At 62.0% G+C, this 55878-nt stretch carries 55 protein-coding genes and 1 pseudogene (2 of these 56 only partly in view); 28 read left to right on the top strand and 28 right to left on the bottom strand.

The window, feature by feature from the left end; genetic code table 11:
- The 4 genes from tldD to QZ648_RS22550 form a co-directional block, all read right to left on the bottom strand.
- Positions 1-446 carry the start of a metalloprotease TldD gene (tldD, locus tag QZ648_RS22565; protein WP_291998370.1) on the bottom strand. It extends 1006 nt beyond the left edge of the window, so the window shows 446 of its 1452 coding nt (coding positions 1-446); its start codon is at positions 444-446; its stop codon lies beyond the left edge, outside the window.
- Positions 447-621: 175 nt separating this feature from the next.
- Positions 622-1467: a carbon-nitrogen hydrolase family protein gene (locus QZ648_RS22560; protein ID WP_291998369.1), complete on the bottom strand. Its 846-nt coding sequence runs from the start codon at positions 1465-1467 to the stop codon at positions 622-624.
- A gap of 37 nt (positions 1468-1504) precedes the next feature.
- Positions 1505-5494 carry a YhdP family protein gene (locus QZ648_RS22555; protein ID WP_291998368.1) on the bottom strand — a complete coding sequence of 1330 codons (3990 nt, stop codon included), beginning with the start codon at positions 5492-5494 and terminating at the stop codon, positions 1505-1507.
- Positions 5494-5805, bottom strand: coding sequence for a hypothetical protein (locus QZ648_RS22550; RefSeq protein WP_169064965.1), 312 nt, complete (start codon positions 5803-5805; stop codon positions 5494-5496). Before QZ648_RS22550 ends, QZ648_RS22555 begins: the two co-directional genes overlap by 1 nt.
- Positions 5806-5819: 14 nt before the next feature.
- On the opposite strand from QZ648_RS22550, the gene glnE reads away from it, so the two are divergent.
- Positions 5820-8591 (top strand): bifunctional [glutamate--ammonia ligase]-adenylyl-L-tyrosine phosphorylase/[glutamate--ammonia-ligase] adenylyltransferase, encoded by a 2772-nt coding sequence (glnE, locus tag QZ648_RS22545; protein WP_291998367.1) that lies wholly within the window; start codon positions 5820-5822, stop codon positions 8589-8591.
- 26 nt (positions 8592-8617) lie between these two features.
- Positions 8618-8983: a translation initiation factor Sui1 gene (locus QZ648_RS22540; protein ID WP_291998412.1), complete on the top strand. Its 366-nt coding sequence runs from the start codon at positions 8618-8620 to the stop codon at positions 8981-8983.
- A gap of 49 nt (positions 8984-9032) precedes the next feature.
- Here the strand turns inward: QZ648_RS22540 and QZ648_RS22535 are convergent, their stop codons facing one another.
- The gene (locus tag QZ648_RS22535) at positions 9033-10415 is read right to left on the bottom strand and encodes an HDOD domain-containing protein (protein WP_291998366.1); all 1383 of its coding nucleotides are present in this window, start codon (positions 10413-10415) and stop codon (positions 9033-9035) included.
- 235 nt (positions 10416-10650) lie between these two features.
- Here QZ648_RS22535 and QZ648_RS22530 point away from each other — a divergent pair, with 235 nt between their 5' ends.
- The 4 genes from QZ648_RS22530 (at position 10651) to QZ648_RS22515 (ending at position 13892) form a co-directional block, all read left to right on the top strand.
- Entirely contained in the window at positions 10651-11307 is a 657-nt protein-coding gene (locus QZ648_RS22530) for a TetR/AcrR family transcriptional regulator (RefSeq protein WP_291998365.1), read from the top strand.
- Between the two features lie 142 nt (positions 11308-11449).
- On the top strand, positions 11450-12433 hold the full coding sequence (locus tag QZ648_RS22525) for an MDR family oxidoreductase (RefSeq protein WP_169064961.1): 984 nt from the start codon (positions 11450-11452) through the stop codon (positions 12431-12433).
- Positions 12434-12776: 343 nt separating this feature from the next.
- Positions 12777-13262 (top strand): AAA family ATPase, encoded by a 486-nt coding sequence (locus QZ648_RS22520; protein WP_291998364.1) that lies wholly within the window; start codon positions 12777-12779, stop codon positions 13260-13262.
- Between the two features lie 264 nt (positions 13263-13526).
- Positions 13527-13892 carry a hypothetical protein gene (locus QZ648_RS22515; protein WP_291998363.1) on the top strand — a complete coding sequence of 122 codons (366 nt, stop codon included), beginning with the start codon at positions 13527-13529 and terminating at the stop codon, positions 13890-13892.
- Between the two features lie 219 nt (positions 13893-14111).
- On the opposite strand, the gene QZ648_RS22510 is transcribed toward QZ648_RS22515, so the two are convergent.
- The 3 genes from QZ648_RS22510 to QZ648_RS22500 are packed head-to-tail and all read right to left on the bottom strand — an operon-like array spanning position 14112 to position 18623.
- Positions 14112-14357 carry a DUF2892 domain-containing protein gene (locus QZ648_RS22510; RefSeq protein ID WP_169064959.1) on the bottom strand — a complete coding sequence of 82 codons (246 nt, stop codon included), beginning with the start codon at positions 14355-14357 and terminating at the stop codon, positions 14112-14114.
- Positions 14354-17587: an efflux RND transporter permease subunit gene (locus QZ648_RS22505; RefSeq protein ID WP_291998362.1), complete on the bottom strand. Its 3234-nt coding sequence runs from the start codon at positions 17585-17587 to the stop codon at positions 14354-14356. The genes QZ648_RS22510 and QZ648_RS22505 overlap by 4 nt, the downstream gene beginning before the upstream one ends.
- 4 nt (positions 17588-17591) lie before the next feature.
- A complete protein-coding gene (locus QZ648_RS22500; RefSeq protein WP_169064957.1) occupies positions 17592-18623 on the bottom strand; it encodes an efflux RND transporter periplasmic adaptor subunit in 1032 nt (343 codons plus the stop codon).
- Positions 18624-18759: 136 nt separating this feature from the next.
- On the opposite strand from QZ648_RS22500, the gene QZ648_RS22495 reads away from it, so the two are divergent.
- Both QZ648_RS22495 and QZ648_RS22490 read left to right on the top strand, forming a co-directional pair.
- Positions 18760-20544, top strand: a complete 1785-nt coding sequence (locus QZ648_RS22495) for a gamma-glutamyltransferase family protein (protein WP_169064956.1) — start codon at positions 18760-18762, stop codon at positions 20542-20544.
- Position 20545: 1 nt separating this feature from the next.
- Entirely contained in the window at positions 20546-21781 is a 1236-nt protein-coding gene (locus QZ648_RS22490) for a DUF1615 domain-containing protein (protein WP_291998361.1), read from the top strand.
- 36 nt (positions 21782-21817) lie between these two features.
- On the opposite strand, the gene QZ648_RS22485 is transcribed toward QZ648_RS22490, so the two are convergent.
- On the bottom strand, positions 21818-22438 hold the full coding sequence (locus tag QZ648_RS22485; RefSeq protein WP_291998360.1) for a hypothetical protein: 621 nt from the start codon (positions 22436-22438) through the stop codon (positions 21818-21820).
- Positions 22435-23133 (bottom strand): SURF1 family protein, encoded by a 699-nt coding sequence (locus QZ648_RS22480; protein ID WP_169064954.1) that lies wholly within the window; start codon positions 23131-23133, stop codon positions 22435-22437. Before QZ648_RS22480 ends, QZ648_RS22485 begins: the two co-directional genes overlap by 4 nt.
- Before the next feature lie 77 nt (positions 23134-23210).
- On the opposite strand from QZ648_RS22480, the gene QZ648_RS22475 reads away from it, so the two are divergent.
- A complete protein-coding gene (locus tag QZ648_RS22475) occupies positions 23211-23402 on the top strand; it encodes a twin transmembrane helix small protein (RefSeq protein ID WP_169064953.1) in 192 nt (63 codons plus the stop codon).
- Between the two features lie 76 nt (positions 23403-23478).
- On the opposite strand, the gene QZ648_RS22470 is transcribed toward QZ648_RS22475, so the two are convergent.
- The 6 genes from QZ648_RS22470 to coxB are packed head-to-tail and all read right to left on the bottom strand — an operon-like array spanning position 23479 to position 28099.
- Positions 23479-24333, bottom strand: a complete 855-nt coding sequence (locus tag QZ648_RS22470) for a cytochrome c oxidase subunit 3 (RefSeq protein WP_169064952.1) — start codon at positions 24331-24333, stop codon at positions 23479-23481.
- Positions 24334-24392: 59 nt separating this feature from the next.
- Complete coding sequence (locus tag QZ648_RS22465; protein WP_291998359.1) at positions 24393-24605, bottom strand: DUF2970 domain-containing protein; 213 nt, start codon at positions 24603-24605, stop codon at positions 24393-24395.
- A 3-nt stretch (positions 24606-24608) separates the two neighbouring features.
- Complete coding sequence (locus QZ648_RS22460; RefSeq protein ID WP_291998358.1) at positions 24609-25178, bottom strand: cytochrome c oxidase assembly protein; 570 nt, start codon at positions 25176-25178, stop codon at positions 24609-24611.
- Positions 25175-25291 (bottom strand): cytochrome oxidase small assembly protein, encoded by a 117-nt coding sequence (locus tag QZ648_RS22455; protein ID WP_211203579.1) that lies wholly within the window; start codon positions 25289-25291, stop codon positions 25175-25177. The genes QZ648_RS22460 and QZ648_RS22455 overlap by 4 nt, the downstream gene beginning before the upstream one ends.
- Positions 25288-26898, bottom strand: a complete 1611-nt coding sequence (ctaD, locus tag QZ648_RS22450) for a cytochrome c oxidase subunit I (RefSeq protein WP_169064950.1) — start codon at positions 26896-26898, stop codon at positions 25288-25290. The genes QZ648_RS22455 and ctaD overlap by 4 nt, the downstream gene beginning before the upstream one ends.
- Before the next feature lie 31 nt (positions 26899-26929).
- A complete protein-coding gene (coxB, locus tag QZ648_RS22445) occupies positions 26930-28099 on the bottom strand; it encodes a cytochrome c oxidase subunit II (RefSeq protein ID WP_169064949.1) in 1170 nt (389 codons plus the stop codon).
- 454 nt (positions 28100-28553) lie between these two features.
- On the opposite strand from coxB, the gene QZ648_RS22440 reads away from it, so the two are divergent.
- Positions 28554-29033, top strand: a complete 480-nt coding sequence (locus QZ648_RS22440; protein ID WP_291998357.1) for a DUF2244 domain-containing protein — start codon at positions 28554-28556, stop codon at positions 29031-29033.
- An 18-nt stretch (positions 29034-29051) separates the two neighbouring features.
- Positions 29052-29402: a cytochrome c oxidase subunit II transmembrane domain-containing protein gene (locus QZ648_RS22435; RefSeq protein WP_291998411.1), complete on the top strand. Its 351-nt coding sequence runs from the start codon at positions 29052-29054 to the stop codon at positions 29400-29402.
- A 41-nt stretch (positions 29403-29443) separates the two neighbouring features.
- Here QZ648_RS22435 and QZ648_RS22430 read toward each other — a convergent pair whose 3' ends face one another.
- Positions 29444-29572, bottom strand: coding sequence for a hypothetical protein (locus QZ648_RS22430; protein ID WP_291998356.1), 129 nt, complete (start codon positions 29570-29572; stop codon positions 29444-29446).
- Positions 29573-29672: 100 nt separating this feature from the next.
- Here QZ648_RS22430 and cyoE point away from each other — a divergent pair, with 100 nt between their 5' ends.
- Positions 29673-30569, top strand: coding sequence for a heme o synthase (cyoE, locus tag QZ648_RS22425; protein ID WP_169064946.1), 897 nt, complete (start codon positions 29673-29675; stop codon positions 30567-30569).
- Positions 30570-30573: 4 nt separating this feature from the next.
- Here the strand turns inward: cyoE and mpl are convergent, their stop codons facing one another.
- Positions 30574-31932, bottom strand: coding sequence for a UDP-N-acetylmuramate:L-alanyl-gamma-D-glutamyl-meso-diaminopimelate ligase (mpl, locus tag QZ648_RS22420; RefSeq protein WP_291998355.1), 1359 nt, complete (start codon positions 31930-31932; stop codon positions 30574-30576).
- Between the two features lie 176 nt (positions 31933-32108).
- On the opposite strand from mpl, the gene QZ648_RS22415 reads away from it, so the two are divergent.
- The 8 genes from QZ648_RS22415 to QZ648_RS22380 all read left to right on the top strand — a co-directional run bounded on the left by QZ648_RS22415 (position 32109) and on the right by QZ648_RS22380 (position 38811).
- The gene (locus QZ648_RS22415) at positions 32109-32717 is read left to right on the top strand and encodes a hypothetical protein (RefSeq protein WP_291998354.1); all 609 of its coding nucleotides are present in this window, start codon (positions 32109-32111) and stop codon (positions 32715-32717) included.
- Positions 32714-33265 carry a TlpA disulfide reductase family protein gene (locus QZ648_RS22410; protein ID WP_169064944.1) on the top strand — a complete coding sequence of 184 codons (552 nt, stop codon included), beginning with the start codon at positions 32714-32716 and terminating at the stop codon, positions 33263-33265. The genes QZ648_RS22415 and QZ648_RS22410 overlap by 4 nt, the downstream gene beginning before the upstream one ends.
- Positions 33266-33313: 48 nt before the next feature.
- Complete coding sequence (aroQ, locus tag QZ648_RS22405) at positions 33314-33805, top strand: type II 3-dehydroquinate dehydratase (protein ID WP_169064943.1); 492 nt, start codon at positions 33314-33316, stop codon at positions 33803-33805.
- Between the two features lie 73 nt (positions 33806-33878).
- Positions 33879-34334 carry an acetyl-CoA carboxylase biotin carboxyl carrier protein gene (gene accB / locus QZ648_RS22400; RefSeq protein ID WP_169064942.1) on the top strand — a complete coding sequence of 152 codons (456 nt, stop codon included), beginning with the start codon at positions 33879-33881 and terminating at the stop codon, positions 34332-34334.
- Positions 34335-34349: 15 nt separating this feature from the next.
- Positions 34350-35714 carry an acetyl-CoA carboxylase biotin carboxylase subunit gene (gene accC / locus QZ648_RS22395; protein ID WP_169064941.1) on the top strand — a complete coding sequence of 455 codons (1365 nt, stop codon included), beginning with the start codon at positions 34350-34352 and terminating at the stop codon, positions 35712-35714.
- A 16-nt stretch (positions 35715-35730) separates the two neighbouring features.
- Positions 35731-36621 carry a 50S ribosomal protein L11 methyltransferase gene (prmA, locus tag QZ648_RS22390; RefSeq protein ID WP_169064940.1) on the top strand — a complete coding sequence of 297 codons (891 nt, stop codon included), beginning with the start codon at positions 35731-35733 and terminating at the stop codon, positions 36619-36621.
- Positions 36622-36624: 3 nt separating this feature from the next.
- Complete coding sequence (locus QZ648_RS22385; RefSeq protein ID WP_291998353.1) at positions 36625-37803, top strand: DUF3426 domain-containing protein; 1179 nt, start codon at positions 36625-36627, stop codon at positions 37801-37803.
- A gap of 72 nt (positions 37804-37875) precedes the next feature.
- On the top strand, positions 37876-38811 hold the full coding sequence (locus tag QZ648_RS22380; RefSeq protein ID WP_169064939.1) for a carbohydrate kinase family protein: 936 nt from the start codon (positions 37876-37878) through the stop codon (positions 38809-38811).
- A 123-nt stretch (positions 38812-38934) separates the two neighbouring features.
- Here the strand turns inward: QZ648_RS22380 and QZ648_RS22375 are convergent, their stop codons facing one another.
- Positions 38935-39336, bottom strand: a complete 402-nt coding sequence (locus QZ648_RS22375; RefSeq protein ID WP_291998352.1) for a hypothetical protein — start codon at positions 39334-39336, stop codon at positions 38935-38937.
- A gap of 250 nt (positions 39337-39586) precedes the next feature.
- Between QZ648_RS22375 and QZ648_RS22370 the strand changes: the two genes are divergently transcribed.
- From QZ648_RS22370 to QZ648_RS22350, 5 genes are all read left to right on the top strand, one after another.
- A complete protein-coding gene (locus QZ648_RS22370; RefSeq protein ID WP_291998351.1) occupies positions 39587-41047 on the top strand; it encodes a DUF2868 domain-containing protein in 1461 nt (486 codons plus the stop codon).
- Positions 41044-42561, top strand: a complete 1518-nt coding sequence (locus QZ648_RS22365) for a DUF3482 domain-containing protein (RefSeq protein ID WP_291998350.1) — start codon at positions 41044-41046, stop codon at positions 42559-42561. The genes QZ648_RS22370 and QZ648_RS22365 overlap by 4 nt, the downstream gene beginning before the upstream one ends.
- Positions 42562-42574: 13 nt before the next feature.
- Positions 42575-42898: a multidrug efflux SMR transporter gene (locus QZ648_RS22360; RefSeq protein WP_291998349.1), complete on the top strand. Its 324-nt coding sequence runs from the start codon at positions 42575-42577 to the stop codon at positions 42896-42898.
- A gap of 11 nt (positions 42899-42909) precedes the next feature.
- Complete coding sequence (locus tag QZ648_RS22355; protein WP_169064934.1) at positions 42910-43230, top strand: multidrug efflux SMR transporter; 321 nt, start codon at positions 42910-42912, stop codon at positions 43228-43230.
- A 171-nt stretch (positions 43231-43401) separates the two neighbouring features.
- Complete coding sequence (locus tag QZ648_RS22350) at positions 43402-43992, top strand: 1-acyl-sn-glycerol-3-phosphate acyltransferase (protein WP_169064933.1); 591 nt, start codon at positions 43402-43404, stop codon at positions 43990-43992.
- A gap of 19 nt (positions 43993-44011) precedes the next feature.
- On the opposite strand, the gene QZ648_RS22345 is transcribed toward QZ648_RS22350, so the two are convergent.
- Positions 44012-44704: a 3'-5' exonuclease domain-containing protein 2 gene (locus tag QZ648_RS22345; protein WP_291998348.1), complete on the bottom strand. Its 693-nt coding sequence runs from the start codon at positions 44702-44704 to the stop codon at positions 44012-44014.
- Positions 44705-44966: 262 nt separating this feature from the next.
- Between QZ648_RS22345 and QZ648_RS22340 the strand changes: the two genes are divergently transcribed.
- The 3 genes and pseudogenes from QZ648_RS22340 to QZ648_RS22330 form a co-directional block, all read left to right on the top strand.
- The gene (locus tag QZ648_RS22340) at positions 44967-45191 is read left to right on the top strand and encodes a hypothetical protein (RefSeq protein WP_291998347.1); all 225 of its coding nucleotides are present in this window, start codon (positions 44967-44969) and stop codon (positions 45189-45191) included.
- Positions 45192-45429: 238 nt separating this feature from the next.
- A complete protein-coding gene (locus tag QZ648_RS22335) occupies positions 45430-46563 on the top strand; it encodes a tyrosine-type recombinase/integrase (protein ID WP_291998346.1) in 1134 nt (377 codons plus the stop codon).
- 284 nt (positions 46564-46847) lie between these two features.
- Positions 46848-48010 (top strand): annotated as a pseudogene (locus tag QZ648_RS22330) (IS3 family transposase); the annotation flags it as partial.
- Positions 48011-48190: 180 nt separating this feature from the next.
- Here the strand turns inward: QZ648_RS22330 and QZ648_RS22325 are convergent.
- The 8 genes from QZ648_RS22325 to QZ648_RS22290 all read right to left on the bottom strand — a co-directional run.
- Positions 48191-49579, bottom strand: a complete 1389-nt coding sequence (locus tag QZ648_RS22325; protein ID WP_291998345.1) for a DndE family protein — start codon at positions 49577-49579, stop codon at positions 48191-48193.
- Positions 49572-51572, bottom strand: coding sequence for a DNA sulfur modification protein DndD (gene dndD, locus QZ648_RS22320; RefSeq protein WP_291998344.1), 2001 nt, complete (start codon positions 51570-51572; stop codon positions 49572-49574). Before dndD ends, QZ648_RS22325 begins: the two co-directional genes overlap by 8 nt.
- Positions 51569-52225 carry a hypothetical protein gene (locus tag QZ648_RS22315; RefSeq protein WP_291998343.1) on the bottom strand — a complete coding sequence of 219 codons (657 nt, stop codon included), beginning with the start codon at positions 52223-52225 and terminating at the stop codon, positions 51569-51571. The genes dndD and QZ648_RS22315 overlap by 4 nt, the downstream gene beginning before the upstream one ends.
- 63 nt (positions 52226-52288) lie before the next feature.
- Positions 52289-52942, bottom strand: a complete 654-nt coding sequence (locus QZ648_RS22310; protein WP_291998342.1) for a hypothetical protein — start codon at positions 52940-52942, stop codon at positions 52289-52291.
- Positions 52935-53126 carry a DNA modification system-associated small protein gene (locus QZ648_RS22305; protein ID WP_291998341.1) on the bottom strand — a complete coding sequence of 64 codons (192 nt, stop codon included), beginning with the start codon at positions 53124-53126 and terminating at the stop codon, positions 52935-52937. Before QZ648_RS22305 ends, QZ648_RS22310 begins: the two co-directional genes overlap by 8 nt.
- Positions 53123-54169 carry a virulence RhuM family protein gene (locus QZ648_RS22300; RefSeq protein ID WP_291998340.1) on the bottom strand — a complete coding sequence of 349 codons (1047 nt, stop codon included), beginning with the start codon at positions 54167-54169 and terminating at the stop codon, positions 53123-53125. Before QZ648_RS22300 ends, QZ648_RS22305 begins: the two co-directional genes overlap by 4 nt.
- Positions 54166-55548, bottom strand: a complete 1383-nt coding sequence (locus QZ648_RS22295) for a hypothetical protein (RefSeq protein WP_291998339.1) — start codon at positions 55546-55548, stop codon at positions 54166-54168. The genes QZ648_RS22300 and QZ648_RS22295 overlap by 4 nt, the downstream gene beginning before the upstream one ends.
- Positions 55548-55878, bottom strand: the 3' end of a protein-coding gene (locus QZ648_RS22290; protein ID WP_291998338.1) for an N-6 DNA methylase. The gene runs 2675 nt beyond the window's last position; 331 of the gene's 3006 nt are visible here — the last part of the coding sequence; the start codon falls outside the window, past its right edge — the gene reads right to left on this strand; its stop codon occupies positions 55548-55550. Before QZ648_RS22290 ends, QZ648_RS22295 begins: the two co-directional genes overlap by 1 nt.

Here is a 55878-nt window from a genome sequence, read left to right as displayed (position 1 = left end):
TCCAGCCGTTCGAGCAGCTTGACCTTGCTGACCGCGTCGAGCGACGCCAGTGGATCGTTCGGCACGTAGAGGGCACGCTGCACGCGGCCCTTCTTCAGAGCCGGTACGCTTTGCTGCTCGCCAGCGGCGGCAATCGCCCGCACGGCTGCGGCCGCGTCACTGAGGGCTGGCGAGCTGATGTCGTCCGAATAGGCAAAAGCGGTCTTCTCGCCAGCAATGGCGCGCACGCCAACCCCTTCGTCGATACTGAAACTGCCGGATTTGACAATTCCCTCCTCGAGACTCCAGCCCTCGGAGCGGCTGTACTGGAAGTAGAGGTCGGCGTAGTCGACCTGGTGCGACATGATCTGGCCAAAGACCTTGTTCAGGTCGGCGACGTCGAGACCGTAGGGGGTGAGCAGGGTTTTCTGAGCCTGCACGAGAAGCGTGGGTTGTTTGGCGTTCATCGGGTTTCCGTTGATGTGAAAGTCGCGTATGCGACTCACGAACCTCCCTTCTCCCCACTGCGGGAGAAGGGCCGGGGGAAGAGGGGGCGGTCATGACGTTCATGATCCGGAGTATATCGACATGTCATGACCGTTAATACAGCGGTTTGCGTGCATCGCGCAGCGCATTGCAGGATTACATTACGCGGTGTCTGAGCGCCGGCAAGTTGGCGCGGACCGAAGCCAGGCGGCCCTGTTCAAGCTTGCCGACGACAACTCCCGGCCCCTTCGCCTGGCGATCGAGGATCTCCCCCCAGGGGTCGATCAGCATGCTGTTGCCGTGCGTCTCGCGCCCATTTTCGTGGCGACCACCCTGCGCGACGGCCAGTACGTAGCACTGATTCTCGATCGCCCTGGCGCGCAGCAAGATCTCCCAGTGCGCCCGCCCGGTGGTTTCAGTAAATGCCGCGGGAACGACCAGTAGCTCTGTGACCCCAAGCGCGCGATAAAGCTCCGGGAATCTCAGGTCATAACAGATCGACAAGCCAACGCGGCCAAAAGGCATGTCGAAGCTGACTGGCTGCTGGCCGGCCTGGATAGTCGCGCTTTCATCGTAGGCCTCGGCACCCTGCCGGAAGCCAAAGAGGTGAATCTTGTCATAGCGCGCAACGCGCTGGCCTTGCGGATTGTACGCGACGCTCGAATTGAGCACCTTGTCCGGGCTGTCGGCCGACAATGGCAGGGAGCCGCCGATCAACCAGATGCCGTGCTGGCGGGCACTGGCGGCGAGAAAATCCTGGATCGGTCCGCTGCCATCGTGCTCGCGCAGCCTGACCTTGTCGCTGTCGCTCATGCCCATGATGGCGAAGTACTCGGGCAGGGAAACCAGCTCGGCGCCCCGCGCCACGGCCTCGGCAATCAGCCCCGCCGCAGCCTGCAGGTTCTCTTCGACGCGCGGCGTAGAGACCATCTGCACAGCCGCCACACACAGGCTTGAGGCCTGCTGCCGGTCATCTACCGCTTGCTTGCTGACGGGGTTCATGGCTTGCTCCAAAGAGATTGCGAAAGACGAAAGTTGCTCACGGCGTGGTCGCCGGCGCCCGCGTCGCTGGTTCCGACGACCCGGTGATTCTCGCGACGATCGGATCGTCCCACTTGCCGGTCACCAGATACTCGAAACTGAACATCTTGTTCAAGGGGTTTTGCAATACCTTGTTGGCCAACAGGGTGGCCATGCCGGCCAGCGGATTGATCACCGCCACTCCCAGGGCGGCGGTGCTGCTCAACTCGGGCTGAACACTGACCGTCAGGTGCTGCGTTTCGTTTATCAGATCGGTTTCGCCGCGCATCAGCACGCGCGCCGCCGGACCATCAATCAGCAATTGCTCGGTCCGCATCACGCCATCTTTCACCACCACCTTGCCACTGATGCTATCAAAAGCGAAACCTTCGCTGAAGACATCGCCGAAATCAAGCGTGAATCGACGCGGCAAACCTTGCAGGCTGATCAAGCCAAGCAGCTTGCCGGCAGCGCCCGGGTCGAGCTTGAGGAACTCGCCTTTGTACGCCCCAAGCTGCATGTCGCCGTTGAGCGTCGCATAGTCGAGCCCCTCCGGGGGCCCATTCCAGCCCAGCGTCCCGGTCATGCGCGTGCTGCCAGCACGTACGCTACCAGGATAGCCAAGGCGATCAAGCAACTGGCCGACGTCGCTGCTGTCCAGGGCGAAATCGAGCTGGGTGCGGTTGCCGTTCGCTACCTGCCACTGGCCGCTGCCGGAAAACTTGGCGACCGCATTGAGCAGCTCGACTTTATCGAGCCGCCAAGTGCCGCGATCATTATGTGCCTGCGCTTCGAGCCGCCCGAAGCTGCGGACACCGACTTGGAATTCGTCGACCACGATATCGAGCGCTGGTAGTGTCTGCAAGGCATCGTCGGCCTGGACGGGCTCGCGCGTACGCTCGTCCCTGCCGGGCAGTTGCCATTTCGTCAAGCGCGCGCTGAGCTTGCCGGCACCGGCGCCGTCCCATTGCAATGCCCCCGTCGCCTCGCGCGACGACAGGCTTGCCGCCCAGCGCGGATGCTCGCCGGTGACCGCCAAGATCACTTGGCTGTTGCGCCATCCCGAAACGACGAGTTCCCCCGCCTTGAGATCGACCCGGACCGGCAGACTGCCGACGGACGCGGGCTCGGGCTCGGACGCCTCGTCAATACTGGCCAGCACCTCACTGCGAGCCGCCTCCTGCGCGGGACCCGCGAAAACCTTGCGCCAGGTGTCGATATCGAGCACCGGGGTGGTGATGCCGACGTGGATACCCCTTTCCGGTAGCACTTTCATCGCCTCACCGACGGCAATCGCAGCACTTTCAATGGAACGTTTTCCGTCCTCCTGGCGGCTGATCAACTGCATGTTCAACACCCGGCCGAGCGCCACGCGTAGCTGCTCACGCTTGATCGGCCGAGCTTTGCCGAGCAGTGTCGGCGGCAGGGCGAGACTGTCGAGATGCAAGCGCATCGGCTCGCCGAGCTTCTTGCTGAAAGGAGCCGGCAGTGTCGATGCAAGGTCCAGCAAATCCGACTCCAGCACCACTTCGACGTTGCGCTGCCTGACCTGGATCTGGGCACTGTAAGCGGCGCGCCCGGAAAGCTGTGCCAACAGCGGCCAGCCGGCCAGCTCGCGCAAGCCAGCGACGCCGAGGCTGCCATCGACCTTGATCAGCACCTTGCCGTTCTCCGCTCCGCCCGTGATCTTCACCGGACCTCCCGCCAGTTTCGCCTTGATCTCCGGAACGTGCAGCTCATCAGCGGTGAACTGCAGGCGACCATTGACCTCGCGCAAGGGCGGCAGGGCCGGATCGACGCTCACTTCGTTAGCCAGAAAGACGTAGTCCCCGTCGATCTTCGACTCGCCGAGTCGTGCCTCTTCAAGAGGAATCAGCAGCCCGATATCGAGAATCCCTTTGCCGCTGGCGCGCATGGCGTCGCTGAAATGGTCGATGCGCTCGGCGACCGGGCTGTCGACGACGAACTTGAGGAACTGCGCCGTATCGCCTTCGGCGTGCCCTTGCACTTTCAAGGTCGACACCGGCGCGTCGAAGTCGGGAATTTCGGCGCGCGTCTGCGACAGCCTGGCGCCGAGGATCGAGCCGCGCTGCAGTTCGATCAGCATGCCGTTTCCCTCGAAACGCAAATCGGCGTCGATATCGGAGATCTCTGGCCAGCCAGTGCCGTAGTCGAGCCTTACGTCCTGTGCCTTGAGGGTGACCAGGAACTGACCCTGTTGGCGATCGAGAAACGGAAAGTTGGCTAGATCGCCCTTGAGGACCAGCTTGGCCTCGCTGGCGCTTCCCGCCTTCAGTGCGTCGCGAACCCAGTGTCGCGCACCACTATTCAGCGCCGCCGGCAGGTAGCGCCAGACGGCGCGCGCGTCGGCACGACTAAGCGCGGCACTGAGGTCGATACTCCCCGGTCCGTCACCCGCATGGCGATAAGTGCCCTCTGCCGAACCGGTCGCATCCGGCCCGGAAAATTCAGCGCGCAGCAACTCGACATCGAGGACGCTCTGGTGGATCTTCCAGCGGGCCTGTGCATCCAGCTTGCCAAGCCGAATGGGCGAGTCCGGCAGGACGCTGGGCAGATTGACGCTCGCTTTCTGCGCACGCAGAGTGACGCTGCCGCCCTTGTCGCTGGCATCAAGAACTCCGGACAACCCCGACACCCCAGGCAGGGAGTCCTTGGCCTGCACCGCCAGTTCGTCAAAACCGGCTTTCAGCGAGTAGCTTTGCAGCGCTTCGGCGTCGCCGACCCAGGCAGCACGCAGTTGGCTGATCCGGCCACGCGGGGCGAAGTCGCCGAGCAACTGCCGCGATCCGGCATCCAGCGGCAGGTAGCCGGCCAGACTGGCGAGAGCAGCGAGTTCGAGTGCGCTGGCGCTAAGCTGGCCGCGCTGCGCAGCGCCGTCTGCCGCGTACTGCCAGTCAAGGCGGAAATCGGTCGGCTCGACGTGAACGAACGCCGCTTCGGGAGCACCCTGGCCTTCGCGTGCTTGGCTCAGCAGTTCGACGCGCTGCCCATTGACGCGGATCCCGGCGGCCGAGAAACGCACACCGATACGACCTGACAGATGTTGCAGGTCGAGCTCTGGCAAGTCTTTCGCCAGACGCAAACTAAGGTCATCGAGCGACAGATCTGCGGTCAGCTCCTGTAATTCACCTTGCGCAACACCTACCCAGGCGCGTATTGCCCCGCGGCCATGCGGAAGCGCGATCGGATAGTCGATCCAGGTGCGCCAGACGGCGAGGTCGGCGTAGTCGATTTGGACGAATAGCTGCCCGTTCCAGGACTCCAGCTGGCCGAGATGCCGGCCGTGAAAGTCCCCGCGCAGGTCGATCCCGGCGGCCAGAGCAGGCGGCGGCGCGGCAGTGAAGCCGAAGCGGTGCTGGCGACCGTCGTTGTCGAGGCCGAAATTGACCGCTTCGAGAATCAGCGGCGGCGCCTGCCGCATGGCGTCCTCCCAGACCACGGTCGCGCCGCTGACGCGAATTCGTTTCTGCGCCAGAATCCAGTCGCCGGCGGCGTTGTCACCACCCTCGGCGGCCATGGCGATACCGGCAACGGTGAAGCGGCCGTCGCTATCGCGACGCAGATGCAGAGTCGGCTCGTCGATCTCCAGCAGGCGCAAACGCAGCGCCATGCGCGGTAGCGAAGACCACGAGAGGACGCTGTGCACACGTGGCAAGGCCAGTGCCGGCTGACCGTTGCTGTCGGCGATGCGCACATCCGAGAGCAGCAGATCGGGATGGATGCCATCCCAGCTGGCGGCGATCCGCCCGATGCTGACCGACAGCCCGACCGTCCGGCTGAGCTGCTGCTCGATGGCTGGTCGGTAGGTCTCGATGTTCGGCAATACCAGGTAGCGCAGCGCCAGAATCAGCAGCACGAAACCGAAGTAGAGCAGCCAGAAGGCGCGCACCACAAGCCGCCATACGCGGCCCGTCGCCGGATGCGCGAGCAGCGGCACGAGAAAATGGAAGCGATGGTAGAGCGCCGGGCGCAACTCCTCCTGGCGCATCAGCCGTAATCGTCGCGCAGAGAGTTTTGCCAATAACCGCTCGGCGTCACTAGAATGTCGGGAGAGCTAGGCAAGGGCACGGGGAAACCACGAGACAAATGGCGAGGAAGCACGCGCGAATGGTCGTCCGGGCATTTGACCGGCAAGGCGCGGGGCGGCGGCGCTGCTATGCATGCGATTGCGATGTCCAGGACGAGAAATGGGCAGCCAGATTCGCGGTCGGTGACTGCTGTTTTCAGCTTGAAGCCGGCATTGTAACGGCTTTGCCCTTGCTCACCAGCGCCCAGCATGGCGACCCGTATGACATCCATCTACCGAGAAGATCATGGAACCTACTGTAGAACGCTCCAACACGCGTCCGACGCCACTGGCAACAGCGCTACAGGCAGCACAAGGGCACAGCCATTACCTGCGCAATCTGCTCGCCGCCCGACCCGAAATCACGGCCTGGCTGGACGCGCACGCCATGCAGGCGCTCAGCGTCGAACAGATGAACGATTTCCTCGACAGCGACGCGACACCTGCTGCGAGACCTGAGAGTGCCGTCGCCAGCGATGAAGATCTGCGGCGCGCCCTGCGTAGCCTGCGCCAGCGGGTAATGGCAGCGCTGGTGGTGCGCGATATTGGCGGTCTGGCGACCCTCGCCGAAGTCGTTGAAAGCATGACCGTGCTCGCCGAAGTGAGCACCAATCGCGCCCTGGATTTCCATCACCGGCAACTGCGCGAGCAGTTCGGCGAGCCGCTCGACAGCCACGGGCAGCCGCAACGACTACTGGTAGTCGGCATGGGCAAGCTCGGCGGCCGCGAGCTCAATGTTTCTTCCGACGTCGATTACATCTTCATTTACCCGGAGGATGGGCAAACCGGCGGCGACGGCCGCCGGATCGACAACTACGACTTCTTCCAGCGCCTCGGCAAGCGCCTGATCGCCACACTCGGCGAACTCACTGCGGATGGCCTGGTATTTCGGGTGGACATGCGCTTGCGGCCCAACGGCGACTCCGGACCGCTAGTCTGCTCGCTGGACTCACTCGAACACTACCTGATCACACAAGGCAGGGAGTGGGAACGCTACGCCTGGATCAAGGCCAGGGTCTTGAACCAGGGCGAGAATCTGCAGCCGGAATGGGTAAGCGCGCTACAGAACATCAGTCGCCCTTTCGTTTTTCGCAAGTATCTCGACTTTGGCGCGATCAATGCCATGCGCGATCTGCACGCGCAGATTCGCCGCGAGGTGGCGCGCAAGGACATGGCCGAGCACATCAAGCTGGGCCCGGGTGGCATCCGCGAGATCGAGTTCATCGCCCAGGTTTTCCAGTTGATCCGTGGCGGCCGCGACCCGCTCCTGCAAGTGCGACCGACACTGCAGGTACTGGCGCAGCTCGCCGAGCGGCGGCTTCTACCGCCAGAAAACGAGCACGAACTGGCCACTGCCTACGACTTCCTGCGCCGCCTCGAGCACCGCTTGCAATACGTGAACGACGCCCAGACGCACCGTCTGCCAAGTGCTGACGAGGAACGCCAGCAGATCGCCACAGCGATGGCTTTTGCCGACTGGAGCGCGTTTCTGGCCGTTCTCGAAGGGCATCGGGCGATCGTTTCGCGCTGCTTCGAAGAAGTCTTTTCCGAGCCGGAAGAAGGCACCCACCCGCTGCTCGGCGTCTGGGAAGAAGTCGTCGCCAAGGATGATGCGCTGGAACGGCTGTCCAGCCTCGGCTTCCGCCAGCCGAAGGCGATCCTCGAACGCCTGCACAGCTTCCGCCAAGGCAGTCGCTATGTGCAACTGCCGGCGAGTAACCGCGAGCGCCTCGACGCCCTGGGGCCACGCCTCATCGACGCCGCTGCCGCCACCAAAAATCCTGACGCCACCTGGCTGCGCGGCCTCGATTTTCTCGAAACCATTAGCAAACGTGGCGCCTATCTGGCGCTGCTGCTGCAGTATCCGCAAGCACTCAGTCACCTTGCCGAACTGATCGGCAGCTCATCTTGGGCAGCTGACTATCTGAACCGGCACCCGATCCTGCTTGACGAGTTGCTGGACTCGCGAATCTTCGACGTGAAGACCGATTGGCAAGAGTTTCGCGACGAACTGCAATCGCGGCTGGCGCAGCACCGCGACGATACCGAGCGCGAGATGGACATCCTGCGCGAAGTGCACCACGCGCAGGTCCTGCATTTTCTGGCGCAGGACTTTGCCGGCCTGCACAGCGTCGAACATCTCGCCGACCGCCTCAGCCAGCTTGCCGACATCATGGTCCAGACGACCCTGGACCTGTGCTGGCGGCTGTTGCGCAATCGCCATCCGCATCCCGAGCAGCCACCCCGTTTTGCGGTCATCGCCTACGGCAAGCTCGGTGGCAAGGAACTCGGTTTTGCCTCGGATCTGGACCTCATCTATCTGCACGACGACCCTGCCGAGGGTGCGGGGGAAGTGTACGCACGCCTGGGGCAACGGCTGAGCACCTGGATGTCGAGCCGGACCTCGGCGGGCATGCTTTTCGAAGTCGATCTGCGCCTGCGCCCGAACGGTGATTCCGGCATGCTGGTGTCGCCGATCAGCGCTTTTCGCGATTATCAGCTGAAGAATGCCTGGGCCTGGGAGCATCAGGCGCTGACCCGGGCCCGCTTTTGCGCCGGCGACCCGGTGGTCGGCGAACAGTTCGAAGCGCTGCGCATCGAGATCCTGCGGCAAGCCCGCGAGCCCGCCAAGCTCAAGGAAGAAGTGCTGTCGATGCGCCAGCGGATGTTCGACGAACACGGCTCACGCAGCGAAGAAAACTTTGATATCAAGCACGATCGCGGTGGCCTGATCGACGTCGAGTTCGTCGTCCAGTACCTGATCCTCGGACACGCGCATGCGCACGCCGAACTGTGCGGCAACCTCGGCAACATCGCCCTGCTCGGGATGGCTGCCGAACTCGGCCTGATCCCGGCCGAGCTGGCCGACCCGGCGCGCGACGCCTATCGCGAGTTTCGCCGCTTGCAGCACGTATTGCGGCTGAACGCCGATCGCCGGGCGCGCGTCGAGCGCGCCTCGCTCAGTCGCCAGATTGCGGCAGTCAAGGCGCTGTGGGAGGAGGTGTTCGATGCCGCATGAGGAAGAACGGCATGGCGGGCCTGGCCATGCGTAAGCCATCGGCCGGGGGGCTGGTCTATTCCACCGACACGGGACGCATGTGCCCAGGCTGCCGAAGACCGCTGCCGCAATGCTGCTGTGCTGCCAATCGTGCCGCGTCACTTCCCCGGACTGACAGCAGCGTGCGCGTCAGCCGCGAAAGCAAGGGGCGGGGCGGCAAGACGGTGACGCTGGTGCGCGGGCTGCCGCTCGCCGCCGGCGACCTTGCCGCGCTGGCGAAACGCCTCAAGACCGCCTGCGGATCGGGCGGCACAGTCAAAGACGGCGTCATAGAAGTGCAGGGGGATCACTGCCAGCGCCTGCTCGAGTGCCTCGAAAAGGAGGGCTTCACCGCCAAGCGCGCCGGCGGCTGATTCGCGCTGGCGGGAAGCCGGCAGGCGCCGCGCCGAGCGCTGCAGGCGATCAGTTCTTGCCAGCGTGGACGACGCTCTGCGCCCAGTCCAGCGCTTCCAGCATCACGGCCGTGACTTGCTGTGCTTCAAGTCCACACAAGAGGGCAGCGGCGGCGATCTCTTCGGGCGCCTTCGATTCGACGGCGATGGCCAGGGCCAGGGCATCGCACATCGGGCCCGGCTCGCCCTGGAGTGCAGAGACGACGTCGTCCGGCAAGGAAACCTTCTTCAGAATCTCCACGAGTGGCTGTTTCATCATCACGTCGAGCAGCGAAAACAGCCCGATCATGAACAGCTTGTCGGCCTCCTGCGGCAAGCCGCCCTGTCCGGCCAGCCTTTCCATTAAGCGCGCGCGGGTCAGCGCATTCTCGTTCAGGACCCGCCCCATATATCCGGGCTGATTGAGATCGAAGAGCAGCAGGGAAAGCCATCGCGAGAACTGGTCCCGGCCCAGAATCAGCAGCGCTTGCGGTATTTTTTCGATACGCCTGAGCATTCCGATACCGGGCGAATTGATGTAGCGCAAGAGCTTGTAGGTCAAAACCGGGTCGTTGCGCAGGCGGTCGGCGATGACGCCAAAATCGGCTCGGCCGCGAATCATGTTCAGGACTTCAAAGACCAGCAACCGGTTGACTTCGCTCTTCGGCGGATGCCAGTTCTCACGACTGCAAACAAAAGGCCCCATAAAGTAATCGAAGCCACTTTGATAGCATAGGCTGAAGTCGTCCGCGCTCTGGATCTTGCTGGCAATGACTCTGGGTTTCCCTTTGCTGGCGTGCAGGTCGACGCACATTTTCTTCAACTGGATGCCGTCGAAAGCGGTGGTGTCGATCTCGACGAGAGCCGCCTGTTCGAGAAACTCGGCCATCCCGGGGAGAGGCCGATCGAGCGACCAGCCATGCTTGACGCCGAGGTCCTGCAAGCGCCGCAGCGCCACGCGCACGTCGGCAAGGTCGCCCGCCACCGCCGTCTCCGGAGTAATCATGATGAGCACATTGCGATTCGCGAAAGCGGGCAGCAGAACGCTGCTCAGCGACGCCGAAGACAGGCGGATGAAGGCAAAACGATCGCCGAGCAGTGATGAAACAGCCAGCGGCGAAAGATTGTGCAGCAGCGCTTCGTCATGGACCTGACGCAGCTTCGCGCTCTTCTCCAGCATCGGCGATTGCAGATTGCGCCCGAGGGCAAACTCGTAGCCAGCAATCTGTTCGCCGCGATCGAGAAGCTCCTCGCGGCAAACAAAGGACGCGGCGCGCGCCGTGTTGGTCGCGGCGCCCGCCCGCGGCGCAGACTGGAGAGGCGCCAGCGCGTCGAGCTGCGCGGCGGCTTCTTGCGGTAGAGGCGCGGCCGCTGGCGGGACCAGACCCAGCCAGCGCAGGATAGTCTTGAACACGGGCACCCCCTTCTCGGCATCGATTGCCGGTTTTCTTATTCCACGCGCTTGACCCGCGTAAGCCAAAGACATGGAACTGCGGGAGCTCGGCGATTCTAGCACGTTGAGCTTTTCGGTCTCTGCTCCCGAGCCGCCAGCCGAAAATACCATGGCGACGCCAATCGACACGCCGCCAGTAGCGGCTCACCACGAGTTTTTTTGACATTTATAAACACTCGGTCTAATATATCCAGCAATGGAAACGACTCGTACCCTCCCTCGCCGTCCACGCGGTCGCCCGGCGCGCAATGGCCTCGATTACGCGGACACCCGGGCCTTGCTGATTCGTCGCGGCCTCGAGATCCTGACCACCCAGGGCGTCAGTGCGACAGCACTCGATGATGTCCTGAAATCGATCAATGTCCCGAAGGGCTCCTTCTATCACTACTTCGAAAGCAAGGATGCTTTTGTCGCGGTGACCCTCGATACCTATGCCGAGTACTTTGCGCGTAAGCTCAAGCTGCATTTTCACAATCCGCTACTGACGCCGCTGGCAAGGCTGGCAGCCTTTGTCGACGACGCCTGCCGCGGCGTCGAAAGACATGCCTTCACGCGCGGCTGCCTGGTCGGCAATCTGGGACAGGAAGTCAGCGTGCTCGACGAGCGCTTGCGCCTGCGCCTGGAAGCGATTTTTTCCGACTGGGAGCGAGCGCTGGCCGACTGTCTGTCAGCCGCGGCAAGCAGCGACGAACTGGCGACCGACGCCGACTGCCCGGCACTGGCGCACGCTTTCTGGGTCGGCTGGGAGGGGGCGATACTGCGCGCCAGGCTGTCCCGCTCGACGGCGCCGATGCGCGCCTTCTTCAAGCTCTTTCTGTCGGCATTGCCGCGCACCCGAGTTCCCTTTCCGTGAGAGTCACGTCCGCGACTCACGAAACTTCCTTCTCCCACTGTGCGAGAAGGGTCGGGAACGAGAGAGCGGTCATGACCTTTCATGACTGTTTTGAACGTCCATACTTTACTGGTCTATTTTTTCACCACCAAGGAGAATCACCATGTTCAAGGGAATCCTGATCACCAAAGACGACGGCGTTTACCAAGCTCAACTGCAGGACATCGACGATGCCGTGCTGCCAGAAGCCGACACCACGGTCCAGGTCGAATGGTCGACGCTCAATTACAAGGACGGCCTGGCACTGACCGGCAAGTCGCCGGTCGTGCGCCGCTTTCCGATGGTGCCGGGAATCGACTTTGCCGGCACGGTGACAGAAACGTCGAATGCGGCCTGGAAAGTCGGCGACCGCGTCGTCCTCAATGGTTGGGGTGTCGGCGAAACGCATTGCGGCGGCCTGGCCGAAAAAGCGCGTGTCAAGGGAGAGTGGCTGGTGCCGCTACCGGCGAGTTTCTCCGCCCGGCAGGCGATGGCCATCGGCACCGCCGGGTACACGGCGATGCTCTGCGTCCTCGCTCTCGAGAAGCACGGCATCAAGCCTGCTGACGGCGAGGTTCTGGTCACCGGCGCCAACGGTGGTGTCGGCAGCGTAGCCATCGCCTTGCTCGCCAAACTTGGCTATCAGGTGGCCGCCTCGACCGGCCGCCCCGGCGAAGCCGAGCACCTCAAGTCCCTGGGCGCCAGCACGATCATCGACCGCAGCGAGCTGTCGGCGCCGGGCAAGCCGATCGGCAAGGAACGCTGGGCCGGGGTGATCGACACCGTCGGCAGCCACACCCTGGCGAACGCCTGTGCGACGACGAAATACCGCGGCGCGGTGGCGGCCTGCGGCCTCGCCGGCGGCATGGATTTCCCGGCGACGGTGGCGCCCTTCATCCTGCGCGGCGTGACGCTCTATGGCATCGACAGCGTGATGGCACCGCTCGCCATTCGTCAGGAAGCCTGGGAACGCCTCGGCCGTGATCTCGAAATCGCCAAGCTGGACGCCATTACGCGCGAGATCCCGCTTTCGGAAGCAGTCGCGGTCGGCGCCGAGCTGCTCGAAGGCAAGGTGCGCGGACGAGTGGTGGTCGACGTGAGCAGGTAAAGCGCAGCCGGGGCTTGGCCGGGCGCATTGACCAGGAGTCATAGCGCCCGATCGCGACTTCCGGCGGTCGCTCGCAGATGTCACCAAGTCGCGCCTGGCTCTGTTTGTAGGCTTGTCGCCTTGCCGGGATCGGGAAGGCAGATAGCCTGTGGCACCTCTCGTGATGGCCGGCATTCCGGCACGCAGGATATCGCCCATCAGCGATTCTTGAGGATTCCTGCAGCGATATCGAGAAAACATCACCTATACTCGGATCCTTGCCATTGCATCGGTTACCCTCCGTTCGATGTTTTCCCGTATTCAGACTAGACATTTCCGCAGCCTAAAAGCCGTGGACCGGACCTTGGGACCGATTCAGGCCTTGGTGGGACCAAACGCCAGCGGCAAAACGACGTTTCTGGATGTGATCGGACTGCTCAGCGATCTCGTGCATGTGCACCCGCGTGGCACCGTGCGTGAAACCATGCTCTCGCGCAGCGCCAGTTTCGACAAGTTGATCTGGCAAGGGCCAGGCGAAGACGCGAGCTCGCGAGCGGCGTTTCAGCTGGCAGTTGAGGCGCCGATTCCTGCCGCTGTCCGTGCGCGGATGGCCGACGACAAGCAACGCTACACCTTGGTCCGCTACGAACTGGAAATTGGCTTTGACGCGCCTACGGAGGAGCTCGGGCTGAATCACGAGACCTTGTGGCTGCGCACGACAGACTCGGAGACACCCGCCCAGCAGCGCGACCTGTTCCCCTTGGTCCCTGATCACGCGCCGTCCATCTTTGTCGGCAAAGGGCGCCCAGGTTTCAAGGTGGTGATGAAAAAAAAAGACACCGGGCGGTAACGACAACTACTACACGGAAGGGGCGAAGAAGTCGTACGCGCCATCCTTTCGCCGCGGACGAAGCAAACTGGCCCTGGCTCACATTCCCGCCGACGAGGACAACTTTCCTTTCGGCCGCTAACGTATGCATTCCGTCCGCATATGGGCCGTGACGGCGGTGTTCGGAGCACCGGTGCTGAGTTGTTGGCGCGAGAAGCGCCTCGCTTCCGCCACGCCCTGATGCTGCTGGACTTTCATGGCTGTGGGCGGGAGCACGAATCGCCATTGACGCTCGAGGCCACTCTGGATGGCCAATTGCAGGAAGTGTGGGGCGAGCGCGCCAAGTCCCTCGTGATTTTTCCTGAAGTCGACGTCTGGCTGTGGGGTGCGGACAACGTACTTCGCGAAAGCCTGCACTGGTCGCACGCTGCCCCTATTCGCGACTGGCTTCGTGCCAGAAGTTTCGAGTTCGGCGTCGACGGCAAGCCGCGCCAGCCGAAAGAAGCGATACGACTGATTTGCCGAGCGCAAAAGCTGGCCAGGTCCTCAGCACTTTACGAAAGAATTACCAGTCGAATCAGCCTTCAGAATTGCACTGATCCAGCGTTTGCACGATTGCGAGAGCAACTATCGGCCTGCTTCGGAGTTTGACGGTTGGCGCGGCCGCGCAGAGCCAATCAAGCCTGGCGCCACCGAGATTGATGTGCAAGCGTCCATTCCTGCGAATCGCTCGAATCAAAGCCAGACGTGAGGAAGGTTGCGTTTCGCGGCGGGTGCACCCTGTCAGCTGCCCGGGGGCACGCCCAAGCCAGTAACTCGGCTGGCGAGGGCAGCGTGCAGAAGTCGTATCCGCTGCATTGGCTCCGCGCCTCAACCGCGACCCAAATCCGGGCGATTGCAGGACGCTTCGTCGAGCCGCTTCAGGCCGAGCTTGACCATGAGGCTCTCGGCCGGACAGAAGCGCGTGAAGCCGCTCTGCAGGAGGTTGGCGCCGACGAAAGTGGTCAGCCACAGGAAGTGCTTCGAAACAAAAAGGGGGCTGGCTTCCACGCCCAGGGCGAGCGAGATGAGGATGAAGCTGCCGGCCATGATACGCACGGCGCGATCGGTGGTCATGTCTGATTCTCCTTTCTGAAGGCTGCGTAGTACAACACCGGGATCACCACCAAAGTCAGCAGGGTGGAGACGAAAATGCCGAAAATCAGGCTGATGGCCAGCCCGTTGAAAATCGGGTCGTCGAGGATGAACATCGCCCCGAGCATCGCCGCCAGTCCGGTCAGCGCGATCGGTTTGGCGCGCACCGAAGCGGACTGGACGATCGCTTCGCGCAGCTCCATTCCGGCAGCGACTTGCTGACGAATGAAGTCGACCAGCAGGATCGAGTTGCGGACGATGATCCCGGCCAGGGCAATCATGCCGATCATCGAGGTCGCCGTGTACTGGCTGCCGAGCAAGGCGTGCCCCGGCATGACGCCGATGATGGTCAGCGGGATTGGCGCCATGATGATCAGCGGCACGAGATAGCTCTTGAAGTGCGCGACGACGAGCAGGTAGATGAGGATCAGGCCGACGCCGTAGGCGATGCCCATGTCGCGAAACGTCTCGTAGGTCACCTGCCACTCGCCGTCCCATTTGATGCTGTACGAGGCGTCCGGCGCACTTGGCTGCTTGATGAACCACTCGTCCAGCGTGCCGGCCGCGTGTTCGACCCCCTCCAGCGCGCGCCCGGCGATCTCGCTGCGCGCCGCGAACATGCCGTAGAGCGGCGAATCGAGCTTGCCGCCCATGTCGGCGACGACATACACCACCGGCAGCAGGTTCTTGTGGTAGATCGCCTGCTCGCGCTCCAGCGCGCGCACCTCGACAAGTTCGGAAACCGGCACCAGCTGCCCATCGCGCGAGCGGACGCGCAGCCTGAGCAGCGCGTCTAGCGTGCTCTGCTGCTCGGCCGGCAAGGTCAGACGTACCGGGATTTCGTATTTCGAGCCGGTGTTGTGCACCGGCGTGACGTCATCACCAGCCAGGCCCATGCCTATGACGTCGACAATGTCGCTTTGCGCAACACCGAGCAGCGCCGCCTTGTTCTGGAGAACGTGCAGGACGCTGCGCTGGCCGCCGGCGTTGACCGAATCGTCGATAGCCACCAGGTCCGGCGTCCCTTCGAGCACCTTGCGCACCTCCTTGGCCACCGCTCTCTGACCGCGGTAGTCGGGCCCATAGACCTCGGCGACGATTGGTGAGAGAACCGGCGGCCCCGGCGGCACTTCGACGACCTTGGCGTGGCCACCGGCGCGCTTGCCAATCGCTTCGATCGCGTCACGAACCGAGATGGCGATCTCGTGGCTCTTGCGGGCGCGCTGCTGGTGGTCGACCAGATTGACCTGCAGGTCGCCCAGTTCCGGAGCAGCACGAAGGTAATACTGGCGGACCAGCCCATTGAAGTTGATCGGGCTGGCGGTGCCAGCGTAGGCCTGGTAATTGCTCACTTCCGGCACTTTTGCGACTTCGGCGCCGAGCTCGTGCAGTACGCGCGCGGTTTCCTCGAGCGGTGTACCGACCGGCATGTCGAGGACGACCTGGAATTCGCTCTTGTTGTCGAAAGGCAACATCTTCAGGACCACCAGCTGCACCGTTGCCAGGAACAGCGAGCCCGCGATCAGCAGCATGATGACCAGCAACAGCCAGCGGCGCGCCACGCGACCTTTCCGGGCATCGAGAAACGGTGTCAGCAGGCGCCGAAACAGGCGCTCGAGGCGGCTTGGTCTTGGCGACTCGCTCGCCGCGTGCGGCGCAGCGCCAGCCGCCGAGTGCGCAGCCTGCGGAGGCTTTGCCAGCAGCCGGGCGGCCAGCCACGGGGTGACGACAAAAGCAACGGCCAGCGAGATGAACATGCCGAGGGACGAGTTGATCGGAATCGGGCTCATGTACGGCCCCATCAGGCCGGTCACGAAAGCCATCGGCAACAGCGCGGCGATGACCGTAAAAGTGGCCAGAATCGTCGGACCACCGACTTCATCGACCGCCAGCGGAATGATTTCGAGCAGTGGCTTGCCAGGCTGCAAGGCCTGCCAGCGGTGAATGTTCTCGACGACGACGATGGCGTCGTCGACCAGGATGCCAATCGAGAAAATCAGGGCAAACAGGGAAACACGATTGAGGGTGAATCCCCACGCCCAGGAGGCAAACAGCGTCGCGGCAAGAGTCAGGCTGACCGCCACGCCGACAATCAGCGCTTCACGCTTGCCAAGCGCAAAGAAGACCAGCAGGACCACGAAAGCGGTAGCGAAGACCAGCTTGCCGATCAACTTCTGTGCCTTGTCGGTCGCCGTCTGGCCGTAATTACGTGTCGTCGTGACTTCGACGCCGGCCGGGATCAGCGTGCCTTTCAGCGACTCGGCACGAGCGATGACGGCGCTGGCGACGTCGGCGGCATTGACCCCCGGTTTCTTCGAAACCTGCACGGTAACTGCCGGAAACTCGCCGTCTCGATTGCCGAACCAGACGTACTGGCGCGACTGATCGGGCCCTTCGTCGACGCCAGCGACATCGCCAATGAAGACCGGCTTGCGCTCACTGCCAGTGCCGCGCACGGCAACGACCAGTTGCCTGACGTCGGCGGCGGATTCGAGATAGCTGCCGGTTTCGACGAGGACTTGGCGGTTTTCGGCGACCAGACTTCCCGACGACTGGCGGGCGTTACCAGCGCGCAGGGTGGCGGCAATATCCTGCGGGGTCACTGAAAAAGCGTTCATGCGCTCACTGTCCATCGACACGCGCAGCACCTGATCTGGACCGCCGAGCGTGGACACGTCACGCGTTCCCTTGATTCGCTTGAAGTCCACTTCGGCTGCGCGCGCCACCTGTTGCAGATCGAAAGCCGAGCGCTCGGGGTCTGTGCTCCAGAAGGTCAGCGAAACGATAGGCACATCATCGATGCCGCGCGGTTTGACCACTGCTTCGAGCACGCCGAGATCAGGCGACAGCCAGTCGCGGTTGGAATGTACGGTGTCATAAAGACGCACGACGGCATCGTTGTACTTGACGCCGACTTCGAACTGCACGGTGATCACCGCCATTCCCGGTTGCGACACCGAATACACATGCTCGATGCCCGACATGCGCGACAAGACCTGTTCGGCGGGCGTGGCCACCAGATTCTCGACGTCCTGCACCGACGCACCGGGAAAGGCGATGAACACGTCGGCCATGGTGACGTCGATCTGCGGCTCTTCCTCGCGCGGCGTGACCAGGGTGGCAAAAACGCCCATCAACAGCGCGACCAGCGCCAGCAAGGGCGTCATCTGCGAGCTGGCAAAGAAACGGGCGATGCGGCCGGAAACACCCATTACCCTACTCTCCCCGCAGCTTCGCCGACTTCAGGGCGATGGCCGCTTTTACCGGGTCGAGAACGACGTGCTCGCCAGCGTGCAAACCGGAGAGCACTTCGATCTCACCAACGCCAACGCTTTCGCCAAGGCGCAGCTGGCGCAAGGACAGCACAGCGTCCTGATTCTGGACATAAACGGCAGTCACCGCGCCACGCCTGACGACAGCGGCCTGCGGCACGGTGAGCTTGCTTGCCCGGCCAATGACGAAGTGCACCCGTGCGTGCATGCCGGGAACGACATCGGCAAGCTCGCTGACGCCAGCGGGTAGGCCAACCCGTACCGGTGAGACGTGCGTCGCGGCGTCGGCGGTCGGCAGCACGGTGACACTGCTGGCGTCCACCCACTTGCCAAGTTCGGGAAATTCGACGCGCGCTTGTCTGACCGCGCGCATTTGCGGCAGCTGATATTGCGGGATGCTGGCGGTGACCCGCAGGCCATTCGGATCGTGGATGGTCAACAGCGGCCGGCCGGGCGCCGCCATCTCACCGAGTTCGGTCAAGCGCGCGGCGACGATCCCGGAGATCGGCGCGTACACCGTCGCATGCTCCACGCTCACCGCAGCTTGCGCAGCTGCCGCCTGTGCGGCGTCAAAATCGGCTTTCGCCTTGTCCACCGCTGCCTGGCTGACGAAGCCCTGCTGACGCAGGCCCAGGGTGCGCTGGTAGTGCGCGCGCGCATTGCCGAACACGGCCGCGGCGGCGGCCGCAGCTTCCTTGGCCTCACGGGCGTCGATCTTCATCAGCAGATCGCCCTTGCGCACCGCCTGCCCGGCATCGATCCGCACTTCGACGACCCGCCCCGACACCTGCGCCGCCAGGGTTGCCTGATTGACCGCCTCGACCAGGGCCTCGGCGGGCAGCGTCAGCTCGACCAAATGCGGCTCGACAACAAGAGTCGGCAAGGCTTGCGCGTGCACGGCAAGGGAGGCGACGGCAATCACACTGGCCAGCAGCGCATGCCACCAGGAGGGTCGGGTTCCAGGAGCTCTCATCATGTGCATAAGCATATACTGATATAGATTGCGGGACAAGGGGCGCAGCGCTTGCGCAAGCGCATCGACTTGCCTTCCCCCTTGACGCTGGCCCGTCTTCAATGAGACAAAGCGCTGGTCTGTCCACCGGCCTGCCACCATGAAACTCGTCCCCTTTGCTCTCCTCGCGGCTTTGCTCGCCGTCGGCTGCTCGCACGCACCCTCCAGCGGCATCTCCCACGCCGGGCTGAATCAGCCGGAAGGCGCCTCAGAGGCGACCCACCAGCCGGGCTGGAATGGCCAACGCTTCGCCGTTGCCACGGCGCATCCGCTGGCCAGCAAGGCCGGCCTGGAAATCCTGCAAGCGGGCGGCTCGGCAGTCGATGCCGCCATCGCCGCGCAGATGGTGCTGACGCTGGTCGAACCGCAGTCGAGCGGCATCGGTGGCGGCGCTTTCCTGTTGCACTACGATGGTCGTGAGGTCGTTGCTTTTGATGGCCGCGAGACGGCACCGGCAAGCGTCAGCCAGACGCTGTTCATGAAAGCCGACGGCACGCCAATGGCTTTTCGCGAAGCGGTGGTCGGCGGCCGCGCGGTCGGCGTTCCCGGCACTGTGCGGATGCTCGAAATGGCCCACGCCGACTACGGCCGCCTTCCCTGGGCGCGTCTTTTCGCGCCAGCGATCGCCCTCGCCGAGGAGGGTTTTCCGCTTGGCCTGCGCCTGTACACGCTGCTCAAGACTGAACGCGATCTGCGTAAGGACCCCAAGGCCGGCCCCTACTTCTACGAGCGCGACGGCGAACCGCACGCAGTAGGGACAATCCTGCGCAACACTGAACTGGCAGCGGTCTTGCGGCGCATTGCCAGCGAAGGCTCGCAAGCCTTCTACGAAGGCGAGGTCGCGCAGGCGGTGGTCACGCGGGTGCGTGACCATCCGGATAATCCTGGTCAGCTGAGCATGGCCGACATGGCGGGCTACCAGGCGAAGCGGCGGGCACCGCTATGCGCGACCTACGAGCCGCGGGCGGCCTTGCCGCCGCGCCGTTACCGCATCTGCGGCTTCCCGCCACCAAGTTCCGGTGAGATCACCATCGCCCAGATCCTGGGGATTCTCAACCGCACGCGCGCGCCCTTCCTGCGCTTCGAAGATCCCCTCTGGATGCACTACTACACGGAAGCCTCGCGTCTGGCCTTTGCCGATCGTGCCAGGTACATCGCCGATCCGGACTTCGTGGCCGCACCGGCCGGCAGTTGGGATTCGCTGATCAGGCCGGACTACCTGGCCGCGAGAGCACGCCTGATCGGTGCGCAGAGCATGAAAGTCGCCACGGCGGGTTCGCCGACACCACTGCGAGCCAGTTTTGCGCCGATGCCCGAGCAGGTCGAGTACGGCACTTCGCATATCAGCGTCGTGGACGCCGACGGTAAGGCCGTGGCCATGACCAGCAGTATCGAGGACGCCTTTGGCGCGCGCCAGATGGTGCGCGGTTTCTTGCTCAACAACCAGCTCACCGATTTTTCCTTTCTGCCGACCGACAGCAACGGCACGCCGATCGCCAACCGCGTCGAGCCAGGCAAGCGTCCGCGCTCGTCGATGAGCCCGACCCTGGTATTCGACAACGACAGCGGTGAACTGCTGATGAGCGGCGGCTCGCCGGGCGGGGCGATGATCATCCACTACACTGCCAAGCTGCTTTATGGAACGCTCAATTGGGGACTGACGCCACAAGAAGCGATCAACCTGCCCAATTTCGGCTCGCTGAACGGCCCGACCCTGCTCGAGGAACAGCGCTTTTCGCCGGACTATGTAGGCGCCCTGCAAGCGAGGGGCCACACGGTCAAGGAGATCGGTTTGAGCAGCGGCGTACAGGCAATCCAGAAACGCCAGGGCGCTTACATCGGCGGCGCGGACCCGCGTCGCGAGGGCCGGGTGATGGGCGAGTAGGGTGAGCATCTGCGCTCCGACCACCTGGCACGCGCCAGGGTGCCTGTGGCTGATCGCGGCCACCCTCGCCGGCTGCGCCACTGACAGCGGCTACGAATCTCGGCCGGCGCCAGTGCCACGCGAAGCGCAATCACCATCAGCCGCGCCAGCGAGCAGCCCACGCCAAGTGCCGCCAGCGCCGCCCTTGGCGCGGCCGCAGCCCACCCCTTACCCCGACGAACTCGAAGGCCGTGCGCTGGTCAGCCGCCTGCTACCCAACCAGATCGCCGATCGCGCCGGCTGGGCGGCGGATATCTTTGCCGCTTTCGCTGCGCTGCGACTTCCACCGACAGGCGAAAATCTCTGCGCAGTGGTGTCGGTCATTGCTCAGGAATCGAGTTTTCAGGCAGATCCGTCGGTTCCCGGCCTGTCGCGCATCGTCTGGACGGAGCTCGAGCGGCGCCGCAAGAAGTACGCCATCCCGCAGCTAGTTCTCGACCTGGCGGTAAGCAAAACATCCCCGGATGGCAACAGCTACAAGGTCCGCATCGACGCCCTGCGCACCGAGAAGCAGATGAACACGCTTTACGACGACATGATTTCGGAACTTCCCGGCGGCAAGGCCTTGTTTGCGGGCTACAACCCGGTGCGCACCGGCGGTCCGATGCAGGTTAGTGTCGAGTTTGCCGAAGAGCAGGTCGGCCAGCGCCGCTACCCCTATCCGCGCCAGGGCAGTGTCCGGGACGAGGTCTTCAGCCGTCGCGGTGGCGTCTATTTCGGAATTGCCATTCTGCTCGACTACCCAAGCAGTTACAGCCAGATGCTCTACCGCTTCGCCGACTTCAACGCCGGCCGCTACAGTAGCCGTAACGCCGCTTTCCAGGCTGCCGTGGCAGGCCTTGGCGGCCAGCGGCTGGCGCTCGACGGCGACCTGTTGCGCTACAAGAACGGCAAACCCGCCGCCGAAGCCAGCGACACGCTGCGTGCGCTCCTGGCTTTGCGAGCGCGCTTGCAGTTGACTGCGGCCGAGATCGAGAACGATCTCCGGCTCGAGAAGAGCGTCGCCTTTGAACAGTCGCCGCTCTACAGCCGGCTGTTCACGCTTGCCGATGCGGCGGGCAAAAAAAAATGGCCCAGGGAAGCGCTCCCGAGCATCAGACTGAAAAGCCCCAAGATCACCCGCCCGCTGACCACCGAGTGGTTCGCCAGACGCGTCGACAGCCGCTACCGCAGCTGCCTGGAACGGAGGGAAGCTTGAGCAAAGGCGCTCAACACGACAGCCCGGAAGCAGCACTCAGAACTTGATCAGCTTTCCGAGTTCGCGAATGAAACCCTTGGGGTCAGCATCATCCGGATAGCGGAAGACGAGAAAACCGCGGCGATCCACGAGGTTTATCTTGCGGCCTTCGGCGCCCCCGAGAAGCGCCAGCAGTTGCGTATCGCTGGCCTTGACCAACAGCAGGTCCGGGTGAGCCGCCAGCAGCTCTGCCGCCGGCGTCGTGCCATCGGTAATCAGCCACAGACGTTCCAGGCGTGCCATATTGCGCCCCTGCGCCGTGCGCGCCTGCCGGGTCAGATAGAGCGTGTGTTGGCAGCGCTCATCGCAACTGCCAGGGGCCGCAAAAATCGCCAGCCACTTGCCGCTGACTTCGGGGTGTTCCAGGACTGCGCCGTCCCAGCCCTGCAGCATTTCGAAAGGCAGCGCCAGCGGCTCAGCCAGCGGTTGACCGACCATCGCTGCGGTCTCTGGCGGCGAAACGAAGCGAAAATACAAGGCGGCGAGAAGCGGCAGCACGCACACCGCAACGATCGCCAGCAGGGTCAGGCGGCCCTTGCGCTGCGCAGCACGCACAGCCGCTGTCGTGGGAAGGGAAGGCTCGTCGACGGGCTCGACCGTCTGTCGGGGTGTACTCATTTCTTCTGCCATGCAAATAGGCCGTAGGCTACAGCCATGAGAGCGAAAACCAGCCACATCGCTGCGTAGCCGTAGTGTTTTGTGCGGGGGTTGTCCGCGCTGCCCCAGTCGCGGACCAGACCATCGCCTTCTCCGCTGGTTTGCAGGAGGATGACCGGCAGCGGCTCCAGACCACTGCGCTGACGATAGTCCGCTTCACGCAGGTGTTGCCAGAGAGGTCCTTCGGGTTCGCTTTCCTGCAACGCGAAGATTCTCGTTTCAAAGCCGCGAGTGACACCAGCCACTTCGATCTCGCCAGCCGGCGTCGGCACGGACGGAATATCAGAACGTAGCCGTGGCGCCACCATCCAGCCGCGATTGACGACCACGACGGCGTCGCTGCCCGACAGGCGCAAGGGGGTGAGGACATAATAGCCCGGTCGGCTCCGATAGATCTTGTTGTCCAGAAACAGCGTCCTGTCCGCCAGCCAGTGACCACGCGCCGTGGCCGCCCTATCGATCAACTCGTCGCGCTGGCGCTGCTGCGCCGACAAGGCGACGGGCGTCGCGATCATCGCCGCCTGCTCGCGTTCGAAGCGCTCGCCGCGGGTTTCCGCGCGCCAGAGTTGGAAGCGCGCCATGACCAGGCAGGCAATTACCAGCAGGCTGACCAGCAGCAGGCGCAGGGCGCGACGCTTGAACGGGGAGATCGACATGAGAGAACGCTTGGCCCCGGGCGGGGTCCTATGAGGTCGCGAGTCCGGTAGACTACGAGCTTTCTGGAGGAAACTCGATGCACATCATCGTTGCACTGCTGCTGATCACCATCGTCGCCAGTCTTGGCAGTGCCCTGGTGTTCATCTATCGCGACCAGGGCCAGGGCAAGACCCGTGCGGTCAAGGCACTTTCCCTGCGCGTCGGTCTGTCCTTTGCACTCTTTGCGCTGCTCATCGCCTCGCAGCGGTTTGGCTGGGTTAGCGCTTAACGGGCGCCTGATGTGCGCTGGGTGGAAGAAGCGCGACGCACCCTTGGTGCGCCGCCGTTCCCGTACCGGGAGCTTCTTACAACCAGTAGATGACGATGAATAGACCGAGCCAGACGACATCGACAAAGTGCCAGTACCAGGCAACGCCTTCAAAGGCGAAGTGACGCTCGGCAGTGAAATGCCCCTTCAGGACGCGAAACAGAATCACCGTCAACATCGTCACCCCGAGGGTGACGTGGAAGCCGTGGAAGCCGGTGAGCATGTAGAAGGTCGAGCCATACACGCCGGTGGTCATCTTGAGGTTCAGGTCGGCGTAGGCGACACCGTACTCATACACCTGGAAGGAAAGAAAGATCACGCCAAGCACGATGGTCAGCAGCAGCCCGATGATCAGTTGTGTGCGCTTCTCGGCAATCAGCCCCCAGTGCGCCCAGGTCAGCGTCGCGCCGGAAGTCAGCAGCAGCAGGGTATTGACCGCCGGGATGCCCCAGGCGTGCATCTGCGAAAAAGGATCGCTCGCCCCGGGTCCGGCACTTGGCCATGCATCCTGGAAGCCTTCCCACAGGGCGGCCTGCTCGGGACTCGCCAGGTCGGGAATGGCCAGCACGCGAATATAGAACAGGGCACCGAAGAAGGCGACGAAGAACATCACTTCGGAGAAAATGAACCAGCCCATTGCCCAACGAAACGAACGATCGACCTGAAGGTTGTAGCGTTGCCCCTCTGACTCGCCGATGACGCGGCCAAACCAGCCAAAAAGCATGATCGCCAGGACGACAAAGCCGCCCGTAAGAACGAAGCCGCCGTTGGCCACCGAGTTCATCATCAGCACGGCGCCGGTAGCCAGCAGGAGCAGGGCTATCGAGCCAACCAGCGGCCAGTGTGACGGCTGGGGAACAAAATAGCGGCTTGCGGATGCGGGATGACTCATCTTGACTTCCTCCAGATCATATTATCGTTATTGCCCGGTTACTGCGTTGATGCGTCCGTCTACTGACGACTGATGTAAATTGCGACACTCACCAGCACCAGCACAAAAATCAGCATGAAAACCAGCGCGGTGATCAAAATCTGCAACGGTGACAAGGGTTCTGCATCGTGCTCGTGCGGCCGGTGCCCGCGGATGCCGAGCAGAGCCCAGGCAACCGTGCGAATGGTGCTGAAACGTCGGCTTTTCGCCGCCTGCGTAGCGGATCGCGGCATCGCTCACTTCCGGCTTTCTACCGGCACCTCGAAAAAAGTATACGAAAGCGTAACCGTGTTCACCTCTTCGGGCAGCCGGGTATCCAGGAAGAAGACGACCGGCATTTCGCGCACTTCGCGCGGCGCAAAAGTCTGCTGCTTGAAGCAAAAGCAATCCAGCTTCTTGACATAGTTACCCGCGTACTGCGGACCGTAACTGGGCACCGCCTGGCCAATCACCGTGTAGTCGCGCGTGTTCTCGACGCGATACACGACATGCACGATATCGCCGGTCTTGGCCGGCAGAATCGGCGTCTGGGGACGGAAAAGCAGAGCCCCGTCATGACTGTTGGCATCGAACTGCAGGGTCACCGGACGACCCGGGATCGCTGACGCAGAGATTTCCTGCGCACGATCAATATCATAAAGCCCTGTCCACTCGCAAAAAGCCTTGTACAGGCCCGGCTGCACCGATACGAAAAGCAGGCTGCCGACCACTATCGTCAGCAGGATCAAGACCAGGCGCCGGTTTTTTCCGCTCCGCGACGGCGACCGGGTAGTCACCGCCGCCGGCGGGTGCAGCACAGGATTCACGTGTTGCCCAGCCACTGCCGGATGATGAAGCTCAGAAAAACAGCGGCCGCGAACAGACCCAGACCGATCGCGATGCGCCGGTTGCTGTGATTTCGTGACGGATCACGCGTCATCCGTGCGCCTCGGCCTGATCAAAATGCGGCGGGTCTTCAAAGGTATGGTAGGGCGCTGGCGAAGGCACCGTCCATTCCAGCCCGTGCGCTCCATCCCAGGGTCGACTCGACGCGCGAGCGCCGCCCCTGACGGTCTGAATGACGATGACCAGGACCAGCAGCTGGCTGAAGCCGAAGCCGAAGGCGCCGATGCCGGAAATGACGTTGAAATCAGCGAACTGCTGCGCATAGTCCGGAATCCGTCGCGGCATGCCGGCCAGGCCGAGGAAGTGCTGCGGGAAGAAAGCGATGTTGAAGAAGACCATCGACAGCCAGAAATGCCACTTGCCGAGCGTTTCGTTGTACATGTGCCCGGTCCACTTCGGCAGCCAGTAATACAGGCCGGCGTAAGCGGAGAAGAGAGCACCAGCAACCATCACGTAGTGGAAGTGAGCGACAACGTAATAGGTGTCCTGCAACTGGATGTCCACCGCGGTCATCGCCAGCACCAGGCCAGTCAGCCCGCCGATGGTGAACAACACCAGGAAACCCAGCGCAAACAGCATCGGTGTTTCGAAAGTCAGCGAGCCACGCCACATGGTGGTGACCCAGTTGAACACCTTCACCCCGGTCGGCACCGCGATCAGCATCGTCGCGTACATGAAGTACAGCTGGCCGGTCAGCGGAATGCCGGTCACGTACATGTGGTGCGCCCAGACGAAGAAGGAGATCAAGCCGATCGCGGCAATCGCATAGACCATCGAGACATAGCCAAACAGCGGCTTGCGCGAGAAGGCCGGGATCACATGCGAGACGACGCCAAAGGCCGGCAAGGCGATGATGTACACCTCGGGGTGGCCGAAGAACCAGAAGATGTGCTGGAAGAGAACCGGATCACCGCCACCGGCAGCGCTGAAGAAGCTGGTGCCGAAGTGGCGGTCGGTCAACAGCATGGTCACCGCACCGGCCAGGATGGGCATCGAGGCAATCAGCAGGAAGGCCGTGACCAGCCAGGTCCAGCAGAACAGCGGCATTTTCATCAGCGTCATGCCGGGCGTGCGCATGTTGAGGATGGTGGTGACGATGTTGATCGAACCCATGATCGACGACATGCCGAGGATGTGCACCGCAAAAATGGCCATATCCATGCCCATGCCCATCTGGATCGACAGCGGCGGGTACAAGGTCCAGCCAGTACCGGCGGCGCCGCCGGGAACGAAGATCGAGGCCGTCAAGAGGATCGCGGCCGGCGGCAACAACCAGAAACTCCAGTTGTTCATCCGCGCGAAGGCCATGTCCGAGGCCCCGATCATCATCGGGATCATCCAGTTGGCGAAACCGACGAAGGCCGGCATGATCGCGCCAAAGACCATGATCAGCGCATGCAGCGTGAGCATCTGGTTGTAGAACTCCGGCGACACGTATTGCAGTCCCGGCGTAAAGAGCTCGGCGCGAATGATCAGCGACATCGCGCCGCCGACGAGGAACATCACGAAGCTGAACCACAGGTACATCGAACCGATGTCCTTGTGATTGGTGGTGGTCACCCAGCGCTTCCAGCCCGTCGGGTGCCCGTGGCTATCGTGGTCATGGTGGCCGGCGTAACCGGTGTGTGACGTGGCTTGCATAATCAGATTCTCCTGATGGCCTGTGGCGCGATTACTTGCCGCGAAGCGCCTTGACTTCGGCGGGCTGGATGAGTTCACCGAGCTTGTTGCTCCATGCGTTGCGCTCGTAGGCAACAACGGCGGCGATATCGGTGTCGCTCAACTGTTCTGCGAAGGCGGCCATGGCGGTGCCGGCCTTGCCTTTGAGAACCATCTCGATGTGCGCTGCCTGTGGCCCCTTGGCAACCGCAGAGCCATCCAGCGCGGGGAACGCCGGTGGCAATCCCTCGCCGTTTGCCTGGTGGCAGGCCGCACAGTTGGTGGTGTAGACCTTCTCACCAAGGGCAAGCTGTTCATCAAGCGTCCAGACCTTGTTCGGATCTTCGGCGACGGCAGCCAGCTGCTGCTTCTGCTCGCCAACCCAGGCCGCGTATTTTTCCTCGGAGACAACCTCGACAACCACCGGCATGAATCCGTGGTCCTTGCCGCAAAGCTCGGAGCACTGGCCGCGATAGGTGCCTTCTTTCTCGGCCCGGAACCAGGTGTCGCGCAGGAAGCCCGGCACGGCGTCGGTCTTGACGGCGAAGGCCGGCACCGACCAGTTGTGAATCACGTCGTTGGCGGTGGTGAGAATGCGTATTTTCTTGCCGACCGGCACCACCAGCGGGCGATCGACCTCGAGCAGATAGTGCTCGCCCTTGGGAGCCTTGTTCTCGATTTGCTCACGCGGGGTGGACAGCACACTCATGTACTTGACCCCGGCCGCATCGCCAGTGAGGTATTCGTAACCCCACTTCCACTGATAGCCCGTCACCTTGACCGTCAGATCGGGCTCCGAAGTGTCGCGCATGTCGACCAGGGCCGAGGTCGCCGGGAAGGCAATCGCCACCAGGATCAGCGCCGGCACGATGGTCCACGCCAGTTCGACGGTCGTGTTGTCGTGAAAAGTGGCCGCCTTGTGGCCCTTGGACTTGCGGTGATAAACGAGTGAATAAGCGACGACCGCGAAAACGCCAACGAAAATGACCACGATCACCCACAACAGGAGGGTGTGCAGTTCGTAGACGCGGCGAGCAACAGCGGTGACCGGCTCCTGCAGATTGAGTTCCCATGCGGCGTTCGCAGCGCTGCTGAACAAGCCGAGTAATCCGGCAATGAACAGCCCGGTGGTTCCACGTCGCAGACGATTGCTGTCGCGATTGCTGTTTGAGTTTCGTGCCATTTTCTCCCTTTCCCCGCCAACTCCCGCGCCCGCCGTGTGGCAGAACCTAGGCGCCAGCCCCTGACCTTCTCGAAAACGTACCAAAATGAACCCGAGCGGGCTCCGTTCCAGTGTCTTACCAAGCGCGGAGGTTAACACACTCCACTTGATATGGATCAATGTTCAACCGAAAAAATGGCGACCTCCCGCGCGACAGCCGCCTCTCTGCGACCCATGACCGACCGCCGGGCGAAACAGTGCGTCCACCGGCTGCGCCTGGCGAAAGGCGCGGCCAAACCCACGGCAAGGCCGCGCAACACACTATGAAGGCGCGTAGAATCATCCAGTTGGACGTTCACCTTGCCAAGTGCGCCGGGCCCCGTGGTAGAATTTCGCGCTTGATACCTTGACCTGCGTCAAGCCCCGCTGGGACGCTCCTGGGCCCTGAGCATTCGGGAGGAATCGATGAGCGTGGTTGCGGCACGGACAGCGACAGCGCAAACTTGGGGAGGCCCGCCGCGACTACTCGCTGTCGGTTAGCGAACGCAAGTGGGTGTTTCTGGCCACTGCTACCTGGTTGGCTGCCATCGCTATCACTTTCTCGTATTTCGGCGCCTGGCCGATCCTGCCGTTTACCGGACTTGAGCTGGCTCTACTGTGGTGGGCCCTGCGACAGATCGACGCGACCACCGAGGATTTCGAGAGAATCACCCTCGAAGCGGAGCTCCTGACGATAGAGACACGCCGCGGCACACTGCTGCAGCGCCACGCTTTCCATCCATACTGGGCGCAGTTGCAGTTTGATCAGCCTCCGGGACAGCAGCAGCGCCTGCTGATCCGCTCACATGGCAAGGAAGTCGAAGTCGGCCGCTGGCTGTCGGAAGAACAAAAGAGGGCGCTCGGCAACGAGCTGAAGAAGAACCTGGGCGCGCTGCGGCCGGAGAGAACTCTCTGAGGAGAGCGTTTTTTGAAGATGCTGCACCGTTTCTGCCTGCGGGCGAAGGTTTTCTGGTCGGGCCTGCTTACGGCAGCAGCTCCCGCACTGGCGCGCGCTGATTCGACCGCCAGTACTGCGTTCGCTACGGCGGCCGGCCGTGAACCGCTGCCGATGCACGGTTATTTCATGGTTTTCCTTACCGTGCTCTTCGTGGTGATCTTTGCGATCACCATCTACTCGATGGCCAAGCACCGCAAAGGCAGTGGCGATCAGGTGAACAGGTTTGCGGGGCCAACCGGAACGGTGCAGTGGCTGTGGGCGATGGTTCCGTTCGCCATTCTGCTATTCGTCGACTACGTTCTGTTCAGTCTCCACTTTGCTGGCTGAACGGGCCGGCCATCGCGCCAGATCGTTGTCAATGAAAGACCCTACCCGGCAGGCAGGTGACTGATTCCCTCGGTGATGGCATGATTCGCCAGTGCCGTGGCCCGCGCATGGTCGCGAGCGACACGCACGCTGGACGATGGCTTGATGTCAAAATCGCGTACGCGACTCACGAACCCCCTTCTCGCCCCTGCGGGAGAAGCTCCGGAAAAGAGGAAAGCGGTCATCTCATGACCGTGGGACGATGAAACAGGAAAGCGACAGGAAAGCGATATGGCAGTGATCAGCACCAGCTCCCGGCGTTCGCCCGGGCAACGCCTGGCGGCTTTCTTCGAGTTGTGCAAGCCGCGCGTCAACAGCCTGATCGTGTTCACGGCGATGATCGGCATGTTTCTGGCCGCGCCGTCCTTCCCACCGTTCGGGCTGTTTGTTGCCGCCTCGGTCGGCATCGCCCTGGTCGCCGGTGCGGCCGCCGCAATCAACTGCCTGATCGAGCAGGAAATCGATGCCCGCATGGCGCGAACGCGCGCCCGCCCGACAGCGCGTGGCGAAGTATCGGCAAGGGAGACGCTGACCCTGGCCACCCTGGTCGGCGGCCTGGGTTTGTGGATCCTGCACGCCTTCGTAAATCCGCTCACCATGTGGCTGACATTGGCCACCTTTTTCGGCTATGCGGTGATCTACACGGTGGTGCTGAAACCGGCAACACCGATGAACATCGTCATCGGCGGCGCCTCCGGCGCCATGCCGCCGCTGCTCGGCTGGGCGGCAATCACCGGCCAGGTCGGCGCCGAAGCGCTGGTGCTGTTTCTGATCATTTTCATCTGGACGCCACCACATTTCTGGGCGCTGGCCTGTTACCGCTGCGCAGACTACGCCAAGTCCGGCCTGCCGATGCTGCCGGTCACCCACGGCATCCGCCTGACCTGCCTGCACAGCCTGCTGTACGTGGTGATGCTCACCGGCGCGACCATCCTCCCCTATACGCTCGGCATGAGTGGCCCCTGGTATCTGGCGGCAGCACTGATTCTCGACGGCGTTTTCCTCGTCTACAGCGTCACTCTCTGGCGAGACTACAGCGACAAGCTGGCAAGGCTGACCTTTCGCTATTCAATCATTTATCTGACCCTGCTGTTCACCGCGCTGCTCGCCGATCACTTCCTGCGCTGATCGATCAGGCGTCAAGCGCCGCCAGCAGCTTGTCGTGAATGCCGCCAAAACCGCCGTTGCTCATCACCAGCACTTGGTCTCCGGCGCGTGCGGCGCCAGCAATCTGCGCCACCAGCTGCGCCAGATCGTCTTCGACGATGGCTTTCTCGCCTAGCGGGGCGAGCACTTCGGCGGCATCCCAACCGAGATTCGCCGCATAACAGAAAACTCGGTCGGCGTCAGTCAGGCTGGCTGGCAGCAAGGCCTTCATCACGCCCAGCTTCATGGTGTTCGAGCGCGGTTCGAGAACGGCCAGAATGCGCGCGCCCCCCACCTTGCGCCGCAAACCGCCGAGCGTTGTCGCGATCGCCGTCGGATGGTGCGCAAAATCGTCGTAGACCTCGACGCCGCGAACCCTACCGCGCAGCTCCATACGCCGCTTGACGTTTTCGAACGTCGCCAGTGCCGCCAGGGCCTGCGCGAACGGCACCCCGACGTGCCTGGCGGCCAGCAGGGCGGCGAGCGCGTTGAGCCGATTGTGCGCGCCGCTCAGCCCCCATTGCACGCTGCCAAGTGCTTGCTCGCCCTGCCACAGCTGCAGTGAGCCGGTTGCGTCATCGCCATCGGCATGCCAGCCTTGCGGGTCGTTGAAACGTTCGACCGGCGTCCAGCATCCGCGCGCCAGGACACGCTCCAGACTACCCTCGGCGGCATTCGACAGCAGCAGGCCATTGCTCGGCAAGGTGCGCACCAGATGGTGGAACTGCGTCTCGATGGCCGCCAGATCGGAGAAGATGTCGGCATGATCGAACTCGAGATTGTTCAGGATCGCCGTTCGCGGCGAGTAGTGGATGAATTTGGATCGCTTGTCGCAAAAGGCGCTATCGTATTCGTCGGCTTCAATCACAAAGAATGGCGAGTTGCTGTCGTCCCCGGACAGCCGCGCCGAAACGCTGAAGTTCCTCGGCACGCCGCCGATCAGGAAGCCGGGGCTCAGGCCGGCATGCTCGAGAATCCACGCCAGCATGGCAGCCGTCGTGGTCTTGCCGTGCGTCCCGGCGACGGCCAGCACCCAGCGTCCTTTCAGGACATGCTCGGCCAACCATTGCGGCCCCGAGAGATAAGGCAGACCGCGGTTGAGGATCTCCTCAAGCAGCGCATTGCCGCGGGAGATCGCATTGCCAACCAGATAGCAGTCGGGCTCGAAAGCGATTTGTGCCGCAGCGTAGCCTTCGACAAGCTCAATCTGTGCCGCTTCGAGCTGCGTGCTCATCGGTGGGTAGACGCTGCTGTCGCAGCCAGTTACCCGGTGGCCTGCAGCGCGCGCCAGCTGGGCAAGACCACCCATGAAGGTGCCGCAAATGCCGAGTATGTGAATATGCATTTAGCCGATCCAAGTTAGAATTGTGCCGAGGAAGGCGCGATTGTACCTCTGGCGACGCCCCGCCTTCTCCTGCCTTCTCCTGCCTTCACTTGTCTTGCCTGCCCCGACAACGCCGCTACTACCCACCACTACCCCGCTTGCCCTTCGCAACCGCCAAACCCCACCGGAACGCTTTGATGAGCAGCCGACAGGAACGCCAGCGCCCCCCCCAGCAGCGCAGCCATATCGCCAAAATCGCCGCGCGCCTGATGGCCGAAGATGGTATCGCCTCCGCGGCCCTCGCCAAACGCAAGGCGGCGCGCAGCCTCGGCTTGCCGGACAACGCAGCGATGCCCGACGACGCTGAAGTAGAGGCCGAACTGCGAACCTACCAACATCTCTTTCAGGAAGACGAACAAGAGACCAGACGAATGCAGTTGCTGGGCATCGCGGCGCGGCTGATGACCACCGTGCAGCGTTTCAACCCCTACCTCAGCGGTTCGGTGCTCGACGGCACCGCCGGCCGCTATGCCGAGATCGACATTCAGCTGTTCACCGATAGCGCCAAGGATGTCGAGATTTTTCTGCTCAACGAGCGCATCAGCTACCGCCACAACGCGCCGCGCACCGATCGTGCCGAGGCGGTGCTGACCCTGCTCATTGACGGCGTGGTCGCCAACCTGGTGGTCTATCCACGCGATGACGAGCGGGTGAGTTTCAAGACGCGCGACGGCCGCATCCGCGAGCGCGCACGGCTGGCAAAGGTGCACAAACTTCTGGCGCACAAGGGAATGTCTTCAGCATGAGCAAGGGCGGGGGATTTCTGTTCGGGCTTTTTGCCGCTGTCGTCGCCTTACTCGCTGCCGTCTACACCGTTGCGCAACGTTCCGAGACCATCCAGCACGTTTTTGCAACGCTCCCGAGCGACGCCGTCGCGCACTTTTTTGCCAGCACGCTTGCCGACGAGAAAGGTGTACCGCAAGCGCTTTCGCAATGGCGCGGCAAGACCCTGGTGGTCAATTTCTGGGCCACCTGGTGCCCCCCATGCCGCGAGGAAATGCCGGCTTTTTCGCGCCTGCAGCAGGTGCACGCACCTAAAGGAGTGCAATTTGTCGGTATCGCGCTGGATTCCGCCGCCAGCGTACAGGCCTTTTCGGAACGTTATCCAGTCGCCTACCCGTTGTTGATTGGTGGCGCCAAGGGCGTTGAACTGGCCAACCGGTTCGGTAATTCGACGCTCAGCCTTCCCTACACCGTCGTTCTCGATCTAGACGGTGCCGGGCGGCTGCTCCGATTGGGGACCTTGTCGGAGAACGAGCTGGACGATTTTCTCCGCAAGTTGACCGCCGGCTGACGACGAGTTGCTGGACAAAATGTGCCGATTTGCGGCAAACTTGCGGCCATGAAGAGGCAAAAGCACGCTACAGCGGAAAATGACAAGCAGTCGGATTCGCCGCGTCTGCTCGTCCTGCACGGGCCGAATCTCAACCTTCTCGGCAGCCGCGAACCCAAGCATTACGGTTCGACCACTCTCGCCGAGATCAATCTGGCCCTGGCCAAGCGCGCCGAGAGTGCGGGCGTCAACCTGGAGTCCTTTCAGAGCAACCACGAGGGAGCGCTGATCGAGCGTGTGCACGCCGCCGGCCAGCAAGGCGTCGGTTACATGATTGTCAATCCAGCGGCCTACACACACACCAGCGTCGCCCTGCGCGACGCCATTGCCGGTACCGGCATCCCTTTTATCGAAGTCCACCTCTCCAACGTTCACGCACGCGAAGCTTTTCGCCACCACTCGTACTTTTCCGATCTGGCGATTGGCGTCATCACCGGCCTTGGCAGCGAGGGTTACCTGCTGGCGCTCGAATACCTGCTGAGCAAGGTTTCTGCTGAGTGAGTCTTCAAGCAACACCTTGTCAGGCGATCGTGGCCCCTGGCCGCGAAAGAGTATCTTCATCCGGAGAGCATTAATGGATCTACGCAAGTTAAAGAAGCTGATCGATCTCGTCGAGGAGTCGAGCATCACCGAACTCGAGATCAACGACGCCGAGGAAAAGGTCCGCATCGTAAAAAACGGCGGCGCCATGGCTCATCAGGCCTACGCGCTATCGATGGCCACCCCGGCGCAGATGATGGCCGCCGCACCGGCAACGGTCACCATCACCCCGACTGACGAACCGACGCTTCCCGAAGGCGATGTCGTCAAGGCACCGATGGTCGGCACTTTCTACCGCGCAGCCAGTCCGGGGGCTGACGCCTTTGTCCAGGTGGGCAGCGTCGTCAAAGCCGGCGAGACGCTGTGCATCATTGAAGCAATGAAATTGCTCAACGAGATTGAAACCGATCGCGCAGGTACGGTGAAGGCCATTCTGGTCGAGAATGGCGAGCCCGTCGAATACGGCGAGCCGCTATTCGTTATCGGCTAAGGGGAGTCTTCCGTCATGTTCGGAAAAGTCCTTATCGCCAATCGCGGCGAAATCGCACTCCGTATCCAGCGCGCCTGCCGCGAACTCGGCATCAAGACCGTCGTTGTGCACTCGGAGGCCGATCGCGACGCCAAGTACGTCAGACTCGCCGATGAATCGGTGTGCATCGGTCCGCCACCTTCGGCGCTCAGCTACCTGAACATTCCGTCGATCATTTCGGCGGCCGAAGTCACTGATTCAGAAGCCATTCACCCCGGCTACGGTTTTCTTTCGGAAAACGCGGATTTTGCCGAGCGCGTGGAATCTTCAGGCTTTGTTTTCATTGGCCCGCGCCCGGAAACCATCCGCCTGATGGGCGACAAGGTCTCCGCCAAGGAGGCCATGCGCGCAGCCGAGGTTCCCTGTGTTCCTGGTTCGCTAGGTGTCTTGCCGGAAGATCCGAGAGAAATCCTGCGCCTGGCCAAGGAAGTCGGCTACCCGGTAATCGTCAAGGCGGCCGGTGGTGGGGGTGGCCGTGGCATGCGCGTCGTGCACACCGAAGCGGCACTGGCCAACGCCGTCACCATGACCCGCACCGAGGCTCAGAATTTCTTCGGCAATCCGAATGTTTATCTTGAAAAATACCTGGAGAATCCACGCCACATCGAAATCCAGGTGCTTGCCGACAGTTTCCGTAACGCAGTCTTCCTCGGCGAACGTGATTGCTCCATGCAGCGTCGTCATCAGAAGATCATCGAGGAAGCGCCTGCTCCCGGCATAGCCGCCCGCCACATCACCCGCATCGGCGAGCGTTGTGCCGAAGCCTGTCGGCGCATCAACTATCGGGGCGCCGGAACCTTCGAATTCCTCTTCGAAAATGGCGAATTTTATTTCATCGAGATGAACACCCGAATTCAGGTCGAACATCCGGTCACCGAGTTGATCAGTGGCATCGATCTGGTCGCCGAGCAGATCCGTATTGCCGACGGCGAGCGACTGCGCTTCAAGCAGCGTGATCTGGCTTTCCGCGGCCACGCCATCGAATGCCGAATCAACGCCGAAGACCCGTTCACCTTCGTTCCTTCACCCGGAAAAATCAGCGTCTATCACCCGCCCGGCGGGCCCGGTATCCGCGTGGACTCGCATATTTATCAGGGCTACACGGTGCCATCGCACTACGATTCGATGGTCGCCAAGGTGATTTCCTACGGCGACACTCGCGACCAGGCGATTCGCCGCATGCGCACGGCACTTTCGGAAATGAGCATCGAAGGCATCAAGACCAACATCGCCCTGCATCAGGAACTGATGCACGACGCCCGTTTCATGGAGGGAGGAACCAGCATCCACTATCTCGAACAGCGGCTGGCCGCCAAGAACGAGCTCAAGAAGGGCGGCTGAACGGCGCCGATCATCGATGGCCTGGCTATCCCTCAGTATCCAAACCGACTGCCTGCACGCGGAGGCGCTGGCCGACGCGCTCCTTGAAGAAGGGGCGCTGGCCGTCAGCATCGAGGATGCCGACGCCGGCACCGCCGACGAAACGCCGCAATTCGGCGAGCCCGGATCGATCACCCGCCCTGGCTGGAAGCGCTCGCGCGTCATCGCCCTGCTCAAGCCGGACACCGATGGCGCGCGACTGGTCAGCATCTGCGCCGAGCGGGCCGGCCTCGACGAGGCAGCGTTTTTTTCCCAGGAAGAAGTCGCCGAGCAGGACTGGGTGCAGGTCACGCAGGCGCAATTCGAACCGATTCGCATCTCGGGGCGTTTGTGGATCGTTCCCTCATGGCACGACGCACCCGATCCGGAAGCCATTGTTCTGGTGCTCGATCCCGGAATGGCCTTCGGCACCGGTTCGCACCCCACCACGCGTCTGTGCCTGGAGTGGCTCGAACGCTGCGTTATGCCGGCAAGCTCGGTCCTCGACTACGGCTGCGGTTCCGGCATCCTGGCCATTGCCGCGGCCCGCCTCGGCGCCAACGACGTGCTGGGGGTGGACATTGACCCACAGGCCGTGCTGGCATCGGTCAGCAACGCCGAGCGCAATGGCGTCGCGGTGCGCTTCCAGGACTCGGAACACGAACTGCAGGGGCAATTCGACATCGTCGTCGCCAATATCCTGGCCAATCCGCTGCAAGTGCTGGCACCCGCGATTTGCGGGCATGTGCGTCGCGGCGGTCGCCTGGCTCTGTCCGGAATCCTCGCCGAGCAGACCGAGCAGCTGGTCGCCGCTTATGCGCCCTACCTGGTGCTGCGCGTCGCCGACACCCGCGATGGCTGGGTGTGCCTGGCCGGCATAAAGGACTAGCCGATGAAAACCTGCTGCCCGGACTGCCAGACGATTTTTCGCGTCACCTCTGAGCAACTCAAAGCGCGTGCCGGGAAAGTCCGTTGCGGGCAATGCCGACGGGTTTTCAACGCTCTGGACAGCCTGCTCGACGACGCCGAAGCAATCATCCGTGCACCGCTCCCGACGCCGGCGGATACTCCGTTCGCATCAGAAACACTGCTCCACAGGGAAACCCCGTCGCGAACGCAGGACTTTCTCTCCACCCGGACACCGCGGCCGCCGAACAGCGAGGAAGGGGCGCCGCCGACCCCAGCCGTCGCCATGCTGCTGCGCGAAGGGATGGACGCTGACGAGAGCGAAGAAGGCGCAGAAACGGGCGCCGCATACGCCTCCGCGCCGACAAGCTACGAGCCCCTGGGCCGCACCGAGCCTTTCTTCGCTGCACAAGCCCTCGAGCGCAGCGCCGAGCAAACGCACCCTGCTCAGCACCCGGCGCAGCACACCATTCCCGACCCTGTTGCGGCGATGGTGCCCAGCAGCCCGGCAGCCGATGCGCCACCGATCACCGCCGAGCGGGCGGCGACGGTCGCGGAAGTCACCGAAGTCCCGCCAATCGGCGCCGCCGAGCACGGCCTCCGCGCGAGTCAGAACAAGGAAGCGCCGGCTTACGATCGCTGGCTGGAAGGTGCGATAAGTCAGCCCGTCCCCCCGGTCGCCGGCAAGGCGCTGGCCGCGCCCTTCGTGATTGCCATCATCGTCCTGACCCTGACCCTGGTCGGCCAGGCGATTTTTCATTTCCGCGGCGTCATCGCCCTCACCGCCCCCAGCACTCGGCCGGTACTGGCCGCTCTGAGCGCCGCTCTGGGCACTGATATTCCGCTACCGCGAAACGTCGAGCTGGTGAGCATCGAAGCCTCTGACCTGCAGAGCGACCCGGGACGAAACAAGCTGCTGACGCTACAAGCGACGCTGCGCAACCGGGCCGGCTACGCCCAAGCCTACCCGGCGATCGAACTGACGCTCACCGACAACGCCGACAAGGCCATCGTACGGCGCGTTTTCACGGCCGACGAGTACCTTACGCCGGTGCAGTTCGCCGAGAAATCGTTCGCCGCCAACGCCGACGTCGAAGTTCGACTGTGGCTGGAGGCCAATGAGGTCAATGCGGCGGGCTACCGGCTTTACCTCTTTTATCCGTGAGCATTTGTTGATTCACGATTCTCGCGGCAGGCGTCTTTTTTCTTAATCTCGACTCAGCTTCCCGGAAGATCCATGTCGACACTCATTTGCGGCTCAATCGCCTTCGATAACATCATGGTTTTCCATGATCGTTTCAAGAATCACATCCTGCCCGAGCAGATTCACATCCTGAACGTTGCTTTCCTGGTTCCCGAAATGCGCCGCGAGTTCGGTGGCTGCGCCGGCAATATTGCCTACAACCTCAAGCTGCTGAGTGGGGAACCACTGATCATGGCCACCGTCGGCGACGACGCCGACTCGTATCTGCTGCGCCTGGACGATCTTGGCCTGTCACGGGCACACGTGCGCCGGATTGCCGGCAGCTTCACCGCCCAGGCATTCATCACCACCGACCTCGACGACAACCAGATCACCGCCTTCCACCCCGGCGCAATGAGCTACTCGCACCTCAATCAGGTCGCCGACGTAGCTGCCGCGACCCTCGCGATTGTCGCTCCCGACGGCCGCGACGGCATGCTGCAGCACGCGCAAGACCTCGCAGCGGCCGGTATCCCCTTCGTTTTCGATCCCGGCCAGGGACTGCCGATGTTCTCCGGTGACGAGCTGATGAACTTCATGCGCCTGGCCACCTATGCCTGCTTCAACGATTACGAAGCGAAGCTGCTCTGCGACCGCAGCAATCGCTCGATCGAACGACTCGCCGACGAGGTCGAAGCGCTTATCGTCACCCTTGGTGGCGAAGGCTCGCGGATTTACAGCAAGGGCGTCTGCCATGAGATTCCCTGTGTTCAGGCCGCTACCGTCGTCGACCCCACCGGCTGCGGTGATGCCTACCGCTCAGGGCTGCTGTACGGAATTGTCGCCGGCTGGGACTGGCAGAAAACGGGTCGGCTTGCTGCCGTCATGGGCGCCATCAAGATCGCTCATCGCGGCGGGCAGAACCATCGCCCGACGCGCAAGGACATCGCCGATCATTTTTCCAGCGCTTTTGGCAGCCGCCCCTGGTAAGCGCTTGGCCGTAAGGGGGCTTCTGGTTTCGAGGCCGACGCCAGTACGCATTCCGGCAGCAATTCCTGCACCGCTGCCCGGAGCGGCCTGAGCAAGCGCCTCAGCAAGCCTGCAATTTCCCTGCTAATTCAGCTTGCACTCGTTGGCCAGAGGGCGGCCGGTCCCGGCATCCATCAGGACGCTCTTCCAGGGCAGATCGATCCACAGCAGGCCATTCTGCCGGTCCTCGTAGCGCGGCAGGCCCGAGCTCGAATCGTAGCGCCGCAAGGTTCGCTGCTTGCCCTGCCAGTCAAGCTCGATGACGCGAGGGTCTTGTGTATCGCGCCGCACCAGGACGCTGCGGCCGAGCTCACAGAGGTACACCCCGCTGCCAAGCGGAATCTGCAGCTGCCCGTTCTCGCTGGTGATACCCGGTTGCGCGACGGGAACGATCGACGACGGCTGCTGGAAGAAGGGGAAGACGCAGCCGGCGAGGACTATCGGCAGGATGGCGATGCTGAGAATGACGGAGCGCTGCACTGGCACGCGGAAACCTCGAATCATTGAAGATGGAAAGGGACAGAAAACAGCATGACAGGTTTCTGGCAAACGACAAAATCCGCAGGCAGCTCGCGCCATGGCTTGCACCAGAGCGCCACAACAAACGACCGTGTGCAGCGGTTGACAGGGCTGCCGGGGCCAGAGACACTCTGCCCGGTATGCATAGCCCCCCACCATTTCCCGCTCATTGCGGCGCGCATTCCCTCGCGTATTTTCTTGCTGATCTCGCCCGACGATGAATGAACGAGACGCCCTGCTGACCACTGCGGTTCGCGCTATCGAAACCGTCGACGGGGACCGGGAAAGCTGGACTGACGAAGACCGTTCGTGGTCCACCCGGGCCGCTGCAGAAGCCGTCGGTGAAGGCGCCACGCCTACCGTTTTCGTCGCCTGCCGCGCCCGGTTTGCGGTCGATCGTTTGCGGCCCCGTGATCCCGGCTTCGTTCGCATCGTCGACGGCCTGCTGTGGCGTAGCTGGATTGGCGCCCTGCTGATGATCCTGTCGTTTGCCGCTGGGCTGCTCATCGATCGCATCGGATCCGGCCAGAGCATCAACCTGCTGGCGCCACCGGTGCTCGGCTTGCTGACCTGGAATCTGGCGGTCTACCTGTTGATTCTCGTCAGCAGCTTGCGCCGCGGCAACAAAGCAAGCAATGAGCCGGGCCCCCTGCGCCGCCTCGTGGTCGGCGGCTTGCTTGGCAGCGGTCGCCGGCTACGGCAACGCGGCGTGGCCATGCCGGCGGCGGTGCTGCCGAAACTGCTCAGCGACTGGAGCCAGATCGCCGCAGCGCTGTACGCAGCACGGGTTGCGCGCCTGTTGCACTTCTCGGCTGCGCTGCTTGCCACCGGCATCATCAGCGGACTGTACCTGCGTGGACTCGCTTTCGAGTATCGCGCCGGCTGGGAAAGCACTTTTCTTGACGCCGAAGCGGTGCACCGCCTGCTCAGCGTGCTGCTGGCGCCCGGGCTGTGGTTCACCGGCAGCGTCCTCCCCGACGTCGACGGACTGGCCGCCATCCGCTTCGGCGTCTTGCCGGCCACCGAAAATGCCGCACCGTGGCTGCATCTGCTGGCTGCAACGCTATTCATCGTCGTCATTGTGCCGCGCCTCGTGCTCGGCACTGCCAGCGCACTGCTCGAACGGCGGCGCAGCGCCCGCCTGCTCGACGACTTTACCAACCCCTATTATCAGCGCCTGCTGCACGGCTACCACGCCGGACCGGTTCACCTGAGCGTCATCCCCTACAGCTATCATCCGGCTGCAGCCACGATGACCGGACTGCGACGCCTACTCGGGCGAGTCTTCGGGGACAATGCACAACTCGACTGGGCGACGCCGGTGAGCTATGGCGAAGAAGAAGCGCTCGCCGCCGCCAGCCAAACCGACAGTCGCGGTCCGCGCGTCGCGCTGTTCAGCCTGGTCGCCACCCCGGAGCGCGAAACCCAGGGCGCCTTCATTCGCGCCGTGCGCACCCTGGCGGGTGCCGGGCCAGTCCTGGTGCTCGTTGATGAGGCGCCGTGGCACGCCCGCTTCGACCCAGATCCACGACGCCTCGAACAGCGCCGTGCGGCCTGGCGAGCCGAGCTCACTGATCTCGCCGAGCTCGGCCTCATCCCGGTTTTTCTTGATCTCGCGCAGCCCGACCTGAGCGCCGCGCAGGACGACATCGAACGCCGTCTGGAGGGCTCTGCATGAGCGAAGGTCGTATTTCTCTATCGCTGATATCGCATACCAATGCCGGCAAGACGACCCTGGCACGGACGCTGCTCGGCTACGACGTAGGCGAAGTACGCGACGCGGCGCACGTCACCATCGACGTCAACGCCTACTCGCTGATCAGCACGCCCGCGGGCGACGAACTAACGCTCTGGGATACGCCCGGATTTGGCGACAGCGCCCGCCTCGCGAAGCGACTGCGCCAGCAAGGCAACCCCATCGGCTGGTTCGTCGGGCAAGTCTGGGATCGTTTTCGTGATCGCTCGATGTGGTTCACGCAGCAGGCGGTGAGCAATGTCCGCGACCAGGCCGACGTCGTCCTCTATCTGGTCAATGCCTCGGAAGAGCCGACCGACGCCGGTTACCTGGAACCCGAGCTGGCGGTTCTCGAGTGGATCGGCAAACCGGTCATCGTCCTCCTCAACCAGACCGGTCGCTCGCGGCCAGCCGCCGAGGAAGCGGTCGAACACGAGCGCTGGCGCAAGCTGCTGGCCAACTATCAAGTCGTCCGCTCGGTGCTGCCGCTGGACGCTTTTGCGCGCTGCTGGGTGCAGGAGATCACCCTGCTGCAGGAAGTCGGCAAGATCCTGCCGGCCCAACGTGGGGAGGCCTACACACGCCTGGTCGGTGCCTGGCAGCTGCACCGCGAGCGGCAGTTCGAAGCCGCGATGGCGGTGTTGGCCGAAACACTGGCGCGCGCCGCTCTGGATCTCGAGACACTGCCGGAAACGCGCCTCACGGGAACGCTGCGCGACCTCAAGCGAGCACTGGGTGTCGGCCGCGATGCCCATGCCGGCGACGCCGCCGCCAAGGACGACAAAGCACACGCCGTGCAGGCGCTTGGTGCGCGGATCGACGCCGATCTGCAGGCCGGCCTCGACCGCTTGATCGCCATTCACGAACTCGAAGGCCACGCCAGCGACGAACTGCTGCGGCGCATCGCGCTGACGGTGAGTGTCGAAGCGCCGGTGAACGAACGCAAGGCGGCGCTGATGAGCGGCGCGGTGTCCGGTGCGCTGACCGGTCTCGGGGTCGACATCGCGCACGCCGGGCTGACACTCGGCGCGGGCGTGATTACCGGCGCCGTCGTCGGCGCTCTCGGCGGCGCCGGGATAGCACGCGGCGTGAATATGGCGCGCGGCCGACGCGGCACGACCCTGCGCTGGGACGACAGCTTCCTCTGCGAACTGGTCGTCAGCTCGCTATTGCGCTACCTGGCCGTCGCCCATTACGGCCGCGGACGCGGCCAGTGGCGAGAGACCGAGTACCCGGCGTTCTGGCCGCCACTGGTGAGCCGGGCCGTCACCACTGCCAAGGCAGCCCTGGTCGCCACCTGGTCGGGCCGCGAGGGCAGGCGCGTAAATGGTGCCGCCAGCGGTGGCGTCGCTCCAGGCGGCCCGGACACGAGCACCGTCGCCACGGCGGCCAGGCCGCTGCTCACCGAGCTCACCCGCCAGCTGCTCGCCGAGCTTTACCCCGGCCAGCCGGGCTGACGGAGGAACGAACATGGAATGGATCGCCCTGCTGGTCGCCGGTGTTTTCGAATGGGGCTGGCCGGTCGGGCTGAAGCTCGGCTGGTCGGAGAGCGGCGCCCTGTGGGGCTGGCTGGCCTTCGCGGCGGTGAGCATGGCCGCCAGTGGCGCCTTGCTGCTCATCGCGCAACGGCGGATTCCGATGGGCACCGCCTACGCCGTATGGACAGGCATCGGCGCCGTCGGCACTTTTTTCCTCGGCATCCTCCTTTTGGGCGAGGCGGCAACAGTCGAGCGCTTTTTCTGCGTTGGCCTGATTGTCGCCGGCATCGTCGGCCTCAAGCTCGCTTCGAAATAGGCGCACAGACCATGGACTGGATCGCACTGCTCGCCGCCGGCATTTTCGAGTGCGGCTGGCCGCTGGGGCTCAAACTCGGGCAGAGCGAGCGCGGCACGCACCGGGGATGGATCGCCTTCGCTGGCGTCTGCATGGCCACCAGCGGCGCACTGCTGCTCTACGCGCAGCTGAGCATCCCGATGGGCACCGCCTACGCCGTGTGGACCGGCATCGGCGCTGTCGGCACCTTCGCGCTCGGCATCGTGGTGTTCAAGGACGCTGCAACGCTGGCTCGTTTCTTCTGCATCGGACTGATCGTCGCCGGCATTCTTGGTCTGAAGCTGGTCGCCTAGCGCGGCGCAGGCGCGCGCACGCAATCAGGCGGACGCCCGCTTTCGCGATCACGGCGAACGGATTTATTGCACGCATGCAGCGCCCCGACAGGCGATAATGCAGCAGGTGTTTTCAACGCGCTGGTCTGCCCTCCGACAAGCTGCTTTGCGCCGTAACCAACAGGCAGACCCATGCACCGCACAATCTTCACCACCCCGATCGTCAACACCCTGCTGCGCGCCTTCTCGGTGAGCTTCCTGAAGATCACGGGCTGGAAAATCGAGGGCAGTTTGCCGGCTTCCGCCAGCAAGAGCGTGCTGATCGCCGCACCGCATACCAGCAACTGGGACCTGCCCTACACGCTGATGGTCGCCTTCGCTCTGCGGCTCAATATCTACTGGATGGGCAAGGCGCAGATTTTTCGACCACCATTTCGCGGTCTGATGAGCTGGCTCGGCGGCATCCCCGTGGCGCGCGAGACGACCAACAATCTGGTCGCTGCCTCGGCGGCGGCGATCGGCGCTGCCGATGGCCCGGTGCAACTGATAGTCCCGCCCGAGGGAACGCGCAGCAAGACGCGGGAATGGAAGACCGGCTTCTACCACATCGCCGTCACTGCACAGGTACCGATCGTCCTGGCCTACATGGACTACGAGAGGAAGGTCAGTGGCCTCGGAGAAATCTTCGTGCCGACCGGCGACGTCGAGGCCGACATCGCCGCCATCAAGGCTTTCTATGCACCGTTCAAAGGCAAGAACGCCAGCCAGTACCACGCCGACTGATGCCACGGCGCACCGTGCGTCAAGCCGCAGGCGGCGGAACTGACTCGACAGGCGTGGCGGCCTCGGCGGGCTCTAGAGTTTCAGCCGCGGGAACCGGCGCAAGGTGCAGGTCGAGAGCGTAAAACACCGCCAAAGCCGCGTAGGCGTCATTCGCCGCGTAAAGCAACTGGTTTGGCAACAGAGTCTGACGCGCCCAGTTGGACGTCGTGACCGAACGCGATTTCTGCAGGCGCTGTCCGAGGACCATGGCCACCGCCGCTTTCGCGCCAAGCGTCTGGCGAATTCCCTTCCTGCGCAAGGCGTCGGCCAGATCGACCATGGCTCGAATGCGGGCACCAAGCTTGCTCAGCAGCACCGCCCGATCCGACTTGAGCCCGAAGCCGATCTTCACGACCGCCTCTGATTCGACGATGCTCTTGATGAATTCACACGCCGCTTCGCCGTCAACGCGAACGATGAAAGCCTGCTCGCGCAGCGCGAACTGGACGACGTGCGGCCCGCTGGCCGGTTCACCCTTGGCGAAGGTCGGCTTGCTCTCGGTATCGAAGCCAATAAAACCGGCACCCAGTATCGCGCCTCGCGCGGCCTCGAACTGCGCTGGCGTCTTGAGCAGATGAATACGATCAAGGGTCAGGCCGGCAAAAGGCGGGAGCTGCGCAATTTCTTCTCTGGTCGGCCGCTGCGGACCCGTCGCATCTGTCATTTGCTGCATCACTTCGCTGGAGAGAACTAGCTCGTTACCTGCTTACGCCTGCGCGAAAAGCGCAAGCATCAAGGCACGGATTATCGTCGAAAGCGCTGCTTGGTGGAGGGGTGAATCTCCGGTCTCTATCGGCATAACATCCCGAGAGCTCCAACCCCGGCGAAAAGATCCGCAGCCATCCCCGTCTCCACAAGCGCCGGGAGCAGTCCGAAACGGGCAGCACGCAGCCTACCCAAACGACCAACGACGTCCACCACAGCAGGAGTGATCAATGGCCAAGAAGAATGACGGGGTATGCGGATTTCTCCCAAGAATCACCGCACAGAGCCCGCAAGGTACGCTGGAGCGTCTCAAGCTCACTGATCTCAAGCCCACGCAGAACGCCGTCGGCATGGACGAAGGGAACGCCAAGGTAGCGAACATCAAGGAAAAGAGGAACAGCGCGGCCGGAAACGGCTGCATGGGGCAACCTGATCAGCGGAGTTTTACGCCGTGATGGGGAGAACCGTCGTAAAAATCGAATGGGCACCCAATGAGGCGCCCATTTGCTTGTTCTCTTGGCACGCCCGAGACGATTCGAACGTCCGACCCCTGCCTTCGGAGGGCGGGAAAGACGATCCAGTACGGTCCCGTACGGTTGGTAAATGATTGATTTGTTGAGCCGCCTTATCCATTGCAGTCCGACAAAGTCCAGCGTAGAATTTCCGTACAGTTTACGTACGGAAAGCGCCACCATGAATGCAATCGTATCGAAGACAGATCGGGCCAAGCTGCAGGCCAAGCGCGAGCCCTATTGGGCACGCCTCATGGCCGGTGGCTACGTTGGTTTTCGCAAGCTGGATAGCGGGGATGGCACGTGGATTGGGCGTTGGCGAGATGAGGACGGAAAACAGCATTACCGTGCGCTGGGTCACTTCGAGGAGTACGACCACGCCGCCAAAGCTGCCCGCCTCTGGATTGCGCAGAATCAGCAAGGGGCAAACCCCAGGGCGACGACTGTGGAGGCTGCCTGCAAGTCCTACGAAGAAGCTTTGCTCATGGATCAGCGTCGCAACACCGCCAAGGATGTCGAGGGGCGTTTTCGCCGGCTGGTGTATGGCAGCACCTTCGGCAAGATACCTCTTGACAGGCTGAAGGCGACCGACATTCGACGTTGGCTTGCCGCTCAGATACGGCAAGCAGACGATGATGACGATGAAGACTTGAGGCGGGCGAAAGACTCGGCGAACAGGAATCTTGCCAGCCTGAAGGCGGCGCTGAACAGGGCGTTGAGCGATCGTCTGGTGGCCACCGATTCAGGCTGGAAGACGGTGAAGGCGTTTGAAAAAGTCGGTGCTCGCCGAAAAAATGCTTTCTTGAGCATGGAGGCGCGCCTCGCCCTGCTGAGCAAGTGCGGCGACGATCTTCGCCAGTTGGTCAAGGCCATGCTTCTGACCGGTGCTCGTCCCGGGGAACTAGCGACGCTGAACGCCTCCGATTTTGACCGCAAATTCGACGCCGTCACCTTCCGTGGCAAGACGGGCGAACGAACCGTTGCCGTTTCCACTGCAGCCGCAGCGTTTCTGTCGGAATTGGCTAAAGACCGTATTGGAAATGCGCCGATGTTGGCCCCTTCAGCAGGCGGTCGATGGACCAAGGATTCCTGGAAGAAGCCATTCAAGGAAGCCGCACTCGCGGCCGATCTACCGAGCGACGTTGTTCTCTACTCCCTACGTCACACGGCCATATCCGAAATGATCATGGGCGGCATGGATTCCTTCGTGGTCGCCAAGATCACGGGCACGAGTGTGCAGATGATCGAGTCGAATTACGGCCATCTGCGCCACGACAAGGTCCGAGATAAGCTGGATTCGGTCCGAATGTTTTGACGTGCCGTCCAGACGCAGTTGACCTGTGGCCGCCAGAGGCGTCGAGCATCGACTTGGCGAGGCGGCGTGCCTGTCACGAGTAGCTCTTGTAGAACGCCTCGGCCGTGAACTTCACGAACTCCTCGGTCTTCTCCTGACTGCGTGAAATGACCTGCCATGGTTCCAGGCGCGCTATCTCGGTTTGCAGGTCTCTTGCCGTCCTGGCGCTGCAACCAAGGATTATAGTGGTCCCTGGAAATCAGACAGTGGTTTAAGCTGTGCTCGGTCATAGGGAGCAAGAAGCGATGAGTGAAGTAGCGACGCGGAAGGTACATACGCCGGAGTTCAAGGCCAAGGTTGGTCTGGAAGCTGTACGTGGGGTCAAGACGATCAACGAGATTGGGCGGGAGTACGGCGTGCATCCTGTCCAGGTTGGGCAATGGAAGAAGGCCATCCAGGAGAATGCCAAGACGCTGTTTGAAGGTAAGCGCGGCCCCAAGCCAGCGGCGGCGCACCGTGAGCCAGAGCTGTTGTACAGCGAGATCGGCAAGTTGAAGATGGAACTCGACTGGCTCAAAAAAAAGTCTGGGATCAGCCTGCCGTGATACGGCATGGGTGGATCGACCCAGGCGAGCCCGTCGCCGTGGTGCAGCAATGCGCTCTGGCAGGGTTATGCCGAGCCACGGTCTATGCGCAGCGCCGGCCGCCGGTGGTCGATGCCAGCGATCTCGTCCACAGTCGGCTGATCGACGAGGAGTACACGCGGCACCCGTTTTACGGCACCCGCCGGATGGTGATTTTTCTTGCGCAAGCGGGGCACACGGTCAATCGCAAGCGGGTACGACGCCTGATGCGACTGATGGGGCTGTCGGGCATGGCGCCGGGGCCGAACACTAGCCGTCCGCGCCCTGAGCACCCGGTCTATCCGTATCTACTGCGTGGCGTTGCTGTGGTCAGACCCAATCAGGTGTGGAGCACGGACATTACCTACATCCGGCTGGCGCACGGCTTCGCCTACCTGGTCGCAGTGATCGACTGGTACAGCCGCAAGGTGCTCAGCTGGCGGATCAGCAACAGCATGGAAGCGGTGTTCTGTGTCGACTGCCTGGAGGAGGCCCTGCGTAGCCACGGCACGCCAGAAATCTTCAACAGCGATCAGGGCGCGCAGTTCACCAGTGAAGCCTTCACGGGAGTGCTGAAGCGGGAAGGCGTGGTCATCAGCATGGATGGGCGGGGGCGCGTGTTCGACAACATCTTCGTCGAACGGCTCTGGCGCAGCGTCAAGTACGAGGACGTGTACCTGAAGGGATATGCCACCATGGGCGAATTGATGGTCGGCCTCGCCGAGTACTTTGCCTTCTATAACGGCGAGCGTCCGCACCAGTCGCTGGGCAACACGGCACCCGCGGTCGTCTATCGCAATGGCATAGGTGGCGGAGCGTTGATCCTCGACAAGTTTGGCCGCGCGGGTGGGGAATCGCCTGTTCCGCTACGCTCCACAGGCGATTCCCCACCCGCAGAAGCAAAGTCAACGACAGCATCAAAAGCAGAGTCAAAGGCAACACCGGGGCAGCGCCGTCCAGCTGCTAGCGAAGTCAAATGCACAACTTAAAATGAATCGATATTTGTCTTGACTCAGGGGACCACTTTAGATGTCCTGAACCGATCCGGGCGCAACGCCGTCGCACTGGAAGATGTAGGCGAACTCCAGCAACTCCTGGAAGTTGAAGAATTTCTGCTGGTAGTCGTTGGGCGACTGGCTGGCGAAGAAGACCACCACGCCCTTCGAACGTCCCTCGCGGATAATTCGCTGCAGGAACATGTTCTTCTGGCCGAGGTAGTTGTGAGCCTCATCGATGACCAAAATGGTTCGGATCGTTCGACGACCCTCCATCACCGGGCTATCGGGTAGCGTGGTCATTTCCTTGTACAGCCGCTCGATGACGAGGTAGCCTACCAGCTCCTTCAGTACAGGCATCGCGTGCACGTCGATCAACATCGTGCGGTTCGACACTCGCTCCATGGGCGCGGCCTCGTGGCCATGGCGCCAGAATAGATCGAAGTCGGACAGGTCTCGTAGGACCTCGATGAGGCTGTCGTCCTTCTTGCCGTCGTCGTCGTACGCGGCCAGCGCAACTTCCAGAATGTCGGGAAAATCCGGGTAGGGCGTGGCCGAACCTGCTCGCTTGGCATAGGCAGCGCGAATCGCCTCCGTCAGTGCGCCCTTCTGCACGACGCCAAGTTTGCTGTTGATCGAAGCAAAGCTCTCGGCTTTTTCCCGGGCTGAAACGTTGATGGTCTGCTCGTCGTAGTCGGGCAAGATGAAAGGGTTGATCGGCAGACTTTGCCCGCCTTGTAGCAGGCGAAATGGCTGCACCCGGGCCAGTTCCAGGAAGCGCGCGTTGTCAACGACGTCGCCCTTGTAGTCGAAATAGATGAAATTGGTCTGAAAATTCGACTGGATACGGATGTCGGTCAATATCTTCAGCAGGAACTGTGTTTTGCCGACGCCGGGCTTCCCCATGATGGCCAGGTGCGAGTTGGCGTGCTTGGCCGTATTGTTCAATTCCATGACCAGTTCGTTCCGCTGCAACAGCGTTCGCCCGATGAAGATATCGAGGCCGCTGCCGAGTTGCTCGCGTCGGCCGGCGAATTCCACCTCGTCCACCAGTCGGCGAATCAGCGCATCACCGCTGTTGCCCGTCTCATTGAACATCTTTGCCAGCAAGGCCGAGCCACTGTCTATGTGATTCTTGACGATCGATCGATTGGAGAAGAATTCCTCCTCGTTGAAGTCTCGCCTGCCGTAGGTGTGTGCAAGCAACGTGCGCAGAAACACCTCGTCTTCGCCCACGAAGGTCGGCCGCTTCATTTCGCCGCCGGTGAAACTTTGGCTCTGGGTGACCGCCGCGCCGTCTTGCACCAAAGACAGTGTGAAGGCGATCCGCGCCAAGGTTGCCTTTTCCAGCTTGGTTTCGAAACGCAGGGCGCTCAAGACCTCATCGGCCTCGCTCGACGTGTAGAGTCGGTCAGCCATGGCTGTTCTCCCAGAAGTAACCCTCGCGAAAGACTGTCAGCTCCTGTCTCTGGTCGAACTCAAGACAGCCGGCACCGCTCAGTCGCGGCTTCAATGATCGGTAGTAGTTGGTATCTATTTCCGTGTCAGTCGAGAGAATGATCACCTGCTCACCTGCGTTGGGGAAATAGTTGTTCACGATATTGTCACGGTGCGTGCTGTCGAGGCGCGATAGAGGGGTGTCGATAATGATCGGCAGCTTGAGTTCGCTGGTTTGTGCCAACCCCCACAACAGCGAGACCGCAAACACTTCCTTTTCACCCGCCGACAAGGCGGACTTCCGGATTTCGTGGCCGTTACGGTCAGTGATTCGAACCTCGTAGGTCTTGTCGTCGATGGTGATGTCCTTGATCAGGCCACTACGACTGGATAACAGCCGATACATTTCGAAGGTCTTTTCCTGAAGCAAATGCACCTTGTTCTTGCGCAGGCGCACAACGAATTGATTGAGCACACTGGCAATTGCGTCGCATTCTTCGATGAACTCGGCTTTCTCTTTCGATACGTGATGCTTGTCGTAGAGCTTTTCTATTTCCACTTCGATGTGGCCGATTCGCTTGCCGAGCGTCAAGATGTCCTCCTCGACCAAGCGAAGCTGTTCCGTCTTGCGTCCGATCTGTGTAGAGCAGCTTTCCATCGCGCCCTGCAACTCGTCGAAGAGGTCGCGTTCCGTCGCTGTTAGAGCTCCCCCTTGGCCGATGCCTTCGAACTGCCGCTTCAGCGCCTCCAGCCCGTGCGCCTCGTCCAGAAGAGGCTTCAGGAGAAACACGTCGCTTCCCTCCAGAGACTCCATTCGGTTCAACATGCGCGCTGCGTCGCGCTCCGACAGGTCCAGCACCTTGACTACGTCCGACCTTGGGTCGCCCTCCTTAAGTAGTCGGAAGATGCGTCGCTCCAGTTCGGCCATGCGCTCGCCAGACAGCTTCTCGGCGTAGATCGGCTCAGGCTCTTCCACTGCGCGAACGATGCGCTTCGCTAGGACGGCGGCGTTCTCCTTGATGGCTTCACTGCTGGCCGATTCTCGTTCTGCTTCAATCTGCCGTCGCACGCCGTCGAACATCTTCCCAGCAATGCTGAACGGTAGCGCCTTCTCACATAAGCCGCGAATCTCGCTTTCAACCTGCGCGAGTCGGTTGGCCGTCGATAGACGCTTCTTCTCTTGTTCTCGCATCGCTTCCCGCGACTCTGGGGCCGCATGGAACGTCGCCTCAAAGCGCTTCTTTGACTCGTCCAACTGCCCTTTGAATTCGTCAAGCTCCGAACGCAAGCCATCACGTTCCTGATTCTTGCGGGCAAGTTTGCTCTTCTCGCGTTTTAATTCGCTCTGCTTGAATTCCAGGTCTTCGTCCGAAATTTCGACAAAGCCTCTGCGTTCCTCCTGCTTGATGTAGACGATGTCGTTCGCCAGGCGGTTGATGTACTGAATACCCAAGGCCGCCTCAAGCGAAGATTTCAGGCGTACTTCCGAATGATCGTCTGCCGCAATCTCCTGAATCTTCTCGCCATCGAAGAAGAAGAATTGCGTGATTCCCGGCGGAATCGCTGCCCGGATGTAGTTCTGCCAGATCTCCTGGTTCTGCACCGACACCCGCTTGCCATCACGCACCACCACCAAGCGTTCGGTCAGATCGCGCGGCTTGGGCTCGCTTACGACGCCGGCCGTCCACGAGCGCTTGACGACCAACTCCGAGCTGTCATCCATTTCAATGACGATCTCGAAGGCCACGTTGGCATTGCCCTTGGCTTTCTCGCGCCGGTTGACGTTGCGAAAAATCTCATCGGTCTTGCCACCATAGAGGCAGTAGGTGACCGATTCCATGATCGAGGTCTTGCCAGCGCCGTTCATGCCGCCAATCAGAAAGATGCTGCGGCCGTCTTCGCCTGTTGGAAAGACGATCTCGGTCGGAAACTGGAAGGACTTGTAGTTCTCGATGGTGAGCTTGCGAAATTTCATGAGGAATTCCCGGTGAGTTCCCATACGCCCACAGGAGAATCACTACACAACAGACCGTCCCTGATCATGTTAATGCGTTCCTTACTTGCACTGGCCTGCCAAGCGATGCGCTTCGTCCCATCGCGGTTCCCGTGAACAAGTAGGTCTCCAGGAAGAAACTGTTGAGACAGGCTTTTTTCCATCGCGAGTACGACCTCCGTGCGAGTGGCTCGCCCACCGAGTGCTCGTAATGAACTGATGATCTCTCGGCGCAGCTGTGCTCGTGACGTTCTATCTGGTTCGGTTTTCTCGATCTTGTTCTTCGCGATCAAGGACTGCGGCTGGCGTCGCTCGACACGGGATCTTATTTCTCGAATAACGCTGCCAAGTCCCTCGGCCAGTTGAAGCAAGTCTTGAGTTGCCTGATCTTGGACGCCCAGTGCAGCTGCAAGCCTTGTTTTCTCGGCTCGAAAGACGTCGGGAACCTGGATGCCTGCCTTCTCCAAGCGATCGACCGCTCGTGCGATTTCCCTCAGTTGCGCATCCATTTCTAAAGCGGTTGTCGATACAGACTCGGGCGTTTCTTTATCGATGAGTTCCGCCACCCGAAGGCATAGGTCGATCAACTGGGCAGTATTCCTGACGTACTTGGCTACATCCGGGCCATCATTCATCGCGACTCTCCGAATGCGCTAGTTGCTCGTGCGCAGCCATTTCGACGCATGGCAAATGGGTATTCACTTCGCAGCGCCTTGATTGATAAACTTGGCACGGATGTCTTTCAGCGTTGTGCGAGAGCCATCAGCGTTGATACGGCTCCAGTGGAGCCACCCATTTAGCGAGCAGTCGCCGATCGCTGTCGCAGCAGCCGAAAGCGAGTCAAACGCCTGCCAGCCTGAAGGCGTCTTTGCCTCCAGGGTGCCGTCGGCGCGCAGCTTTCCCTCAAAAACCGGCCCGTTCTTTTTCCACGAGAACTCCAGTTTGTCGTCTGGCAAGAGATGCCCGCTCTGCACCAGCTCGGTCAGCGTAACCTCGTAGCGCCGTTTAGTTATTGGCCCTTTGCCAGGGGCCTTGAGCTGGTTCTGCAGCACCTTGGCTGCCTGCCTCAGCGTGTTCAATGCGCTGACCATTTCGACCACTTCGGTTAATCGCTCGGAGGTGCTTTGGGGCGTAGGGTCAACCACGTCCTTCGCAGAAAGCTGCAGCTTGAGCTGCCGAAGTTCGTCGGGAATTGAGACGCCGAGACCGGCCAGTTGCTGAATGCTTCTCTCGACGGCATGCAACTGCTTCCGCTCGTCATGCGAAAGTCCTTGAGAGTGCCTTGTGCGGAGGCGGTACCCGGCGATCCACTGGCCAATAGCCTCAAGGTGCGTCTTTACGTCCTCATCCATGATGCGGCCCGCTGGCAGGTACGCTCTTCAGAATTTCGCGCAGCGCGTCATAAACCCCCGTGCGCCGGTCCTTGAATTCGTAGTCGCGCACGGTGTCAAGCAGCTTCAACACCTTCTCGGCGCTGACGCCGTGCTGCTCGCACAGTTCCGTCAGCAAGCGGCTGTCCTCAAGCGTCATGCTCATGATTTCTTCCCTCGTTTGCCGTCCACCAAGTGCTTCGCCATCCGGTCAAAGTCGCTGCCCACCTGGGCCTGTTCCTGGATCTGCCGCTGGCGATACTGCTCATATTCGGTCTCCGCGCGCTGCTGCGCCAACTCGTGCGAAATCTTTCCGGCATGGGTCAGGATGTCGCGGTCGTTGATGCTCAGAAAGGCGTCGAGCTTCTTGATCCAGTCGCTCATGTGCATGGCTATGCGGCGCAACGCCTGGCCTTCGGCAAAGATCAGGTATTGCTCGGCCAGGTTGTTCAAGGCCCGCAGTTCGTCTTCCGCCAGATAGTTCTTGGCGATCCCGACATCCTGCTTGCGTACCTTGGCACCGCGCCAGGTGGTCAGCCCCATGTTGGGCTTTTCAGCGTCGGCCCGCGCATGCACAATCTCGGCAGCGGTCTGGCCCGTAATGGCCCAGTGCATCTTGTTCTGAACGGTCTTGAAGAAGGTCAGGCTGATGTCCAGCGTCGGGTCGTAGTCGATGCTGGTGGCGTAGATGTCGGTGATCTTCTGGTAGAAACGCCGCTCCGACGTGCGGATGTCCTGGATGCGACGGGTGAGCTCTTCGAAGTAGTCGAAGGGTTGCTGCGGATTTTTTAGTCGCTCGTCGTCGAGCGTAAAGCCCTTGACGATGTACTCCTTGAGGCGTTGCGTGGCCCAGATGCGAAAGCGCGTCGCGACATGGCTTTTTACCCGGTAGCCGACCGAAATGATCATGTCGAGGTTGTAGTGATCGACCAAGCGCTTGACCTCGCGCTCGCCCTCGGGGCGAACCAACAAGTATTTCTTGTGAGTTGCCTCCGGCAGCAGCTCGCCTTCCTCGTAGACGTGCTGAATGTGCAGGCTGATGTTCTGCTGGCTGGTCTGGAACAGTTCGGCCAGCTGTGCCTGCGCCAGCCAGAGGGTATCTTCTTCCAGCCGCACGTCGATCTTGAGCTGGCCGTCTTCCGCTTCGTAAACGAGGAACTGCCCACCGCGTTCAGTACCATCGCGTTGTTGGGGCGACTTCTTCGTCATGCTTGGATGGCCCCTTCAATGAGGCTTTCGACGTGGGCTTTGGCTTGCTCCAGAAGTTGCTCGGACTCCTGCTGTTTGGAGAGCGAGTTTCTAACCAGTTCCGCAATCCTGGCTTCTGTCACGCTGTTCAGGCGCGGGACCAGCACGCGCGCGACGTCCCTTAGCGCCAAATGCCCGTTGGTAGAACCGGTGATCCTGCGGATAAACTGCACCTGCCCGATCTTGTGGTCGAGCGCGAGCAACAGATAATGTGGATCAATCGAGTTTCCTGTGGTCATGCAGAGCAAGTCGCCGGAGAAGGCAAGCCGCTTATAGCGTTTGACGATGCCGATCTTCCCGATCGTCGCGCCCGTAATCGCAAGTAGTAGATCGTCCGCCCCCGCAAGCTGAGAGTCTGGTTGCGAAATGCATTTGGAAACTTGAAGCAATTCCCGGCCCGTGATGTGTTTGATACTGCAATAATCCGTCGAGCCGTCGGCAACATCATCCTGTTGGCGACCTTTCGTCATCTCTTGCAGCAACACACCAAGGCAGTCGCATTGGGCATGTTCATGAAGCCAGTTTTCGTAGAACAGCGCATCGGGAGAAAAACACTGGGCGTCTACGCGATTGGCAGAGACAGTTTCTGACCATCCAACGGTACTGAATCGTCCAGCGCATCCAACCGGCTTCTGGATCGTCAGCTTGTCCAGACCAAGCTCGGCTTCGAGAAGTTGCTGCGCGCGCTCATACAACTTAATACTATGATTGGTATCAACAAATGAGTTTCTGACCAAGCTACCAATGGCCACTTGCGTCGCCAGTTCGGGATTTGGAACAAGAACACGCTCAACCTCCCGACAGTTCAAATTGACTTGCTCGGTCCGGCGCGAGTGCCGCCACACCTGATCGCGACCCCATTTGGTTTGAAAGTAGGCCGTGAGGAAAAAAGGATCGAAGCTTCCCTTTGTGTTGATCACTGCAACATTCTGATTTGTCACGCAAGCAGGATCATTCGACCTCACTATCGCAGTTCGCCCAACGATCTCTGGCGTTGCGCCAATAATCGTCATCACGACAGCGCCACCGGGAATAATGTCCCGTTCGCCCACGACGCGCATGGGCAGAAGTGTCGAATTGTTGAAGTCAACTGAGCCTGCGCGAACAGTGTCGGTCTTGATGAAACGAATCGTTTCTTCGTCGCTTTTGATTGCCCGTGATTTTGGCGTTCGACCCGTCCTCACTGGTGCCGCGATGATTCGCCCCAACCTCGCCACCCCGATACGCTCATCAAGTCGGCGCCAGGATTCAAGTTCGCTCAGATAAGTTGGGTGGTAGAAGTCAGCATCGAATCGCGAATACTCAAGCGCCGAGATTGAAACGGTAGACCAAACGGCCATTACGCATCTCCCCAGAAGCTAAATTTCTGCGCCTGAGCGAACCGAACGAAAGCCTCCGCCACGCACAACTGTTCGGGAGGAACCTTGCTTGCATCGGCCAAGTCGACCGCGCGCAGGTCGTAGTTGACCAAGTCCTGATCGATGACAAGCTGGCCTTCCTGCGAGTGACCATCAGGGAATTCGACGAGGCTGCCATCCTCATCCAGCAAATGCTTGTAGTCTCCGGAGTTATCCTTGCCGCCGCGCTCACTGACCGCCATGAAAATCGGGTAGTCGAGTTGCTTGGCAACCTCGGCGGCGATCCAGCGTTCCTTGAGCGCTGCGATCAGG

The sequence above is a fragment of the Candidatus Accumulibacter sp. ACC012 genome (assembly GCF_907163155.1).
In the GTDB taxonomy this organism is placed as follows: domain Bacteria; phylum Pseudomonadota; class Gammaproteobacteria; order Burkholderiales; family Rhodocyclaceae; genus Accumulibacter; species Accumulibacter delftensis.
This window is presented reverse-complemented; position numbering and strand designations above follow the sequence as displayed.

Excerpts from the sequence above, each read along its gene's own strand:
- accB (WP_169064942.1), top strand. The coding sequence starts at position 33,879 with ATGGATCTACGCAAGTTAAAGAAGCTGATCGATCTCGTCGAGGAGTCG.
- QZ648_RS22365 (WP_291998350.1), top strand. The coding sequence starts at position 41,044 with ATGAGCGAAGGTCGTATTTCTCTATCGCTGATATCGCATACCAATGCC.
- accC (WP_169064941.1), top strand. The coding sequence starts at position 34,350 with ATGTTCGGAAAAGTCCTTATCGCCAATCGCGGCGAAATCGCACTCCGT.
- QZ648_RS22305 (WP_291998341.1), bottom strand. The coding sequence starts at position 53,126 with ATGAGCATGACGCTTGAGGACAGCCGCTTGCTGACGGAACTGTGCGAG.
- QZ648_RS22560 (WP_291998369.1), bottom strand. The coding sequence starts at position 1,467 with ATGAACCCCGTCAGCAAGCAAGCGGTAGATGACCGGCAGCAGGCCTCA.
- QZ648_RS22435 (WP_291998411.1), top strand. The coding sequence starts at position 29,052 with ATGCTGCACCGTTTCTGCCTGCGGGCGAAGGTTTTCTGGTCGGGCCTG.
- QZ648_RS22540 (WP_291998412.1), top strand. The coding sequence starts at position 8,618 with ATGCGTAAGCCATCGGCCGGGGGGCTGGTCTATTCCACCGACACGGGA.
- QZ648_RS22360 (WP_291998349.1), top strand. The coding sequence starts at position 42,575 with ATGGAATGGATCGCCCTGCTGGTCGCCGGTGTTTTCGAATGGGGCTGG.
- QZ648_RS22525 (WP_169064961.1), top strand. The coding sequence starts at position 11,450 with ATGTTCAAGGGAATCCTGATCACCAAAGACGACGGCGTTTACCAAGCT.
- QZ648_RS22315 (WP_291998343.1), bottom strand. The coding sequence starts at position 52,225 with ATGAATGATGGCCCGGATGTAGCCAAGTACGTCAGGAATACTGCCCAG.
- QZ648_RS22470 (WP_169064952.1), bottom strand. The coding sequence starts at position 24,333 with ATGAGTCATCCCGCATCCGCAAGCCGCTATTTTGTTCCCCAGCCGTCA.
- dndD (WP_291998344.1), bottom strand. The coding sequence starts at position 51,572 with ATGAAATTTCGCAAGCTCACCATCGAGAACTACAAGTCCTTCCAGTTT.
- QZ648_RS22345 (WP_291998348.1), bottom strand. The coding sequence starts at position 44,704 with ATGCAGCAAATGACAGATGCGACGGGTCCGCAGCGGCCGACCAGAGAA.
- QZ648_RS22465 (WP_291998359.1), bottom strand. The coding sequence starts at position 24,605 with ATGCCGCGATCCGCTACGCAGGCGGCGAAAAGCCGACGTTTCAGCACC.
- cyoE (WP_169064946.1), top strand. The coding sequence starts at position 29,673 with ATGGCAGTGATCAGCACCAGCTCCCGGCGTTCGCCCGGGCAACGCCTG.
- QZ648_RS22415 (WP_291998354.1), top strand. The coding sequence starts at position 32,109 with ATGAGCAGCCGACAGGAACGCCAGCGCCCCCCCCAGCAGCGCAGCCAT.
- ctaD (WP_169064950.1), bottom strand. The coding sequence starts at position 26,898 with ATGCAAGCCACGTCACACACCGGTTACGCCGGCCACCATGACCACGAT.
- QZ648_RS22485 (WP_291998360.1), bottom strand. The coding sequence starts at position 22,438 with ATGAGTACACCCCGACAGACGGTCGAGCCCGTCGACGAGCCTTCCCTT.
- QZ648_RS22410 (WP_169064944.1), top strand. The coding sequence starts at position 32,714 with ATGAGCAAGGGCGGGGGATTTCTGTTCGGGCTTTTTGCCGCTGTCGTC.
- glnE (WP_291998367.1), top strand. The coding sequence starts at position 5,820 with ATGGAACCTACTGTAGAACGCTCCAACACGCGTCCGACGCCACTGGCA.
- QZ648_RS22500 (WP_169064957.1), bottom strand. The coding sequence starts at position 18,623 with ATGATGAGAGCTCCTGGAACCCGACCCTCCTGGTGGCATGCGCTGCTG.
- QZ648_RS22310 (WP_291998342.1), bottom strand. The coding sequence starts at position 52,942 with ATGGATGAGGACGTAAAGACGCACCTTGAGGCTATTGGCCAGTGGATC.
- QZ648_RS22505 (WP_291998362.1), bottom strand. The coding sequence starts at position 17,587 with ATGGGTGTTTCCGGCCGCATCGCCCGTTTCTTTGCCAGCTCGCAGATG.
- QZ648_RS22350 (WP_169064933.1), top strand. The coding sequence starts at position 43,402 with ATGCACCGCACAATCTTCACCACCCCGATCGTCAACACCCTGCTGCGC.
- QZ648_RS22335 (WP_291998346.1), top strand. The coding sequence starts at position 45,430 with ATGAATGCAATCGTATCGAAGACAGATCGGGCCAAGCTGCAGGCCAAG.
- QZ648_RS22325 (WP_291998345.1), bottom strand. The coding sequence starts at position 49,579 with ATGGCTGACCGACTCTACACGTCGAGCGAGGCCGATGAGGTCTTGAGC.
- aroQ (WP_169064943.1), top strand. The coding sequence starts at position 33,314 with ATGAAGAGGCAAAAGCACGCTACAGCGGAAAATGACAAGCAGTCGGAT.
- QZ648_RS22300 (WP_291998340.1), bottom strand. The coding sequence starts at position 54,169 with ATGACGAAGAAGTCGCCCCAACAACGCGATGGTACTGAACGCGGTGGG.
- QZ648_RS22475 (WP_169064953.1), top strand. The coding sequence starts at position 23,211 with ATGCACATCATCGTTGCACTGCTGCTGATCACCATCGTCGCCAGTCTT.
- QZ648_RS22380 (WP_169064939.1), top strand. The coding sequence starts at position 37,876 with ATGTCGACACTCATTTGCGGCTCAATCGCCTTCGATAACATCATGGTT.
- QZ648_RS22550 (WP_169064965.1), bottom strand. The coding sequence starts at position 5,805 with ATGGATGTCATACGGGTCGCCATGCTGGGCGCTGGTGAGCAAGGGCAA.
- QZ648_RS22480 (WP_169064954.1), bottom strand. The coding sequence starts at position 23,133 with ATGTCGATCTCCCCGTTCAAGCGTCGCGCCCTGCGCCTGCTGCTGGTC.
- QZ648_RS22530 (WP_291998365.1), top strand. The coding sequence starts at position 10,651 with ATGGAAACGACTCGTACCCTCCCTCGCCGTCCACGCGGTCGCCCGGCG.
- QZ648_RS22355 (WP_169064934.1), top strand. The coding sequence starts at position 42,910 with ATGGACTGGATCGCACTGCTCGCCGCCGGCATTTTCGAGTGCGGCTGG.
- QZ648_RS22295 (WP_291998339.1), bottom strand. The coding sequence starts at position 55,548 with ATGGCCGTTTGGTCTACCGTTTCAATCTCGGCGCTTGAGTATTCGCGA.
- mpl (WP_291998355.1), bottom strand. The coding sequence starts at position 31,932 with ATGCATATTCACATACTCGGCATTTGCGGCACCTTCATGGGTGGTCTT.
- prmA (WP_169064940.1), top strand. The coding sequence starts at position 35,731 with ATGGCCTGGCTATCCCTCAGTATCCAAACCGACTGCCTGCACGCGGAG.
- QZ648_RS22340 (WP_291998347.1), top strand. The coding sequence starts at position 44,967 with ATGGCCAAGAAGAATGACGGGGTATGCGGATTTCTCCCAAGAATCACC.
- QZ648_RS22385 (WP_291998353.1), top strand. The coding sequence starts at position 36,625 with ATGAAAACCTGCTGCCCGGACTGCCAGACGATTTTTCGCGTCACCTCT.
- QZ648_RS22370 (WP_291998351.1), top strand. The coding sequence starts at position 39,587 with ATGAATGAACGAGACGCCCTGCTGACCACTGCGGTTCGCGCTATCGAA.
- QZ648_RS22455 (WP_211203579.1), bottom strand. The coding sequence starts at position 25,291 with ATGACGCGTGATCCGTCACGAAATCACAGCAACCGGCGCATCGCGATC.
- QZ648_RS22555 (WP_291998368.1), bottom strand. The coding sequence starts at position 5,494 with ATGCGCCAGGAGGAGTTGCGCCCGGCGCTCTACCATCGCTTCCATTTT.
- QZ648_RS22510 (WP_169064959.1), bottom strand. The coding sequence starts at position 14,357 with ATGACCACCGATCGCGCCGTGCGTATCATGGCCGGCAGCTTCATCCTC.
- coxB (WP_169064949.1), bottom strand. The coding sequence starts at position 28,099 with ATGGCACGAAACTCAAACAGCAATCGCGACAGCAATCGTCTGCGACGT.
- QZ648_RS22495 (WP_169064956.1), top strand. The coding sequence starts at position 18,760 with ATGAAACTCGTCCCCTTTGCTCTCCTCGCGGCTTTGCTCGCCGTCGGC.